This is a genomic window from Bradyrhizobium sp. 604_D8_N2_3, assembly GCF_051810765.1.
GTDB lineage: Bacteria > Pseudomonadota > Alphaproteobacteria > Rhizobiales > Xanthobacteraceae > Bradyrhizobium > Bradyrhizobium barranii.
In genome coordinates this window covers 7,334,879-7,387,848 of the sequence record NZ_JBPWPM010000001.1, presented here as the reverse complement: position 1 = coordinate 7,387,848, position 52,970 = coordinate 7,334,879, and the positions used below count along the sequence as shown (strand labels likewise).

Genomic DNA, 52,970 nt, shown 5'->3' with positions numbered 1-52,970 from the left:
TGTCGGGCGGCACGTGGTCGTATTGGCCGTTGTCGAACGCGAACGCGGCGCTCGTCTGCGCCATCGTCGCGGCCAACCAAACGCACAGCGCGAGCCTGTGCATGCGAACTCCTCCCTGCGTCGCGCGCCGACTGCGCGCGATCGCGTCGCGTTCGATTCGTATCGTTGATGCGATTAAGCCCGAGCTGTCAGCGTAATGCATGCTCAAATAATATGCGGCGCGAGAGGCGCCGCATATGATGCGTTGCGGTATGGGCGGCCAGCCAGGCGCACAGTGCGAACCTGCACGTACGGTCCTTCCTATCGCGTCTCAAGCGATGCAAGCAGCGACTTAGGCGCGACATTGCGCCATGCCATCTCGAGTGCGCTCCGCAACGTGACCTGATCGATCTTCGCCAGCTTCACATTCGTGCTGCCGCTCCTGCCCCAGGCGCCGGGGACCGGACGAAACATCTCCGGTTCCGCGTCGATAAGCACGGCCTGCTGGTCGGGAGTGAGCTTCACCATGCCCCATTTTTCATCGGGATAGCCCAGCGTCGCGAACACGCGCTTGCCGACACGAAAGTCGGCATGGCCGTGATGTGCGCCCTCGATGACGCCGGGAAGCGCCAGCGCAGCCTTGCGAAAGCGAGCGTTCGACATGCGGTCTTGCTGCTCGGCTCACATCGTCCGCTGCGGCGCGGTTTGCAGCAATTGCCTGACCTGCTCGACGTAGAATTTCGCGTTGCCGGTGGTGCCGTGGCCGCGCGTCTCGGTGCTCGCGGGGATCAGATACAGCTTGCCGTTCTTGACCCGCTTCATTGCCGCGTCCGTGATCCCGGTCTCCGGTGGGTTGCGCTCGTCGTCGGCGGAGTTGATCAGCAGCAGCGTCGCCTCGATCTGCTCGAGCTTGTCGCCGGCATTGTAGTCTTGCGAGGAGCCCCACTGGTAGAGGAAGTCGTTGGCATCCGCCGTGATCAGTGTCGCCAGCCGTTCGTCGACGATCTTGTCGGCCTTGGCCGCGGTCGGCGCCTGCTGCTGATAGGCCAGAGTGCCGCCGATGCTGGCGATGCCGTAGGCGGTGATGGCGTATTTCATCATGCGCGGCTGGCTGGTGTAGTTGCCGCCGTTGTAGTCGGGATCGTTGCTGATGGTGTCGAGCATAATCCGCCGCATCATCCAGTTGCGTGAGGCCATCTCGGTCGGCTGCGAGGCCATCGGCACCAGCGCGTCCATCTCCTGCGGATATTTCTCGCCCCACAGCCAGGTCTGCATGCCGCCCATCGAATTGCCGATCACGAGCCGCAGATGTTTGACGCCGAGGCCTTCCTTCACGAGGCGATGCTGCGCCTCGACCATGTCGTCGTAATTGTATTTCGGGAAGCTCGTCTTCATGCCGTCGGACGGTTTTGACGATTTGCCGTGGCCGATCGCGTCGGGGATGATGATGTAATATTTGGACGCATCGAGCGGCTGTCCCGCACCGAACAGCTCGCCGGCGAAGGCGGGCGACAGCATGCTCGCGCCCGAGCCGCCGGTGCCGTGCAGCACCAGCACGGGCTGGCCAGAGGGCTCGCCGACAGTGGTGTAGTGCAGCTTCAATTCCGGCATGGTCTCGCCGGTGTGCAACTTGAAGTCCTTGGCGATCCAGTCGCCTTGCTTCGGCGCTGGATAATCGGCGGCCATAACCGGCGTTGCGATGGACAGCAGGATGGCCGCTAGCGCCGCGCAAGACGTTTTCATGTTTCTCTCCCCATGCGGCTCATGGTCGGCCGCGTTGGACGCGATCTTATCAGCTGGTCACGGAGGATCGAGACCGGACCCATCATCGCCCCCCGAAAAACATTCCCCGATGGTGCGGCGCGCAAGGGGAATAATTGCGGATCAGATATGGCTGGTCCTGCCTATGACACGGCTGCGCCCGGGATGTAGGATTTCGGCCTCGCCAATCGTCCTCAGGGGAACACCGCTACGGGAGAGCCTGCATGTGCCGCAACATCAAGACGCTGTTCAACTTCGAGCCGCCCGCGACGGAGGACGAGATCCACGCCAGCGCGCTCCAGTTCGTGCGCAAGCTTTCCGGTTTCAACAAGCCGTCTCAGGCCAATGAAGAGGCCTTCGAGCTTGCGGTCGCGGAAGTGTCGGCGACTGCGCGAAAGCTCCTGACCTCACTGCATACCCATGCGCCGGCGCGCGACCGTGAGATCGAGGCGGAGAAGGCCAAGGAGCGTTCGCGGCTGCGGTTCGGTTAGGCGGTCCTGCGTCCATTCCGTGATCTGGCTCACGGTGAGAGCGGCCTCAAATTGCGATGACGTCCGCCGGGGTTTTGACAGCCCGGAGCACGACCATGAGCCGCCCCCTTATTCCTCTCAGAGCAGGTGCCGTCACCTTCACCGTGCTGTGGACCGCATGGATGATGTGGTGGAGCGGCTCCTACAGCAGCGTCAACCTTGTCATCCTGACGCTGCTCGGCACGCTGGTCGGCTATCTCTGGTACCGCGCCATGCGCTGGCAGTTCGAGCGCATGGGCATGCTGCCGCGCAAGGATGAGTCCTCCGGGGCGTCGAAGCAACTTCCGCCCGGCTAGTCCTTGTGGCCGTGCTTCTTCTTTTTCTTCTTCTTCCGGTGATCGTCGCCTTCGCCTTCGCCTTCGCCTTCGCCTTCGCCGTCGTCGGCCTCGTCATCGACGATCGCCTCTTCAACCTCGTGCACGGCGGCTTCCAGCGCCTCGCGTTCGGCAGCTTCACGCTCGCGCTGACGGCGGCGCTCGTCCCAGGCGTCGAAGAGTTGATCGAGCCACGGCAGCACCTGCTCGATCGACGGCAGCTGGCCGGGCGGTCCGGGCTCGCCGCGAGGGCCTTGCGGCCCCTGCGGCCCGGCCGCGCCCCGAGCACCGGCTTCGCCGGGCTTGCCCGGCAGGCCGGCCTTGCCTTGCGCTCCGGCCTTTCCGGCCGCCCCGGGCTTGCCTTGCGGTCCCGGCTTGCCGCGCTGGCCGTCTGGGCCGCGCCGGCCGGGATGCCCCTGCGGCCCTGGCCGTCCGGGTTCGCCCTGCCGTCCGCGCGGACCTTGCGGTCCCTGCCGTTTCTGTTCGTCTGCCACGCCGCTGCTCCCTTGACCGGAAGCAAGCTACTTAGCGGCGTTTGACGACAGCAGCAATTCCGCCGACGCCTTGCGCCGGGCTTGATCAACACCAATCGTGCCCGCGTGCTAGTCGTGATACGCGGGCACGTCGATGCCGGACGCTGCATAGATCCTGATCTTGTTGCGCAACGTGCGCACCGACAGGCCGAGCACGCGCGATGCGCGCGTGCGGTTGCCGTCGCAGCGTGCGAGCGTCTGGAGCACGAGCTCGCGCTCGACCTCGTCGACGGTCGCGCCGATCAGCAGCGGAACGATTTGGTTAGGGGCAAGAAATTGCGCGCCCGGATCGGACGCAGCCACATGAACAGTGGTCATCAACACACCTCCCGATCAACGCCCGCTTCCATCTTTGGAAGCGATCGAGAACCAACGGCCCCCTAGCCGTAGATCTACGGTGGGCGGGTTTGGTTAACGAGTGGTTAATCGCGGACGATCGCACCAATTGACCTTGGGATTGCCGCGAAGGTGCCGCGATTGGCACGGGATGCATAGCGATGCGGGCCGATTTTGCGCGCCCGCTCACACCGTCCGGTACCCGCCGTCCACCATCACGATCGTCCCCGTGACATAGGCCGACAGATCCGACGCCAGGAAGATCGCGGGGCCCACGATGTCCTCGGGCTTGCCGGTGCGCGCCAGCGGGGTGTGATCGACGAAGGCCTGCACCAGCGCCGGATTGGTCGCGCGCACGTTGGCGTTGATGTTGGTCTCGATGAAGCCCGGCCCGATCGCATTGACGCGCACGCCTTCCTTGCCGAGCTCGGCCGCGAGCGCCTTGGTGAAGCCGAGCACGCCGTGCTTCGAGGTCGTATACGCCGCCGAGCTCGGCGTGCGCAGATGCACGAAGGACTGGATCGAGCCGATATTGACGATGCGGCCCCTGGCGGCCCGCAGCGGCGCGAGGAACGCCTGCGTCACGTTGAAGACGCCGTTGAGGTTGAGCGAGATGATGTCGTTCCAGTCCTTCGCCACCGTCTCCGTGTCCGCGGTGAAGGCGTTGCGTCGGGTGATGCCGGCATTGTTGACGAGGATCGAGACCTGCCCGACCTTGTCGGCGACCTGCCTGGCGAGCGCAAAACAGTCGTCACGCTTGGTGACATCGAGCGCAAAGCTCTCGGCCTTGCCGCCGGCCTTGCGGATCTCCTGCGCGGCCTCCGCGACCGTGTCGGCGTTGACGTCGAGCAGCACCACTCGCGCGCCCTCGCGGGCGTAGCCGGCCGCGATCGCCCGGCCGATGCCGGATCCGGCGCCCGTGACGACGGCGATATGGTTTGCGAGCAATGCCATGACAATTTCCCCCTGGATTCGTTTCGAAGTTTCATGAAAGGCTAACTCGAAATTAAGGGGTCGGAAACGGCCGCCTTGGCATACTGATCTTCATTGCTAAACGTTGCGCGCATGATGGGACGGCTTGAATCCTGGAAACTCGCTCTCGAACGCCTGCGGTCGGCGCAGCCGGCCGGCTGGGCCGAGGCGGGCCGGCTCGTCGCCGAGATCGTGCGCATGAGCACGGATGCCACGCTGCGCCAGGCGGCCGAGCAGGCGCTTCCGGTGCTGCGCCAGGCCGTGGACAATGACGATCACAGCGTCACGCTGGCGGCCCAGCGCCGCATCGGCGTGATCCTCGAGGTCGTCCATGATCTCACCGCGCCACGCTTCGGCCGCCGCAACGCCATGCCGAAGAAGCTCTCGAGCGAAGATCGTGCCCGCAGGATGCTCGGCCTGCCGCTTGCCGTGCAGCTCACCTGCGACGACATCAACCAGGCCTACCGTCGCGCCGCCAAGGGCAAGCATCCCGACCAGGGCGGAAGCGCGCAAGCCTTCATCGACCTCGCCGCTGCGCGCGACATCCTGATCCATCCCGGCGCGCACAAGGACGCGTGAGGGCGCGCTGTCGCTGCGCCTCGTCGGTCCGCTCTGTGCAGGCAAAAAAAGAGCGGGCAAGAACGCGTCGCGCCCTTGCCCGCTCGTCGATCCGCCGATCGAAATCTTACCAGGTGCAGTGACCGCTCTTCAACGCGTGATCCTTCAGCACGAGTGCGTCGACGAAGGTCGGCACGGTCGTGCTGACGCGGGCGTAGTCGGAGGGCCACGGCGCGGTCGGGATGCTCTCGTCCCAGATCTGGCAGAAGCCGGTGTCCTGCCAGCGGATCAGGTGATAGCTGGCTTCGGCAGGGCTCGCGGCGACGAAGGCAGTGACGGCAAGACCGGCAGCAGCGCACAGCACGGAAATACGACGCATGATCAGCTCCTCAAATGAAAGATGTGATGCGCCTCCCGACAATGACGGGGAGGCATGGTGTGGGGCGCTTTTGGGGATGCGCCCCGGACAAGTTGTGAGTAGCTCCGCCGGCCGATCAGGTTCAAAGCGTGCGCGCAGGAAATGCGTCATTTGAGCCGGAAAACCAGCGCGCGCCTGCAAAGGAAAAGGGCGGGTCGCTCGCGCGGCCCGCCCTCAAAATCAAATTGGTCGCGTGACGCTCAGAGCGTGCAGCGGCGCTCCGAACGCAGCTTGATCTGGAGATCCGAAGCCGCGGTGAAGGTCGGGACCGGCTTGCTGACGACCTTGTAGGTCGACGCGCCCCACTGGAACGGCTTGTACTTCAGGTCCTCGTTCCAGACCTGGCAGATGCCGGTGTTGTCCCAGCGGATCACGTAATAGCCGACCGCCGCCGACGCCGGCACGGCAAACACGGAGGTGGCGATGCCGGCAACGGCACAGAGGGCGAGAACGCGACGCATGAAAAATCTCCTTGTGGGGATGTGGGACCCGAAAATCCGTGCGGTAAAAGCAGGTCCTTGGCAAGCCGAGGGGCGGCCGTTTCACGGATATGTCAGAGGGAGCCGTGCACTTGGTTCGGCCGAGTGCCCGACAAGACACATACGCCAAGACTCATACGCCAAGACACATGCGCCAAGACACATACGCTAAGCGTGGCTCACTTCGCCAGTGATGCAATTGCCTCGATCTCGATCAGCATTTTCGGGTCGGGCAGGGCCTGCACGACGCAGGTGGTGCGCGCCGGGTAGGGCGGCGGGCCGAACGCGCCGGCATAGAGTGCGTTCATCGCGGCGACGTCGGAAGCGCGCGTGAGCAGCACGTTGACCTTGACGAGATCGCGGACCGTCGCGCCGGCCTCGTCCAGCACGCGCTTGATGTTGACGGCGACGTTGGCGAACTGCGCCTCGAAACCGTCCGGCAGCGCGCCATTGCCGTCGAAGCCGGGAATGCCGGAGACGAACAGGAGATCGCCGACACGCGTGGCAAAGGACAGCGGCGGCGCCTTGACGTGCGGCGGGGGTGCGAAATGCTGGATCGACATGGGATCACCTCGGATGGAACGGTCGCGTCGCCCACACGAGCGTAGCGACATGCGGGGGAGTTGCAATCGGCATTGGGGAAGGCTGGTAAAACAAAAACGCGAAAACAACCCCATGCACCGTAGAAATCGTGAGCGTTTCAAATTCGGTATAGCCGAACAATTCGCTTGCTCCGTCGGGCAAAACAGGGGCAGAATGGCATCATGGCGGTGGTGCCGGTAGGTGGCCTCAAACTCCGCCGTCATGCCCCGCGACCCGGCTACGCCAAGGCTTCGCCGGGGCTGAGGTCCAGGGGCGCCGAAGCTTTAGCGTAGGCGGCAGGCGGGGCATCCAGTACGCCTCGGCTTCTTCGCATCTCATTGCCGTCTCGGCGTACTGGATCGCCCGGTCGAGCCGGGCGATGACAGTTGAATGCGCTGCTGCGGCAGACGCCTCACGGCTGCTCCATCATGTTGCCGCCGCGATCCATCGGATACATTCGCTGCGTCTGATTCGAATCCTCCCTTGAAAAATAGCCCCCGGAGACGCCCCATGAAGCTCGCTACCACCTTCCGCGCCGCGCTGGTCGCCATTGCCGCTCTGGCCGGCCTTTCGACCTCGGCGCTGGCCGACGGCGGCACCGTGGTGCTGACGATCTACAAGGCGGGCTGGATCATCGGCGGTTCGGGCGGCTCGGGCGTGCTGAACTTCCGCGGTCGCTCGTATGGGCTCTCGACCGGCGGGCTCGACTACGGCCTCGTGTTCGGCGGCTCCAAGACCGTGCTGCGTGGCCGCGTCTCCAACATCAACCGTCCTTCCGACGTCGCCGGCGTCTATGGCGCGGCCGGTGCCGGTCTTGCCGTCGGCCGTGGCGCTCGCGCCATCGTGCTGACCAACCAGAAGGGCGCGGTGCTGGAGCTGTCGGGCTACCAGACCGGCCTGATGGCGAATGCGGATCTGAGCGGGCTCGCGATCACGATGCGGTAAGGCGCGAGGCGTAGGGTGGGCAAAGCGAAGCGTGCCCACCATTCGTACCGCAAATGCGGATGCATGGTGGGCACGGCGCGCAAGGAGCGCGCCTTTGCCCACCCTACGAACTACGAACTCACCGCCGCATGAATCCGCTCGCAATGCGCGACGAGATTGGCGTGCGCATCGACGAAGGCCTTCAGCGGCGTCGGGATCGGAAAATAATAGATGTTGGCGATGAAGCCGTAGATGCCGGCATCACAGCTGGTCGGCGCTGCGCCGTGGACGAAGCCTGCCGTAGGCACGATCTCGGCCAGCACTTGCAGATCGGCAAGCCCCCGCGCGTAGGCCTGTTCGGGCGTGTAGCGGCCGATGCCCTGGTAATAATAGCGCTGCGCGTTGTAGGCCTTGGCTTTCTCGAATCCGGCCGCGTCGATCTGCGGATGCTGCGCGATGAAGGCGTCGCGGAATGCCGGATAGAACCGATCGTCCTTCCAGCGCGAATACGACATCACCCAGTAGAGATCGTCCAGCATGCGGGTGACGAGATGATTGGTCCGCCGTGCGTCCGGCGACAGCGCGGCATCGATGCTCAGACGATATTTGGCGATCGCATGCGCAATGATTGTCTCGCTGTCGCCGATGGTCTCGCCGTCGTCGACGACGTAAGGCAGCTGCCCGCGCGGCGCGGCAGAGGCATCGAAGACGTGCTCGTGCACGAACGGCACGCCTGCTAGCTTCAGGAACGCGTAGACCTTGAGGCCGTAGCCGTTGTTGTCGGCGACGCCGAACAGTTCCGGATAGGAATAGAGGGTCAGCATGGTCGCTCCCTTCAGCGCGATGGCACCTTGGCGTGTTGCTCCGTCGTGGCCGCTTGCGCGGCCTTGCTGGCGCGGATCATCAGGAACGCGCCGGAAGAGCCCTGCAGCTGCCAGCGCCCGTCGATTTCGGTCGCCTCGGCGTTCACCGTGCCTTCGTAATGGACCGTGTCGTAGCCGTGGCCGGGCGGCTCGTAGTGTTTGACGAACGAGACCGCGTTGCCGGAGCGCTGACCCGCGATCGAGGCGTTGTGGGTGCGCAGCGGGCATCGCGGGTTCGAGCAGGGCTCGGTCACGCTTCCGCTGAGCGCGCCGCCGGTTTCGACCAGAGTTGCGGTGAAGGTGACCATTCCGGTGCCCGGTTGAATGTAGCTGCCATCCCAGACGCCGGAGAGATCGTCGCTCATGGCGGTGCCTTCCTGCGGGCCGGTTGATATCAGGCTCTTCCACCTCAAGTCGTATCGCCGGAGCGACGGGCTGGCAACTGTCCTTGCGCATTGTGCGCAGCGTCATTCGATCGGAGGACGCCCGGCGTCGCCCGTTCGACGTATTAATTCGGGGTGATGTACCGCTTCAGTGAGAGGCGCGGCCTCTATCTGCTGGTCGATGCGGCGGTGAACACCGCCAGTTGCGCATCGAACGCCCGCCGGAATGCAGGCCGCGCTTCGCCGCGGGCGACATAGGCCGAGAGGTCGGGATATTCCTCCAGCAGGCGAGATGCATTCAACCGGCGCAGCACCGTCACCATCATGAGATCGCCGGCGCTGAACGCGCCGTCGAGCCACTCGGCCTCGCCGAGGCGACGCGACAATTCGCCGAGCCTGATACGGACCCGATCCTTCAGGACCGGCAGCCGCTCCTCGTACCAGCCCTTGTCGCGCTCGAACAGCATCGTCATCCCGAACTCGACGATCGGCGGCTCCAGCGTGTTGAGCGCGGCAAACATCCATGCGATCGCGCGGCTCCTCGCATTCGCATCCTTTGGCAACAATCCATCATGGCGTTCGGCGATATGGAGCACGATCGCGCCGGACTCGAACAAGGCGAGATCGCCGTCCTCATAGGTCGGAATCTGCCCGAACGGATGCAGCGCAAGATGGGCGGGGTCCTTCATCGCCGCGAACGACACGAGGCGGACGTCGCAGGGCAGGCCCACTTCCTCGAGCGCCCAGCGAACGCGCATGTCGCGCGCCTGCCCCTTGCCGCGGTCGGGTGAGTTTTCGAAGGCTGTGATGGTGGGCATCTGGCGGCTCCGGGGTGATCGGCGTTGCATTCAAAGGACGAACGGCCGGCTCGGGTTCCGACAGGGGCGCCGTAAAAAGTCCGGCGCCCGTGTCGGAACACCGTTCCGCCGCTCGTCCTTGCAGCGATGGTCGCGCGTCCGGTCCAAGACGAAAGGATACAATTTCATGACGTCAATCACGCCGTTCCTCTGGTTCGCCAACAACGTCCAGGAAGCCGTCGCCTTCTACAAAGCGGTGTTCCCCAACGCAAAAGTCGAGACCGTCAGCGACCTCATGGCGGTGTTCGAACTCGAAGGCCAGCGCTTCCACGCGCTCAACGGCGGGCCGCAATACCGCTTCACCGAGGCGGTCTCGTTCTTCATCAGCGTGGAGACGCAGGCCGAGGTCGACTACTTCTGGAGCCGCCTCACTGCCGACGGTGGCGAGGAATCCCGATGCGGATGGCTCAAGGACAAATTTGGACTGTCCTGGCAGGTGATCCCGTCGGCGCTCGGCCGCTACCTCGGCGATCCCGACCGTACCAGAGCGAACCGCGTCATGCAGGCGATGATGGAGATGCGGAAGATCATCATCGCGGACCTCGATAGGGCGTATGCGGGGTGACGGTGCCGTAGGGTGGGCAAAGGCGCGCTCTTCGCGCGCCGTGCCCACCGTTCTTCCGGATTTGTTGAGAGATGGTGGGCACGGCGCAAGAGCGCCTTTGCCCACCCTACGAAGCCAACCATCCGCATCGCCAATTCGCCTTGCATCGCTATACTGACGACCATCAGCAGGATGGTGATCCCATGGGAAACGAATTGGAAGGCAAGGTTGCTGCCGTGACCGGGGCCGCGTCGGGCATCGGGTTGGCGAGCACTGAAGCAATGCTGGCCGCGGGCGCGCGCGTGGTGATGGTCGACCGCGACGAGGCCGCGCTGAAGGCGCTCAGCAACAGGCATGGCGACGCCGTGATCCCGCTGGTCGTCGACCTCCTGGATCCCAGGGACTGCGCATCGTTGCTGCCGCGCGTCCTGGAGAAGGCAGGCCAGCTCGACATCCTGCATGCGAATGCTGGCACCTATGTCGGCGGCGATCTGGTCGATGCCGACACTATGGCCATCGACCGGATGCTGAACCTGAATGTCAACGTCGTGATGAAGAACGTGCACGACGTGCTGCCGCACATGATCGCGCGCCGGAGCGGCGACATCATCGTCACGAGCTCGCTGGCGGCGCATTTTCCGACGCCCTGGGAGCCGGTCTATGCGTCGTCCAAATGGGCGATCAACTGCTTCGTCCAGACGGTGCGGCGCCAGGTCTTCAAGCACGGCATTCGCGTCGGCTCGATCTCGCCCGGCCCGGTCGTCACCTCATTGCTCGCGGACTGGCCGCCGGAGAAGCTGAAGGAAGCCAGGGAAACGGGTAGCCTGCTGGAGGCCAGTGACGTGGCTGAGGTCGTGATGTTCATGCTGACACGGCCGCGCGGCATGACCATTCGCGACGTGGTCATGCTGCCGACCAATTTCGATCTTTAGGGCGGCAACGGGTGTTCTAACTCCTCATGGTGAGGAGGCGCGAAGCGCCGTCTCGAACCATGCAGGCCCGGATGTCGCCTGCGGCCATCCTTCGAGACGACCGCTGCGCGGTCTCCTCAGGATGAGGTCTGTGGGGGTTGAGCGTCCAACGCAGCGATCCACGCCGCAAGCTCCCGCCAAGGCTCCAGCGTCCAGTGACCGGACGCAGCGCCGGACGGCGAGGGCAGCACGAACACGTCGGGGAGCTTCTCCTCGCGCGGCTGCCGTCCCAGCGCGATCCCACTCGACGGCCTGCCGTAAAACAAGCTCGCGGCCTTCTTGCTCGTGAACGCAATCGTCCGCGGCCGATATGTTTCGATCTTGGCCCTGAAGCCGGGCACGTCGATCGTTTCAGTCGCGATCTGATGATCCATCCCGGCGCCCGACTTGGAGAGATCGGTGAAGCCGATCCCGAGTTCGAGCAGCATGGCGAACTCGCCCGGCTGATACCGCCGCGGCGTGATGCCGGCTTCATGGATCGCGCGCCAGAACCGGTTGCCGGGATGGGCGTAGTAGTGTCCGACCGCGGCCGAGCGCGTGCTGGCGGCGGTGCCGACGAAGACGAGGCGGAGGTTGGGGCGGAGCTGATCGGGGAGGCGGTGGGGGATTTCAGGCAAGTCGACAGCTTCTAGGTTTGCCAGTTGCATAAGAAAGCTCAGCCGGTCACAAATGCGTCCATTCAACCCGTGACACCAACAAGCGCACTAAAAGATTAAGAGGGAGCTCTCCGTGATCGTTCAAGAGTTGGCGGATCAGTTGCGCCAAGACTATGACACCGCCGAAGAAGGCAAGAAAGTGATAGCTATTCATCTGTTCGGCATTCGGTGGGCGAGTCAACTCGAAGGAATATCTTGTAAGGAGGTCGCTATCAGAGCTGGCATCCACGAATCGTACGGAACCGAAATTCGAAAGGGAGTTAACCTAGCCGAGTACGTCTCCATTCGATGAGTCTTCGATACCGAATTCTTAGCTTGAGCTGTTGTAGCCCGCATGAGCGGAGCGATATGCGGGAAAGCAAAGACCCCGGATATCGCTGCGCTCATCCGGGCTGCGCTTGCTAACTCGACTGGAGTGCTTAACGTGATTGATCCCGAAAATTGGCTCGCAAATCGTGCTCTTGGCTACGCTCAACTGAATGAGCGAGAACGGGCTGCCATTGCGCACTTTTCTCTTCTATGGGGCCTGTTTGAGTTACAGGTAATGAACGCGCGGGCAAACGCTGTGGGTCTTGTTAGGAAAGTAGAGGATTGGGATTCGACGAGAGGACTCCAGCGCGATCCATTTGAAGGTGCGTTTCACTATTTCAGGTCTCGCTATTTCTTGAATGGAACCTTCGGTGATCTCTTCGAAGGACTAAGATTTGGACGGAGCGATTGCCGGAAGTTGGTCGAGGAGGCTCTGAGCCAAGAACAGCCAACTCCGAAGGACATGATTGCGGCGTTATTGTTGATCACGTATCGGCTGAGGAATAATTTATTCCACGGCGAAAAGTGGGCCTACGGAATTCGGGATCAACGCCAAAATTTCGAGAATGCCAATCAAGTTCTAATGCGGGCGCTGGAGTTGAGCTAGCGGACGCTAAGGCTAGCCGTTCCGCGAAGGCGCTCGGTCAAAGAGCGATGGTAGGAGGCTCTAGTTACAAGATAGTCTCATAATGAGAGGGGCCGGACTTTCACCCGGCCCCTGAGTTCGATGGAGTAGGGATATCCTTCACAGCACCCGATTGCTCTCCTTCACCTTCTCCGCATCCAGATACACGCTTGAGCCCATCTCCTTGAACTTCGCGCTCATCTTCGCCATGCCGTCCTCGGCGGTGCCGCTCATCGACATGCCCACGCTGTTCGGGTCGTTCAGCGTCGCCGCATAGTCCCGCACGTCCTGGGTGATCTTCATCGAGCAGAATTTTGGTCCGCACATCGAGCAGAAATGCGCGACCTTGTGGGCTTCCTTCGGCAGGGTCTCGTCGTGGAAGTTCTTGGCGGTGTCGGGGTCGAGGCCGAGGTTGAACTGGTCGCTCCAGCGGAAGTCGAAACGGGCGCGGGAGAGCGCGTCGTCGCGGAGCTGGGCGGCCGGGTGGCCCTTGGCGAGGTCGGAGGCGTGCGCAGCGATCTTGTAGGTGATGACGCCGACCTTGACGTCGTTGCGATCAGGCAGGCCGAGATGCTCCTTCGGCGTGACGTAGCAGAGCATGGCGCAGCCGAACCAGCCGATCATGGCGGCGCCAATGCCCGAGGTGATGTGGTCGTAGCCCGGCGCGATGTCGGTGGTCAGCGGTCCAAGCGTGTAGAACGGCGCCTCGCCGCACTCCTTGAGCTGCTTGTCCATGTTGATCTTGATCTTGTGCATCGGCACGTGGCCGGGGCCCTCGATCATGACCTGACAGCCCTTGTCCCACGCGATCTTGGTCAGTTCACCGAGCGTCTCGAGTTCGGCGAACTGCGCGCGGTCGTTGGCATCCGCGATCGAGCCGGGGCGCAGGCCGTCGCCGAGCGAGAACGAGACGTCATACTTGCGCATGAGGTCGCAGATCTCGTCGAAATGGGTGTAGAGGAAGCTCTCCTTGTGATGCGCCAGGCACCACTTCGCCATGATCGAGCCGCCGCGGCTGACGATGCCGGTGACGCGGTTGGCGGTGAGGTGGATATAGGACAGGCGCACGCCGGCGTGGATGGTGAAGTAGTCGACGCCCTGCTCGCACTGCTCGATCAGCGTGTCCTTGTAGAGCTCCCAGGTCAGTTTGACGGGATCGCCTTCGCACTTCTCCAGCGCCTGGTAAATCGGCACGGTGCCGATCGGGATCGGCGCGTTGCGCAGAATCCATTCCCGGGTGGTGTGGATGTTGCGGCCGGTGGAGAGGTCCATCACGGTGTCGGCGCCCCAGCGGATCGCCCACACCATCTTGTCGACTTCCTCTTCCACCGACGACGTCACGGCGGAGTTGCCAATATTGGCGTTGATCTTGGTGAGGAAGTTGCGGCCGATGATCATCGGCTCCAACTCAGCGTGGTTGATGTTGCAGGGGATGATGGCGCGGCCGCGCGCGATCTCGGAGCGGACGAATTCCGGGGTGATGAAGGCAGGGACTTCGGCGCCAAAGCTTTCGCCGTCGGCCAGCGCTGCCTCCGCGCGATCGAGCTGTTTTTTGCGGCCGAGGTTTTCGCGCTCGGCGACGTAGATCATTTCCTTGGTGATGATGCCGGCGCGGGCGAATTCGAGCTGGGTGATCTTGTGGCCGTCGAGGCCGCGCAGCGGCTTGTGGTGCGCGGTGAAGGCCTTTGCGGCATGCGAGGCGCCGACGTTGCCATTGTCCTCCGGCTTGATATCGCGGCCCTGATACTCCTCGACGCCGCCTCGCTCCTTGACCCAGGCGAGACGGTTGCGCGACAGGCCGGCGTTGACGTCGATGGTAACGGTCGGGTCGGTGTAGGGGCCCGAGGTGTCGTAGACCGGCAGGTTGGGCTCGCCGGCGCCCTCGGAGAGGATGATCTCGCGCAACGGCACGCGGATGTCGGGCGCAGCGTCCGGAGACGCGAAGATTTTTCGCGACGAGGGCAGCGGGCCGGTGGTGACGGCGGGAACGGTCTTGTCGGGGTTGGAGCGGATGTTCATGGGATCCTCCGTTGTATCTCTCGTTCAGGCGGCTTTGGCGGAATCGCCAAGCCATTGTTTGACTCGCGCGTCCGGGTCGGCGTTTTGGGTGACGTCGCTGACGACGGCGATGGAATCTGCGCCGGCGGCAAAGATCTCCGCGGCGTGCTCGAACTTGATGCCGCCGATCGCGACCAGCGGGATGCTGCCGATCCGCTTCTTCCATTCCGTGATCTTCGGAATGCCCTGCGGTTCGAAGCGCATCGATTTGAGCGTGGTGAAGAAGATCGGACCGAGCGCGACGTAGTCGGGCTCTGCGGCACGCGCGGTCTCTAGCTCCGCGTCGTCATGGGTGGAGATGCCGAGCGACAGGCCGGCCTCGCGGATGGCCTTGAGGTCCGCTTCCGCCAGGTCTTCCTGACCGAGGTGCAGATATTTTGCGCCGGCGACGACGGCCGCGCGCCAATAGTCGTTCACGACCAGCTTGGCCTGCGTGTCCTTCGTGATCGCCAGCGCATCGGTGACGATCTGGAGCGCGTCGGCATCGTTGAGGTCTTTCGCGCGCAGCTGGATGGTGCCGACGCCGAGCTTGGTCAGGCGTTCGACCCATTTGAGGCTGTCGACGACGGGATAGAAGCGATCAGGATACGGCATGCCAGAATGGTGTCCCAACGACAGGGGTGGAGGGGGAAGCGAAGTCGCGGGCGTTCATCAGCCCGGCTTCGTAGGCGGTGCGGCCGGCATCACAGCCGAGACGGAAGGCATTGGCCATCGCGACGGGATCGGCGGCTTTAGCGATGGCGGTGTTGAGCAGCACGGCGTCGTAGCCGAGTTCGAGCGCCTCGGCCGCATGCGACGGCGCGCCGATGCCGGCATCGACCACCAGCGTGATATCAGGCAGGCGCTCGCGCAGCAGTTTCAGCGCGTCGCGGTTGGTGATGCCGCGGGCCGAGCCGATCGGCGCGGCCCAGGGCATGACGACCTTGCAGCCGGCATCGACCAGGCGGTTCGCGACCGAGAGATCCTCGGTGCAATAGGGGAACACCTCAAAGCCGTCCTTGATCAGGATGGTGGCGGCTTCGACCAGGCCGACGACGTCGGGCTGCAGCGTGTCGTTGTCGGCGATCACTTCCAGCTTGATCCAGGATGTGCCGAACAATTCGCGCGCGAGTTTTGCGGTGGTCACGGCTTCGCGCACGCTGCGGCAGCCGGCGGTGTTCGGCAGCACGCTGACGTCGAGCTCGCGGATCAGATTCCAGAATGCGTCCCCGGTCTTGCCGCCGGCGGCTTCGCGGCGCAGCGATACCGTGACGATGTTCGAGCCGGAGGCACGGATCGCCGCCTGCATGATCGCAGGCGAGGGATACAGCGCGCTGCCGATCAGGAGGCGGGAGGGGAAGGATTTGCCGTAGAAGGTCACCATGTCCGAGGTGTCTCCTCAAGTTCAACTGTCGTCCCCGCGAAGGCGGGGACCCATACCGCGTGATTTCTCTTGGGGCACGTGGGGAGAGACCGGCCGCCATAACCGCTCCCTGTGGTTATGGGTCCCCGCCTTCGCGGGGACGACAAGTGGAGAGAGCGTGCCATCATCTCCCTCACCCTCCCTGCCGCGGCGTGATGATCTCGATCTCGTCGCCGGCCTTGAGGTGGGTCTCGGCCCAGCGGCTTTTCGGCACGACGTCGTAATTGAGCGCGATCGCGAAATGGGTGCCCTCGTAGTCGAGCTCGGCCAGCAGCGCGTCGACGCTTGCGGAATTCACCTCGCGCTGCTCGCCGTTGACGATCACGCGCATTGCATCACCTCATTGTCGATCTGGCCGCGCTGGACGTATTGCAGCGTCAGCTCGGCGAGCGCCGGTGCGATCAGGAAGCCGTGGCGGTAGAGCCCGTTAACGCTGATCTGGCCGCCACGAATGCCGATGCGCGGCAGATTGTCGGGGAAAGCGGGGCGCAAGCCCGAGCCGAATTCGACGATGCGGGCCTCGCCGAAAGCAGGATGCACGGCATAGGCCGCACCCAGCAGCTCCAGCGCGGAGCGCACGCTGACGCCGGTGTCCTCGGCCTCGATCGAGGTCGCGCCCAGCATGAACAGATTGTCCTCGCGCGGGATCACGTAGAGCGGCCAGCGCGGATGGATCAGCCGCACCGGGCGCGCCAGCCGCACCTCGCCGGTCTCGATCAAAATCATCTCGCCCTTGACGCCGCGCAACTCCGGCTGCTCGTCGCGCGCGCCGAGGCCGCGGCAGTCGATCACGATACCGTCGAGGTCTTTGGCGGAGACGTCGCTGGAGAACTTGATGATGCCGCCGGCGGCGCGGATGCGCTCGTGCAGCTTCGGCAGCACGCGGCGCGGCTCGACATGGCCCTCGGTCGGGAAGAACAGCGCGTCGCGGAAGCGGCCCTCCAGCGACGGCTCGAGCTCGGCAAGGCTGGTCGCATCTAGCCGGCGGTGGCCTTCGGTCATCCGCGCAAAGCGCTCGAAATCGTTGCGCTCGCGCGGGTGGGCGACGACGAGCGAGCCATTGAAGGGGGTGTCCGGCAGCTCGCGCCGCCAGATGTCCAGGGAGCGCTGGCCGAGCCTGGAGATGATGGGTTCGGCGACCTCCGCCTCGCACCAGGGCGCGAGCATCCCGCCGGCCCAATGGCTGGTGGAATCGGTCATCGCGGCGTCACCGCGCTCGTGTAGCGTCACGGCATGGCCGGCCTGCGCGAACAAAAGCGCCTGCCAGGCACCTGCAATGCCTGCGCCGATGATGGATACCGGGGAATCCGGTCGCTTGGTGGTCTGCAACATCCCTGTCCCTTCGCCGGCATGACCCGGATCAGGTTCAAAGGGTCACCGCGGTCCTGGGCCTTCTGACCCATTTAGCGGTATCTCAGCTCCTCCTCGGAGCACCCCTCGGAACGGCTCTAATGTATGCCAGCGGGACGGGGTGGTCAACGCGCTAGCCACAGGGCTGACATTCCGGCGCGGTCCGCCGGACCGAACCCCGGGTGCGCAATTGCGCACCGGGGAAGCTCGAGATTCCGGGCTCGATGCTTCGCATCGCCCCGGAATGACGGTGGCTAGTGGTTGGGAACCTGCGCCCGCGCATTGCTGACGCGCTGGGCCAGCTTCTTATGCGGCGCCGTCCCGAGCATCGGCTGCGGATTGCCGTTCGGCTCGAGCCAGGTGTCGCCCATATTGGCGACCTGCATGGCCTCCTGACGCTGCCGCTTTGCAACGTAGTAATAGCCGCCCGCGAAATAACGCACGGCTCGGGCGTGGTCGCCGTTGGCGGCGCGATAGGCGCCGGCGAGGTATTTGACGGCGTAGGTGAGGTTGGTGTTGGGATCGCGCAGGCCGGCGGCGTCGCCGGTGTAGCCGACCCCGCGGGCGGTCGCGAGCTTGATCTGCATCAGGCCGATGGTGCCGCCGCGACCGATCAGGCCGGGCTGATAGCGGCTCTCGCGCATGATGACGCGATGCACCAGCGCTTCCGGCACGCCGTTGGCGCGGGCATGGGCCGCGACCATCTCGGCATATTCGGCTTCGCCCGCGAATGCGGCCTGGGGCAACATCAGCCCGGCCGCAGCGACCACGGCAATACGCAAAATTTTCATTGAATTATTCCTCGGCAGAACGAACCTGCACCCGTGCGCGTTAGGCCGTGGGAACACGGCGATGATGTGGCGAAACGCCGCCAGCGGCGATTTTCGCGGGGCCGTCGTTTTTACGACTCAAACCCAGGTTAGGATTGCACTTGGCGATGTGCGTTACGCGACAGCAGGTCTGTCTATTCGTGCATTCGCCCAAAAATCGCTATTCAAAATTCGGGAGAACGTCCATGACCCGAGCAGACATCGGCGACATCCCCAAGCAGAACCCCTGTGCGCAATGTGGGGCACCGATCCCGTCTCCGGACTGGATCGAGCCGGGCGAAGGCCGCGTTTCCTATCTCTGGAAATGCCACGCCTGCGGCTACCGCTTTGAGGCGGTGGCGATCTTCGATGAGCACCCGATCGAGCATCCGCCGCTCGCCGCCTGAGGCGTGCCTTACGCCGCCCGCCGCGGCTGCTGCCATACCGGCAACTGCATCCGCACGATCAGCCCGTGCGGCGCGCGGTCGTGCAACGACAATTCGCCGCCATGAGCGATCGCGATGGCGCGCGCGATCGACAGGCCGAGCCCGAAGCCGGTGTGCTCGTCCATGGTGCGCGCGTCGTCGCCGCGCGCGAACGGCTCCAGCATCTCCTGCTTGCGCGCATCCGAGATGCCGGGGCCGTCGTCCTCGACGTCGATGACGAGCCTGGTGCCTGATACGTCGAGGCGGATCGTCACTTCGGCGCCGAAGCGAACCGCGTTCTCGACGAGGTTGGTGACGCCCCGATGCAGCTCGTCGGGCCGCGCGGCGGCCGTAGCCGAAGCGGGGCCGTCATAGTGCACGACATGGCCCATGTCGCCGAACTGGTCGGCGATGACCTGGAGCGTGCTCGCGATGTCGACCAGCGTCACCGCCTCGATCTTGCGGTCGTTGCGCAGCAGCGACAACACGGATTCCAGCATCGAGCGCATCTGGTCGAGATCGATCAGCATGCGCCTTCGGTTGCCCTCGTCCTCGATGAACTCGGCGCGCAGGCGCAGCCGGGTGATCGGCGTTCGCAGGTCGTGGCTGATCGCCGCCAGCATCCGGGTGCGATCCGACATCAGCCGCGCGATCCGCTCATGCATGCGGTTGAGCGCGCGCGCGACCGAGCGGATCTCCTCCGGGCCGCGCTCGGGCAGCGGATCGGCCGCCCCGTCCAGGCTGAAATTCTCGGCGGCCCTGGCAAACGAGGACAGCGGCGCGGCCAGCGCGTAGGCCGCCCACAGGCCGAGCATCGTGACGCTGATCAGCGCGAACAGCAGCGTTATCATCCAGGGGCCGCCCCAGAACCGCGGCGGATGCGGGCCCTGCTCGACGCGGCCTGCGATCACGCTGCCGTCGGGAAGCTCGACCGCGACGCGGTGCACGCCGAAATTCGGGGGCAGCGCGACCACCTTGTACTGATGGCCGAGATGCCGGCGCACGTTGCGCAGATGCGGGCCCTCCCTGTCGTCGGCGACGGAGAAGGTCCCCGGCGCGAGGAGCTCGATGCCGGCCTTCGGAAACGCACGCACGATATTGGCGAGGATGCGCGGCCGCTCGCTCGCATCCGTGCCGTTGAGCAGCAGCGCCGCGTCCGCGAGCTGATGGGCGGCGTCGGGCGGCGGCTCGGCCCGGTCCGGCCGGCTGATCAGAAAGCTGGCGGTGAGGATCAGATGCAGCGCGACGATCGACGCCACCACCAGCGCGGCGATCTGTCCACCGATGCTTTTGAGGTGGAAGAAGCGGAACGGCGTCATGACGACCGCTCCACTAACTGCCCAGGGTCGCCGCGACCGCTTCATTGCCAGCTGCTTCAGTCCCGGCCGCTTCGGTTCTGGGCGTGAACAGATAGCCGCCGGAGCGCACCGTCTTGATGATGGTGGGATCGGCCGGATTGGGCTCGATCTTGCGGCGGATGCGGCTGACCAGCACGTCGATCGAGCGCTCGAACGAGCCGGTGTTGCGCCCTTGCGTGAGGTCGAGCAGGCTGTCGCGCGACAGCACGCGGCCGGGCCGTTCGCAGAACGTCCGCAAAAGATCGAACTCGGCGCTGGTCACCGCGACGCGCGCGCCTTCCGGATTGCGCAATTCGCGCAGGCGCAGATCGATGCGCCAGCCCTCGAAGACGAGCGTGGAGGCGCCCTCGATCGAGCTTGCCGCCTGGGCTGCGGCCTGGCGGCGCAGCACCGCGTTGATGCGTGCGAGCAGCTCGCGCGGGTTGAACGGCTTCGGCAGATAGTCGTCCGCGCCCATCTCGAGGCCGACGATGCGATCGACGTCCTCGCCGCGCGCGGTCAGCATGATGATCGGCGTCTGCGCCTCCGAGCGTACCTTGCGGCACAGGCTCAAGCCGTCCTCGCCGGGCAGCATGACGTCGAGGATGATGAGGTCGACCCTGTGATCGGCCAAGGCACGCGACATCTCCCGACCATCGCTCACGGTGGTGACGTTGCAGGCGTTGTTGCGCAGGTACTTTGCAATCAACGTCCGGGTTTCGCGGTCGTCCTCGACGACCAGGATGTTGGGATTGGCCATGCGCTTTGTTTGTCCAAGATTCGGGCCAAAAGGCGAAGATTTTTGTTTCGGATTGTTTCTGCCTGTCCGGGCGCAACAGCAGGCAATACCCGGGCAGGGAAGCGGCAAGGTCTCGTTAAGGCCGCTAACCATACCGTGGCGGTGTCGCTTACGAAACCCCGCAAAAGCCACGGAGCCATTATGACCTCGATTTCGGCGGCCTCCGCCGGTAACTACCAGTCGCCCCTGCAGCGGCTTCAGCAGCAATTGCAATCGGACGTTTCCGACGGCACGATCTCGTCGTCGGACCAGTCGGCGCTCTCGACGGCGCTGACCGATATCGACACCGCCTTGCAGTCGAGCCGATCCAGCGATCAGTCGAGCGGCACGCGTCCTTCCAAGGACGAGATGAAGTCGAAGATCGACGATCTCATCGCCAACGAAGTGTCGAACGGGACGCTGACCTCGGACCAGGCGGACGAACTGAAGAACGTGTTTCAGTCCGCTTTCGCCAAGGGGCCCGGCGGCGCCGGTGGCCCCGGTGGTCCGGGTGGTGCGGGCGGACCGCCGCCCGGTCCGCCGCCGGATGACAGCTCGTCGGATTCGTCCTCGACGGACTCGACCAGCAGCACGTCGACCAACACGACCACGGCGGACATTCTCCAGCAATTCCTCCAGGCGCTCCAGCAGTCGCAATCGTCGAGCGCGTCCTACGGCGCCAACGGCAGCTCATTCGGCGGTTCGGATTTCTCCGCACTTCTAATCGACTTCAAGAGCTGACCTGAGCGACGCAGGTCGGCGCGTTCCTCGCCGCGATCGTGCTTCACCCAGGGCGCATGATCGTCGGCGGGGAACTGTGCATCAGGAACGTTCCTCATCGAACGTTCCTGAGTGACGCAGGAACTTTCATCGCAGCGCAGCGCCATCATCGCGTGACGAAATTGCCGCAGAAAAGGAACTGCGGATGATCGCCGCTGTTCTCTCCGCATAAGCTTTCTGCTGAAGGAGAGGACAACAATGTTGATGAAATCGATCGCCGCCGGCCTTGCCGGCACCGCACTGCTTGCGACCGTTGCGTTCGCGCAAAACCCGACCGCCACCACCGACAAGGCAGCGCCCGCGGCCACCACCACCACCACCACCACAACGACGACGACTGCGTCGGGCGAGTGGCGTGCCTCGAAGATGTCGGGCCTGAAGATCTACAACGACGCCAACGAGAACATTGGCTCGATCAACGACCTGCTGATGGACAAGAGCGGCAACATCAAGATTGCCGTGATCGGCGTCGGCGGCTTCCTCGGCATGGGCGAGCATCTGGTCGCCGTCCCCTACGAGAAGCTGAAGTTCGTCAACGAGGCCGTCGCCTACACCGGCACGGGCGCGAAGCCTGCGGCGACCACGACCACCGGCGCTGCGACCGGCACCGAGAAGACCACGACGACGACGGCTACGACCGCCTCGTCCACGTCGAAATGGTATCCGGACCACGCCGTGTTCAATGCCAGCAAGGACGAGCTGAAGAACATGCCCGAGTTCAAGTACTCGGAGTAATGCTGCTCACGTGACGGCCGAAACGAAGCGCGCCCGGTTTTCACCGGGCGCGCTGTCGTGTCTTTCGTCTTTCACCTCTCCCCGCAAGCGGGGAGAGGGAGAAGACGTTCAGTGCGTCACCAGCGGGCAGCCACCCTTGTCGAGCGGACGGAAGGCTTCGTCGCCGGGGACGGTGGCGATCAGCTTGTAGAGGTCCCACTCGCCCTTGGACTCCTCCGGCTTCTTCACCTCGAACAGATACATGTCGTGCACCATGCGGCCGTCGATGCGGATCTTGCCGTTCCTGGCGAAGAAGTCGTTGACCGGCGTTTTGCGCATCTGCTCCATCACCTTCGGCGCCTCGTCGGTCTTGATGGCCTCGATCGCCTTCAGATAGTGCATGGTCGCCGAGTAGAGACCGGCCTGGATCATGGTCGGCATATGACCGACCTTCTCGTTGAACCGCTTCGAGAAGGCGCGCGTCTCCTCGTTCATGTCCCAGTAGAACGCGTCGGTGACGATCAGGCCTTGCGTCGCCTTGATGCCGAGCGAATGGGTGTCGGTGATCTCCTGGAGCAGCGCGATCATCTTCTGGCCACCCTGAACGAGACCGAATTCGGCCGCCTGCTTCAGCGCGTTGGTGGTATCGCCGCCGGCATTCGCCAGCGCGACCACCTTGGCCTTGGAGGCCTGGGCCTGCAGCAGGAAGGACGAGAAGTCCGAGGAATTGAGCGGATGGCGGACCTCGCCGAGCACCTTGCCGCCGCTCTCCTTGACCACGTTGGCGGCGTCGCGCTGCAGCGCCATGCCGAAGGCGTAGTCGGCGGTGACGAAGAACCAGGTGTCCTCGCCGCGCTTCACCATCGCCTTGCCGGCGACGTTCGACAGGGCATAGGTGTCGTAGGTCCAGTGCACGGTGTTGGGCGAGCAGGCGACGCCGGTGATGTCCGATGACCCGCCGCCGGAGTTGATGTTGATCTTGTTCTTCTCGCGCGTCAGCGCCGAGATCGGCAGTGCCACCGAGGATGTCGGCACGTCGAAGATCGCGTCGACCTTGTCGTTGTCGTACCAGTTGCGGGCGATGTTGACGCCGACGTCGGGCTTGTTCTGGTGATCGGCGGCGACCACCTGCACCGGCTTGCCCGCGACCTTGGCGCCGTAATCGGCAACCGCCATCTCGACGGCGGCGAGCGAGCCCTTGCCGGTCGCGTCCGCATAGAGGCTCGACATGTCCGTGAGCACGCCGATCTTGACGACATCGTCGGAAATCTGCGCCTGCGCCGCGCCTGACGAGGCGGCGAGAGCGAGGCCGGCCGCAACCGCGGCGATGAGTTTTTGCATATGTCTCTCCCTGTGTGTTGTTGTTGGGGCGTTGTTGCAGGGACAGTTCTAGCGACAATCGGTCGCGGCAGCTAAGCCAAAGATGCGTGAGGGGGTGGAGAAATAAGCAGGGCGCGGCGGTGTTTCCTTCGCCTCTCCCCGCATGCGGGGAGAGGCTGCAGCGCATCGAAGATGCGATGCGGGTGAGGGGGACTCCCTCAAGAAAGGCGAGACGATCGAGCGGCGCCGCGAAGCCGGCGTGTAGCACTACGCGATCGCGCCGGACAAGCAGATGGAGGTGCCGAACGTTGACAAGCATGCGGCGTAGACCAGCCCCCATTTGAACGGCACGTCATCACATCATGCCCCGCTTCGGAAACGAGCGGGTTTCGTTTCGCCCAATCATCGCAGCTCAAGTCTCTCGCCGGAGTTGTGGTCCCTCGGAGAAATGATCATAGTGACGATCCGCAACCCGAACAGCGGGCGGGCCAAAGTTTACCTTTAAACATTTCAGGTGAGGGGCAACATGTTTGATTTCAACGGCAATTCCGTCAACATTGGCAGCATCCCCGTCAATGTTGAAGTCGATGGCGTCCACGTCAGTGTTGAGAGCCTTCTAAAGATCTCGGGAAACTTCAATCCTGTCTCGTTCGCTGCGAGCACAGCTTTCAGTGTCTTTGCGTCGTTGTTCAATGCAGCAAAAGAACGCGCTCTACTCAGACAACAGATTGATCTGCTCAACGATATTCGTGACCGGCTCGACGCTCTAAATCAAACAGCTGCAGCAATCCTGCATGCTTTGAACGCCCTACCTGTGACCATTCAACACATCGTCCGCGACGAACGCCTGAACGATCATTATGCGCTGATCGAGTCAAACATGCAGAAGTTCGTCAGTAATTCTGCCCATCGCGTTTTCCCGCAGGATCTCGAGAAGATCCGGGACGAGTTCTTCGCACTCGCAGAGGCCGAAACGAGGATCAGCAACATTGCCAAGTTTGTTCACTACGTCGAGTTCATGAACTTTATCGATAAAGGCGAATACCAGGATTTCCTGCGCAGCTGCCTCCGCAAACGCATTGTGTTTCTTAATTTGCTCATGGATGATCTGGTCAAGAAATTCGCGACACGCTACTTCACTTTGACCAGCGAGCTCGCAAACAGCTACACCAATTTCACAACCCGTCCGATGGAAGTCGATAACCTCACAAATGAAGGCACCTACTTCAATGGTCTAATGCCCGCTCGCGCCAAGCTGCGCATCGGACAAGGAACAGGCCAATTTGACGATGTGCTGCTTGAGTATACCCCGTTCTCGAACGAAGAGGTGATGCAGCACCTGTCGAGCACGCACCTGACCTATGCGAGCAAACAGAACTTCAGCTTCGACATGCATGCCGCAATGCTTCGCTGCCGCGGTAGCGATAGCGACGATACAGAGTGCCGCACCTACCAAACCAGTTTGGGCGGAGGGTTCCAGGAATATCAGCGGCGCGAGCAACTGATGCGCGCTGCCTACGATGCTTTCAAGCACGCCGTGCCAGAAATAAACGAAGACATCGCCCGCTTCGCCGAGCTTGAACAGTTGAGGAATTCTCTGGAGAAGTGCGCCGCGTTTGACTACGCGGCCAAGCTCCGCGGCGCGAAAGATCATATCCGACGCAACTAGGGCGTGTACTCATAAATCGGGGACGCAGTGAAGTCCGCTATGCCTCTAATCGCGGCGCGAACGCGGACGTCGCAGGACTTCCGCGTTGGGCCGATGAACAGACTTCATTCGCTGCTGTTGGTCCGAAGTCGTTGGCAGGGAACGTCACCAAGGTCTCGCTTGCTCATGGCGTAAATGTTGCGAACAAATCGGTAATGTCGCGATACTCGACATGATAATTCCCATCCTGCCCGTCAACGGCAGGTTGCCCGGGTCCCAAGTCTGAAGGACTGGCACGCCTGTCACGCGCCGCTGCCCTTGAGCCGTTCGTTGCGACGGCGCAGGCCTTCCAGGGTGGCGAGGAGGATGACCGACACTGTGGTCAAAACCACCGCCGCTGCCGTGATGGTCGGACTGATGTTCTCGCGGATGCCGCTGAACATCTCGCGCGGCAGGGTGCGCTGCTCCGGACCTGCCATGAACAGCACGATCACCACCTCGTCGAAGCTGGTCGCGAAGGCGAACAGCGCACCTGACGCCAGGCCGGGCAGGATCAGCGGCAGGATCACGCGGCGGAACGCATAAAGCGGCGAGGCGCCGAGCGAGGCGGCGGCGCGTGCCAGATTGGTGTCGAAGCTTTGCAGCGTCGCGCCGACCGTGATCACCACAAAGGGCGTCGCCAGCGCGGTGTGGGCCAGGATCAGGCCGAGATAACTGCCGGTCAGTCCGATCGGCGCGAAGAAGAAATACAGGCCGACCGCGGTGATGACGCCGGGCACGACGACCGGCGACAGCACGAAAGCCAGCACGAGCGGTTTGAACCGGCTCTTCCACTGCGCCAGCCCCAGCGCGGCCAGCGTGCCAAGCACCATCGACAGCAGGGTTGAGGCGACGCCGATGATCATGCTGTTCTTCAGCGAATTCATCCAGCGCGGCGAATTGATGAAGTCGTCGTACCAGCGCAAGGAGAGGCCCGGCAGCGGATAGGTGAGGTACGAGCCCGAGCTGAAGGACAGCGGCATGATCGCAAGGATCGGCGCGATCAGGAAGATGAACACCAGCGTGGAGATGATGATGGTCGCGGTCCACGCGATGCGCTGGCTGGGCGTGCGGAGGGAAGAATGATCGCTCAATTCTTCATCCCTCCCGTGACTTGCTGTCCCTGCACCAGCTTGCCGTAGACGAGAGCGAGCAGAAGAGTGGCCAGCAGCAGCACCGCACCCAACGCCGAAGCAAGGCCCCAATTGGCCGTCTCGGTCGTGTAGAGCGCGATGAAGTAGCTGATCATCTGATCGGCGGCGCCGCCGACGAGGGCCGGCGTGATGTAGTAGCCGAGCGCCAGGATGAAGACGAGCAGGCTTCCCGCGCCGATGCCGGGCAGGGTCTGAGGCAGGTAGATCCGCAGGAAGGCAGTGGTCGGTGGCGCGCCGAGCGAGGCGGCGGCACGCATGTACGCAGGCGAGATCGCTTTCATGCTGCTGTACAGCGGCAGGATCATGAACGGCAGGAGAACGTGGGTCATGGCCACGCAGACACCGAAGCGGTTGTAGATCAGCCGCAACGGCTCGTCGATGATGCCAAGCCAGTGCAGGCTGTCGTTCACGACGCCCTTGCTCTGCAACAAGACGATCCAGGCGCAGGTGCGGACCAGAAGCGACGTCCAGAACGGCAGCAGGACGAAGATCATCAGCAGGTTCGACCGGCCCGGCGGCAGCGTTGCCAGTAGGTAAGCGACCGGGAAGCCGAGGATCAGGCAGAGTACCGTGACGCTGAAGCTGATGAGGAAGGTGCGGGCGAAGACGTTGCGGTAGATCGCCTGGTCTGATGCGGCCGCGACGATCGCACCATCGACGTTCCGCGTCAGGTCGAGCGCCGCCAGCAGATAGAATCCGGTCACCGGGCCACCGGCATCCTTGATCGTCGTCCAGGTGGCCCGTTCGCGCCAGGCCGGGTTGATCTTGCCCAGTGTCTCCCTGGCGGTGCCGGGCTCCGGCTGCGCCTTCAGATTACGTGCCGTGCTGGTCAGGATCGTACGAAAACCGTTCAGGGCGTAATTGAGCCGCTTGGCCGCGATGGCGATGATGCCGGAAGCGCGCGCCGCCAGGATGTCGCTTGCCAGCGCTGCAAAGGCCTTTTCATCCGGCAGGTCCTTGCCGTCCCAGTCGGCGAGAGCAGCGATGGTTTGCGGCAGAACCTGACGCACCTCGCGGTCATCGACCGCGCGCCACAGCATGCCGGCGATCGGGCCTGCGAAGGTGAAGAGCAGGAAGACGAGAAGCGGCAGCACCAGCGCCAATGCCTTGACCTGACGTGTCCGCTCCGCACGCCTCAATCGGCGCTTGAGCGGCACCTCGGTCAACGCATTGGCGCCGGTCAAGCGCGCATCCGTCATTGGTCGAGCCTTGGATCGAGCCTTGGATCGAATCTTGCGGGGCGCGTTATTTCGCGGCCCATTTGTTGAAGCGCTCGGTCAGGCGGTCGATGTTCTCGAGCCAGAAGCCAACGTTGATCTCGACCGCGTTCTTGATGTTGTCAGGCGCTGTCGGCAGGTCCTTGAGAACGGCGGGCGCGAGCAGGGCGGCTGCGTCCTTGTTCGAGGTGCCATAGGCGATGTTCTGCGACAGTTTTGACTGGTTCTCCGCCTTGCCTGCGAAGTCCAGGAACTTGTAGGCCGCGTCCTTGTTCGGGCTACCCTTCAGGATGACCCAGCTGTCGAGGGTGAAGAGCGCTCCGTCCCATACGATGCCAAAATTCTTCTTGTCGTTCTTGTTCGCGGTGTCGATGCGGCCATTGTAGACCGAGGTCATCGCCACCTCGCCGGAGGCGAGCAATTGCGGCGGCTGGGCGCCGGCCTTCCACCAGACGATGTCGCCCTTGATGGTGTCCAGCTTCTTGAACGCGCGCTCGACGCCCTCGTCGGTCGCCAGCACCTTGTAGACGTCCTTCGGTGCGACGCCGTCGGCCATGAGGGCGATCTCCAGCGTGGTCTTCGGGCCCTGACGCAAGGCGCGCTTGCCCGGAATCTTTTTGGTGTCGAAGAAGTCGGCCCAGCCGTTGGGGGCGTCCTTCAGCTTGTCCTTGTCGTAGCCGAGAACGAAATCGTAGAGGATGGCGCCGACGCCGCAGGGATTGACCGACGGCGGGATATAGGCGGCCTCGCCGCCGATTTTGGAATAATCCATCTTCTCGAACAGGCCTTCCTCGCAGCCGACCGCGAGTTCGTCGCTCTCGACCTGGACGAGGTCCCAGGTGGCGGCACCACCCTGCACCTTGGCGCGCAACACGCCGACGCCGCCGTCCCAGGACTCGTCGTTCATCGCGACGCCGGCTGCTTTCTTGAACGGCTCGAAATAGACCTTCTTCTGGGCATCCTGATAGGCGCCGCCCCACGACACGACGGTGAGGTCACGCGCCTGCGCGACCGTGGCCAGCGCGGCGCTGGCGCTGAACGCCACGGCGAACCCCAGAGCAATCTTGCCAGTCTTGCGCTTCAGCATGGTCCTTGTTCCTTCTTCATCTGCGTTGCGTTGAGCTTGATCGATGCCGGTCCGGATCAGACGGGATCGAGGGCCAGGCAGTCCTCGGGACGGAAGGTGATGAATACGCTTTCACCAGATCTTAGATTGCCATGTCTCAATCCGTCATGCGTCCCCGGCTGAAGCTTGACCATGAACTCCCCGTTGCCGGCGACATCGAGCACGGCAAGCGCGTGGTCGCCGAGATAGATGGTGTTCTGCACCTTGGCCGGCAGTCGGTTCGGTCCCTCGCTGGAGGTGCCGTCCGGGATGATGGCGATCCGCTCCGGCCGCACTGACAGGGAGGTCGACGCGCCCGCGCCCGATACATTGACCGCCCGTGCGGTCACGGCGCCGCCACCAGCCAGCGTGACGCGGCAATATTCCTTCTCGACCGTCTCGACGGTGCCGGACAGCACGTTGTTCTCACCGATGAAGTGAGCGACGAAGCTGTTCACCGGATGCTCATACAGCGCGTCGGGCCGGTCGATCTGCTGCACGATGCCGTCGTTGAACACGGCGATGCGATCCGACATGGTGAGCGCTTCGCTCTGATCGTGGGTGACGTAGACGACGGTGATGCCCATCGTCTCGTGCAGCTGCTTGATTTCCAGTTGCATCTGCTCCCGCAGGCGCTTGTCGAGGGCGCCAAGGGGTTCATCCATCAGTACGAGCTGCGGATTGAAAACCAGCGCGCGGGCCAGCGCCACGCGCTGCTGCTGACCGCCGGACAGCTGCCCGGGCCGCCGGTGCGCCAGGGTTTCCATCTTGATCATGCGCAACGCCGCGTTGACGCGCTCCTGCGCCTCGGCCTTGGCCGTGTTGCGAACGGATAGCGGGAAGGCAATATTCTCCGCGATCGTCAGGTGCGGGAACAAGGCATAGTTCTGGAACACCATGCCGATGTCGCGCTTATGCGGCGGCACGTTCTTGATCGGCCGTTCCGCGAGGTAGATTTCGCCATGGGTTGGAACCTCGAAGCCGGCCAGCATCATCAGCGTTGTCGTCTTGCCCGAGCCCGACGGGCCGAGCAGGGTGACGAACTCACCCTTCCTGATTTCGAGATCGAGGTTCTTCACCACGAGGTGCTCGCCATCGTAGGTCTTCTGAATGCCGGAAAAGCGCACCAGCGCCGGCGCAGGCGTGACCATGCCGGCTTCCATGTTGTCCTCGCGTTGTCCCCTGCAGTGCTGTCAGCACCTCGTTCGAGGTTGCGGGAAACAGCTTAGCATCCTCCGACGAGAATGCCAGCGGCGCAAGCGACGCGCGCGGGTCCGGCGCGTGAAGACGCACTACATCCCCGACAGCTTCGTCACGTAGACGTTCAGCGAGCCGCCGGCTTCCGCGACGATGCGCAGCGTCTTGGAATCGAAGGCGATGTCGGCGAGGGTCAGGCTGTCGATCTTGGCGTCGACCTTGAGGCCATCCTCGCTCTTCTGGTAGTCGGCGATCGCGGCCGCGATCTTCTCGCGCGCATTGGCGGCGATCGGCTTCAGATCGAGCGTCGCTTTCTGCACCAAGGCCTGCTGCATCTGCGGCACCACCGCGCGCGCGGCCGCGCCGAGCAGGCCGAAGGCGGCCTCGGACTCCACCGCGAGCTGGATGTCGGCGAGCCGCAGCGTCTGCTGCGCCTGGTCGAGCATCGGCCGGCCCCAGATGTGTACGGTCGCTTCGGCGCCGAGACCGAGCCAGCTCTTCTTCTCCTTAGCACGCACCAGCAGCGAGATCAGGAGACGATCGCCCGACGGGACCACGTTGACGCCTTTCACGGTGACGTCGACCGGGCCGGAGCCGTCCTCGGGATAGGTGTGGCCGACCATCTGCGCCGCGATCAGCTTGTTGATCTCGGTGAAGGGCACGTCGATCGGCACGCCGATGTTCACGCCGGTGCCGGTCGGCGGCACGATCGAGATCTTGTCGGGGAAGGGACAGTCCGGTTTGGTCGACGTCGAGGTCACGCGCGTCTCGAGCTCGAGACCGAGCAGCAGCGTCACGTTCTGCGCGTCGACGCGCGGCTGCGCCGCGATGGCACGGGTCGGTTTCATCTCGAGCCAGAGCGGCGGCAGCGCGGCCGAGGAGCCCGAGCCCTGCAGCGGGATCGAGCGGCAGGCCTTGGCCCATTGCAGCTTCGCATTGTCGCGCAGCGAGGGATCGTTGCGGATGCGCTCGGAGACGATGTTGATCTGCTCGCCGACATTCTTGTCGATCAGCGGCTTCACCTGCGCCGGCACGTTGACCTTGGCGCCGGAGACGTTGAGGTTGGTGTCGCCGAGATTGACCTGGGCGCCGAGATTTGGCTCGAGATGCCAGTTGGCCGCGAGCTTCGGGCGCGAGGTGACGACCACGTTGCCCTTGATCTCGGCGCTGGCGTTCAAATTCTTGATGTTGACCGCGCCGATCCGTTTCGCTGCGTCGCCGCCGAGCACGCTGCCCAGCGCGTCGCCAAGCGCGCCGGTGGCTTTCGACGACAGCGAGCCCGTCACGTTGAGCTTGCCGTTGAGCGGCGTCGAGATCGTCAGCACGTCCTTGTCGCCGGCAGCCGCCATCGGCCCGCGCACGGCGGACCAGCCGATGTCGGCATTCTCCAGGATCTGCGAGATTGGATTATCGGCCTTGCCGGCGAAATTGCGCGGCGCGGCTTTCTCGGCCTGTTCGCGGATCGCCGATATCGCGATCGCCACCGGCGCCACCACGATCGAGCTCTTCGCGACCGGCGGCAGCGGTGGCAATTGTGCGACCGGCGGCGCAGTCGTCGCCGCGCGCGGCGACAGCCAGTCCATCGCCTTCAGGCTGACGAAAAACGACGCCGCGAGCACCGCCACGGCGATCAGGATAGTCTTCAAGTTCAGCGTCAGTCGCATCAATCCCCCAAGCCGCCCAGGGCCGGAAGTCTACAGGGCAGGCGAGGGGGGCGCTAGAGCGCACCGGTGGGGTGGAATTGGGGCGAACAGATTAACGGTTGCGGCAGCATCGGTGCCGCGCATCCGTCATCGCGCACCTAGCTGCGCCTCGGGCGGCGAACCGCCCTCACATTGCCGCGATCGCCACCGCCGCAAAAGAAGCGGTCGCCGCCGTCGGACTCCAATCCTGACACCATCGTCCCGGCGGGCAGGTCGAGCTGCTCCAGCACCTTGCCGGTCTCGGGATCGATCCGCCGCAAATCGCTTTCCTCGCCCTCCCAGGTGCCATGCCAGAGCTCGCCGTCAACCCAGGTGACGCCGGTCACGAAGCGCTTGCTTTCGATGGTGCGGAGGATCTTTCCCGTCTCCGGATCGACCTGATGGATCTTGCGCTCGCGATACTGACCGACCCACAGCGAGCCCTCCGCCCAGGCCAATCCGGAATCGCCGCCGCCGCCCGGGGCCGGAATCGTGCTGATCACCTTGCCGGTGGCAGCGTCGATCTTCTGGATGCGATCCTCGGCGATCTGGAACAGGTGCCGGCCATCAAACGCCGTCCCCGCATGCGCGGCGACGTCGATGGAGCGTGCGATCCTGCCGTTGGCCGGATCGACCGCATTCAGCTTGTCGCCGGATGCGAACCAGACATGGGTGCCGTCATAGGTGACGCCATGCACGGCCTCGACACCCGCAAAAGGTCCGTACTCCCTGACGATCTCGGCGGCTGAACGCTTCATGTGCTTGATCCCTGTGATGTGATCCAATTTACGCCTTCAGGAGCGGTCCGGGGAGTAACAAGCCTGTCGGGAAACCCGGGACGGGCGGGGTCATCCAGCGCCGTGCCCGGCCGAGTCCGAACGATTGCACCTTGTTCGATCGCGCCAGCTCTTCGAGGGCCCGCTGCACCGTGCGCGCGCTCGTCCCCAGCGCCAGCGCGAGCGCCGAGCTCGACCAGGGCTCGCCGTCGGAGAGGAAGGCGAGCACCGCGGCGTGCTTCTCCTCGACGGGACGTGCCAGCACGAGCACGTCGCGCGTCTTGCGCGGCGCCAGCACGAAGCCTTGCTTCGTCGCGCTGATGTCGGCCAGCGGCTTGAGCTGGGTGCGGAGGCGCCCGATCTCGACGCGCAACCGCGCGCGATGCGATTCATCGGCGTGCTTCGCCCGGAACGCGCCTGATATCAGCGCCTCTCGCGAGACGTCGGCAGGCCATGCCTGCGCCAGGAGGCGGGCGAGCGCGAACAGCACCGGCCGCGTTCCGAGCGATACGACGCGGCCTTGCCTGCGCAGGGCATGATGAAAGGTGTCCACGACGAGCGCCGTCGAGGTCGCCAGTCTCTCGACCTCGCCGAGCAACAACGGGTGTTCGCTGCCGCGCGCGATCAGGCGCGCCGCCGGCGTGTCGAGGATCAGGTTCGCGCTGTCGACCTCGGCCACGAGCGCCGGGATCTTCGCCTGCCGCGCTGCGAGAGCCGCGCGGTTGAGCGCGGCGCGCGCATCTTTCGCTCTCAATCGTCTGATGGCGATGCCGGCGACCACGAGCTCGCGGACGACTTGCGATGCAGGCGGGAGCGGGGAGGGGCTGAGCTCGGCCAGCGTGCGCTCGGCTTCGTCGAGCTGCCCGACGAGGAGGAGGCGGCGCGCCTCGATGTGGCCCGCATGGGCTGCATTGGCGAGATCGCCGTGCTGTTCGAGCGTCGCGCGGGCCGCCGCGAGCGTTTTCACCGGCCAGCTCAGGTCGCGCGAGACGAGCGCGATCTCGGCTTCGGCCACCACGCATCTCGCGCGCGCCACCGCCTCTCTTGGACCGAACGCGCGCGCGGCACTCCGCAGCAGCGTCTTCGCTTTCGCGAGATCGCCGAGCTGCGCCATCGCGATGCCGCGTAGCGCCAGCGACGGTGCATCGTTGCGCAGCGCAACGCGGTTCAGCGCGCCGAGCGGATCGCCGGCCTCTAACGCGCGCGCGGCGGCCGTGATCAGCGAGTCCATTCAAATCCCGCCACACTTGTTACTCCCACCGCGCAACCGCTTGGTGCCAGAAATCGTTGACGACCGACAATGTGCGGCGAGGGTCGAGCGGTTCCGCGTCCGTCATAGCGCGACGCGGAAGGACCGCCCGGACAAGAGGAATGGAGAGCCATGATGACATCAGTAGACAACGCAGGAACTAACGGACAGGCCGCCATGCAAACACCGCCGGTGGTGTCGCCGCAGGACTGGGAGGCCGCCCGTCAGCAACTGCTCGTGAAGGAAAAGACGCATACCCGTGCCCGCGACGCCCTCGCCGCCGAGCGCCGGCGCATGCCGTGGATGGAAATCACCAAAACCTATGCGTTCGAGGGGCCCGGCGGCAAGATCAGTCTGGTGGATCTGTTCCAGGGCCGGCGGCAGCTGATCGTCTACCGGGCCTTCTTCGAGCCGGGCGTGCTCGGCTGGCCCGATCAAGCCTGCCGGGGCTGCTCCATGGTGGCCGACCAGGTCGCCCATGTCTCGCATCTGAACGCCCGCGACACCACGCTCGTGTTCGCCTCGCGCGCGCCCCAGGCCGACATCATCAGGCTGAAGCAGCGGATGGGCTGGACCATGCCCTGGGTCACCGTCACCGACAGTTTCGACGCCGATTTCGGCGTGGACGAATGGCACGGCACCAACGTGTTCTACCGCGACGGCGACCGCATCTTCCGCACCTATTTCGTCAAGAGCCGCGGCGACGAGCAGATGGGCGGCACCTGGAACTATCTCGACATCACGCCGCTCGGCCGGCAGGAGGTCTGGGAGGACTCGCCAAAGGGCTATCCGCAGACGCCAACCTACAAATGGTGGAACTGGCACGACAGCTACGCGGAAGGCGCTGCGCCCGACAAGAAATGGGTGGAGATCTCGACGGCCGGCGAGAAGGCTTTTCGCGAGGAGGCCGCGGAAGGCCGTGACTAGTCCCGCCAACGTGGCCACCGGCGCGAGCCGCGATGGCGTGGTGGCCGCACGCCACCTCGCCAGATGGCTGGCTCTGGCGGCAACGCCGACCTTCGCGATCATGGCCGTGTTGACGGCCGTGCTCGGCGGCCCGGCGGACATGCTGTGTGCCGCCGGGTACGGCTCCGTGCTGAGTGGGATGGTGCCGATGTATCTGCTGATGAGCGCGTTTCATTCGGCGGCCTGGCTGAGGCTGGTTTCGGAGCGGCGGGGCGCCATCCGGCGAGATACGGATGGCGTCAGTCATTGACCGCTGTCGTTGAGGAACAATGCCATCAGGATTTCGTCGTAGTATCGGTCGGCGTGCTTCAGTGCTTTCACCTCACGGCCGTATTCGACAAAGCCGGCAGCGGTGTAGAGGCGGATGGCGGCGGCGTTCTCGCTGACGACGGCCAGCTGAAGCTGTTCAACTTGCCCTGTGGCATGTGCCACGACCGCGTCGACAAGGCGCCGCGCCGCGCCGGATTTTCGCGCATGGGGCCGCACATACATGCCCCAGAGAAGAGCCTTGTGCTCGGTCTTCGCGCCGTCCTGCCGATGGAAGCCGGCAACGCCGACGAGCTCGTGCGCGACGAAGGCGCCGAAAACGTCCGACGCTGCAAGGCGCGCCTCGAACCAGGTGAGGGGCTTTTCCTGCTCGCGTGCGAACGTGCTGCCAAAAGCTTCGGGATGCGTTACGAGCGCTTCCAGCCTGATCGCACGGTAGAGAGCCGCGTCGGCGGGCGTGAGCAGTCTGATCATGGCTATAAGAGATGTGCCAGCGGTAGCGGCGCGCCGGCCTTCAGCGTCTGGATCGCAATGCTGCTGCGAACCTCCCGCACGATGGGCAGGTTGAGCAGCTTGTCGACGAGGAAGCGCTGGTAGTCCTCGAGCTCGGGCACGACGATTTCGAGGAGATAGTCGGCTTCGCCGGAGACGAGGTGGCAGGCAACGACCTCGGGCATCGCCACAACGGTCCGTTCGAAGCCCAGCGCCTGGTCGTTGGCATGGCCGTTGATCTTGACGCCGAGGAAGGCCGAGAAGCCGAGCCCGAGGCGGCCACGCCGCAAGGAGGCCCGGTAGCCGTCGATATAGCCGTCCCGCTCCAGCCGCCGCACTCGTCGCAGGCAGGGTGATGGCGACAATCCGATCTTGTCCGCCAGTTCGATGTTGCTCAGTCGTGCGTTGGCCTGGAGTTCGGTGACGATGCGCCGGTCGATCGCATCTAGTTCGCATTTTGGCATGAACCGCATCCTGTGGGATCGAGAAGGGCGCAATATTGCGCCCGAGCCGCCGAGACTAGCCCAGTTCGCAAGGACATGCCTTGGCTTTCCGTGAGATGGATTGCTCCGACTTTGCTGCTGATGGAGTGAGCCATGACCGAGAGCCCGAACCTTGCGCCTCTGCTGGAGGCCGTCGAACGTTACTTCACGCTGATGTACGACAGCGATGCTTCGCAGTTCGACCGCGTCTTTGCGCCGACTGCGCAACTCCACGGATTTCGCGACGCTGAATTGCGGATCCTGCCCGTTGGCGACTAGAGAGCGATGCTGGCTTCGACCCCGTCGCCCAAATCCAAGAATGCCCCGCGCCTTCAGGAGATATTGCTGATCGATCTGGCGTCGTCAGCGCAGGCACTGGTGAAGGTTCGCGTTCGGATCGATGTGCGCCAGTACGTTGATTATCTGGCGTATCACTGCATCGAGGGCACTTGGCTCATTACCGCGAAATCGTTCCATGTGGAGCGACGGTATGAGCCGACCGGCACGTAGCGCCTCCGCAATCTTATTGCCCGCCCACCGCCTGCAGATACGCGACCACCTTGGCCGCGTCCTCCGCGGAGACGCCGCCATAGGGCTGCATCTTGTTGCCGGACACGACCTCGTCCGGCTTGACCATGAAGCGGGTCAGCTTGTCCGGATCCCAGACGAAGCCGGCGTCCTTCATCGACGGGGAGTAGTTGTAGTTCGGCAGCGAGCCCGCCTTGCGTCCCACGACCTTGTTGAGATTGGGACCGAGGCGATTGTCGCCATCCTTCACCGAGTGGCAGGTGCGACAGGAATTGTTGAAGGCCTGCTGGGCCGCCTCGTCGTTCGCCGGCTGCTGGGCGAGCGACGAGGGCGCAGACAGGAGCAGCGTCAATGCGCCGGCACCTGCGATCGAGCGCAGCCATGGACCTGGCGACATTTGCAGGTGTGATCGCATCCGCGCCTCCGAACAGTGCTTCTCCAGGCGAGGCCGCCCGGAGAGCATGATGCAAACGAAAACGGCCCCGGTGGGTTCCGGGGCCGTTTGCGTCACAATGTCCTGTCGCGTTAGCGCGTCGCGGCGCCGAGGTCCGCGCGGCGTTCGGTCATCGGCAGCACGATCACCTTGGTGCCGACGTTGACGCGGGAGTAGAGGTCGGTGACGTCGTCGTTGGTCAGGCGGATGCAACCGGACGAGACGTGCTTGCCGATCGTGTCGGGGGCGTTAGTGCCGTGGATGCGGTAGATGGTGCCGCCGAGATACATGGCGCGGGCGCCGAGCGGATTGCCGGGGCCGCCGGCCATGTGGCGCGGCAGATAGGGCTGGCGGGCGATCATTTCCGGCGGCGGGGTCCAATCCGGCCACTCGGCCTTCTTGGTCACCGACTGCACGCCGGACCAGGTGAAGCCGTCGCGGCCGACGCCGATGCCGTAGCGAACGGCCTGGCCATTGCCGAGCACGTAATAGAGATAGGTGTTGGGCGTATCGATGATGATGGTGCCCGGCGCCTCGCGCGTCGCGTAGGAAACCGTCTGGCGGCGGAAGCGGGCCGGCATCTCGACCGCGTCCTGATCCTCGGACGGCGCGGCCTGGTAAGGCGTGGCCTGATAGGGCTGGTAAGGCTGCGGCGCGGCCATCGGCGGCAGCGGCTGGAAGAACGGGAAGAGCTGCACGGGCGCAGCCTTGGCCGGACCGGCAAATGCGATTGCGGAGATCGCGATGGCGCTGAGCGCAACGGCGCGCGAATACGTCTTGAACGTGTCCAGATTGATCATTGATCGCCCCTGTTTGATCGGTGTTTCTTGACCACCGCGGCACCGTTTCGGTGCTCCGTTGCCCAAATCACTAACGACAAAACGTTTCGGGAGCTTTGCGCGGAAAACCGAAAACGGTTTCATGGCGGAAAGGATTTGTTTCATGACGGTTTCGTGGCGGCGCGGACCCGTTAACCAACAAAACAGCGGGCCGACACTTCTGTGACGTCACACGCCTGAAATATCCGTGGTTGATGGTCCTAAGCCGAGAATCATCAAACTCTCGGGATTTCCCCATGCGGGTATTAATCGCGACTGACGCCTGGCATCCGCAGGTTAACGGTGTGGTCCGGACGCTGACCTCGCTGGCGAACGCGGCCAAGGCGCTCGACGTCGAGATCGACTTCCTCACCCCGGACGGCTTTCGGTCCTGGCCGCTGCCGACCTATCCGGGCCTGCGCATCGCGCTGCCGAGCGGCAAGGAGATCGCGCGGCGGATCGAGAAGGCGGCGCCGGAAGCCTTGCACATCGCGACCGAGGGGCCGATCGGCTGGGCCGCGCGCGCCTATTGCCGCCGCAACCGCCTTGCCTTCACCACCTCCTACACGACGCGCTTTCCCGAATACGTCTCGGTGCGGACCGGTATCCCTGATGCCGTCGGCTATGCCGTGCTGCGCCACTTCCACGACGCTGCCGCCATGACCATGGTGGCGACGCCTTCGCTGCGGCAGGAGCTCTCCGAACGCGGCTTCAAGCGACTCGGCTTCTGGACACGCGGCGTCAACACCGAGCTGTTCCATCCAGACAGTCCGGCCAAGCTCGACCTGCCGGGTCCGATCTTCATGACCATGGGCCGCGTCGCCGTGGAGAAGAATCTCGAAGCGTTCCTCTCGCTCGACCTGCCCGGCACCAAGGTCGTCGTCGGCGACGGCCCGCAGAAGGCGGCGCTCGAAAAGAAATATCCGGATGCCGTCTTCCTCGGCGAGAAGAAGGGCGCGGATCTGACCGCGCATCTCGCCGCCGCCGATGTCTTCGTCTTCCCGAGCCTGACCGACACGTTCGGTGTGGTGCAACTCGAGGCGCTCGCCTGCGGCACGCCGGTGGCGGCGTTTCCGGTGACGGGCCCCAAGGACGTCATCGCCGATCATCCGATCGGCGCGATCGACCATGATCTGCGTACCGCGTGCCTCCGCGCGCTCACCATGTCGCGCGAGACCTGCCGTAACTTCGCGCTGGAGCGTTCCTGGGAAAACAGCGCGCGGCAGTTCGTCGGAAACCTCACCTCACTTCAGCCCAGCCGCATCCTGCGCGCCTCGCCGGTCATGGCGCGGCGGCCGGTGCGCGGCTGATCTGCAACGTTTGACCCACAGCGAGAACCTCATCGATGGCTAAGATCATGAACCTTGACGGTACCCAGCAGCTCGACCTCACCCGTGGCACGGTTGAGCAGGCCTATGACCGCTGGGCGCCCGTCTACGATCTCGTGTTCGGCGGCGTGTTCGCCAAGGGCCGGCAGGCCGCGATCGCGGCCACCAACAAGATCGGGGGCCGTGTGCTCGAGGTCGGCGTCGGCACCGGCATCTCGCTGCCGCTCTACGCGCCGCATCTGCGCATCTTCGGCACCGACATTTCGGAAGCGATGCTCGACAAGGCGCGCCAGCGCGTCACCGAGGGCAATCTGAAGAATGTCGAGGGCCTCGCGGTGATGGACGCCGAGAAGCTCGAATTCCCCGACAATTCCTTCGACGTCGTGATGGCGCAATATGTCGTCACCGCCGTGCCGAACCCGGAAGTGGCGCTCGACGAATTCGCCCGCGTGCTGCGCCCGGGCGGCGAGCTGATCATCCTCACCCGCGTCAGCGCCGATACCGGCATGCGCCGCTTCATCGAGCAGAAGCTCCAGCCGGTGGTGCGTCCGCTCGGCTTCCGCACCGCCGAGTTCGCCTGGTCGCGTTATGCGAAGTGGCTCTCCGGTGCCAAGGGCATCGAGCTCGCCGAGCGCCGCCTGATTCCGCCGCTCGGCCATTTCTCGCTGGTGCGCTTCCGCAAGGTCGACGTCGCCAAAGCAGCCTAAGTTGGGCTGTGTGAGCGGCGGCTCAAGCCGCCGCTCACGCGTTCGCGTGCGTCATCGCGCCGCTGCACATCGTCACATGACAAAATGATGATGTCACACGGCCTACATCGAATCCCTGTAAATCCTGAACCCGAAAGCATTTTGGGGGAGAGCATGATCAAGAATTATCTCGAGCAGCTGCGGATCCAGCGCTGGGACGACCATCGCTACTATCACCACAGCCGCATCAATCAGAGCCTGCACTTCGTCAGCGCGCTGAGCTTTCTCTTCGCCTATGTCTGGCTGTTCGTCGATCCCATGATCTCGGCGCTGGTCGGCTGGCTGGTGTCGATGACCTCGCGCCAGGCCGGTCACTTCTTCTTCGAGCCGCACGATTACGACCACATCAACCAGGCGACGCACGAGTACAAGGAGGACATCAAGGTCGGCTACAACCTTCAGCGCAAGGTGGTGCTGATGGCGATCTGGGCGCTGTCGCCGCTGGTGCTGGTTGTCGATCCGACGCTGTTCGGCCTGTTCACGCCCTGGGCGAGCGCGACCGATTTCATGCGGCAGGTCGCCAAGATCTGGCTCGTGATCGGCGGCGGTGGTCTGTTGTTCCGCACCGTCCACCTGTTCTTCATCCGCGACATCGAGACCGGCTTGGTCTGGATGACCAAGATCCTGACCGATCCCTTCCACGACCTGATGCTCTATCGTAGCGCGCCGCTCGCTTTGATGCGCGGCGAGCTGATGGATCCCGGCCTGCACCTCAACCCCGAGCACACGCTGGGCCTCATCTCCGAGCCCACGCTCGAAGAGCAGCACGCCTGAGCGCGCTGTTCTCACACAACACTCCGATGTCTGATGGTTGCGTCATGCCCGGCCTCGTGCCGGGCATCCACGTCTTGGGGATACCTTTAAAGTGACTCAGCGGAGCCCAGCGCTCTCTTCACCTCACCCCGCTTGCGGGGAGAGGTCGGATTTGCGCGTAGCGCAAAGCCGGGTGAGGGGGGCTCTCCGCGGGGGGACTGCTAGTGGATCGTTGATCAACTCTCACCGCATGCGCGGAGACTCCCCCTCACCCCGACCCTCTCAGCGCGAGCGTAGCTCGTCGCGGCCCCGCATCCGCCTTCGCCAAGGCTTCGGCGGACAAGGGCGGGGCGAGGGAGAAGGGAGGGCGGTGCTCGGGGTTAAGAGTGGGAAAGCCTCAGCGCCCAAAACGCTTGGCCAGCATCTCTTTCAAAATCTGCCGCTTGATATTCTTGTTGGTGAGCACGCCGTCGTGCCACCAGAAGCCGTCGGCCTTCATCTTCTCGGCCGCGCGGACGAAGCGCTCGGCGACCTCGGTGAAATCGGCGTCGGTGTAGTTCAGGCTGAAGATCAGCCGTCCGGTGCCGACCCAGCTCAGCGACAGGCCTTCGGCGCGCAGGTAATATTGCAGCATCCAGTTGTAGCGGGACGGGGTGGTGTACTTCACCGTCCAGATCGACGAGAAGTTGGCGAACCGCACCGGCAGGTTGGCATCGGTCATCATCTGGTTGAGCTTTTGCGCACGGCCGTTCCAGGTCGTGTCCAGGCCGTCGTAGATGGCACGGAAGTTCGGGCTGGCAAGCCGGCTCAAGAACTCGTCCATCGCCGTCATGACGTAGGGATGCGAGTTGAAGGTGCCGCGGGCGAAGCAGATGTCGGCGGGACGATCGTCGCGGAAGCGGCGCATCAATTCCTTCTTGCCGCAGACGACGCCGACCGGCAGGCCGCCGGCAAGGCTCTTGCCGTAGGTCACCATGTCGGCCTTGACGCCAAAGTACTCCTGGGCGCCGCCGGCGGCGAGACGGAAGCCGACGAAGACCTCGTCGAAGATCAGCGCGATGCCGCGCTCGGTGCAGACTTCGCGCAGCTTCTTCAGCCACTCGGTATACGCCGCGCGGTCAAAGTTTCCGCCGCGGGAGGAATCGACCAGCGAGGAATCGCCGGGCGCGTTGCCGTTCGGATGCAGGCCCTGCAACGGATTGACCAGCACGCAGGCGATGTCCTTGCGCGTGCGCAGCACGTGCAATGTCTTCTCGGACATCTCGGCGAGGGTGTAGGTCTCGTGCGCGGGAATCGGATTGCCGACGCCGGGCTGTACGTCGCCCCACCAGCCGTGATAGGCGCCGGCGAAACGAACGAGATGCGTGCGCTTGGTGTGGTAGCGCGCAAGCCGCACCGCCTGCATGACGGCCTCGGTGCCGGACATGTGGAACGAGACTTCGTCGAGGCCCGAGATCTGGCAGAGCCGCTGCACATTCTCGAGGATGACGGGATGGTAGGGGCCGAGCACGGGGCCGAGTGCATGCGCGCGCTTCTCCGAGCCCTCGATGCACTCCTTGTAGAAGTCGTTGCCGAAGATGTTGACGCCGTAGGACCCGGTGAGGTCGTAAGAGGTGTTGCCGTCGACATCCGTGACGGTGACGCCGCTGGACGATTCCATGAAGGTCGAGGTGCCCAGATGCTCGCGGACGAGGCGCGAGAACTGGAACGGCACGCGGTAGGTTTCGGTGAAGTGCAGGTCGGAGATCTTTTCCGCCGCTTCCTTCGTCATCGCGCGGCCCCTGGGGTAGCGCTCGGCGTAGAGGCCGGCGAGGCGGAAGAAGGCGTCCTTGCGCTGCTTCACCACGTTATCAGGCGCGCCGTCGCAGCCGAAATACTGATCGCCCTCGAACTCGTAGAACGGGAGCAGCTTGGCCACCCGGCGCGACATCTTGGAGTGCCCGGCGAGCGACCGGTGCTTGGCGCGGGAGAGTGCGATGCGCGCCTTGAGCTTCGGGAAGGCGGCGGCAGCGGACGCTGCGGCGGCCACGGAAAATGAGAGAATCGGGAGTGTCGTTTCCATGACAACAAGCGCTAATACTGCGAGCTGACAGATTCATGACAGTCAAAGCCCTCATCGCCTCTTTCACCCAGCAGGAAGACCTCAACTTCCTGTTGACCAACCGCATCCCCCGCGCGGCCCTGACCCGCTTCATGGGCCGGTTCTCCAAGATCGAGAATCCCCTGGTCCGGGACTTCTCGATCGCGCTGTGGAAGCTGTTTTCCGACCTCGATCTGTCGGAGGCGCGCAAGACCCACTTCAAGAGCCTGCACGACTGCTTCACCCGGGAGCTCAAGCCGGGGCTGCGGCCCTTCGATCCAGACCCTTCCATTGTCGCCAGCCCCTCGGACGGCATCGTTGGCGCCCATGGCCGGATCGCCGACACCGAGCTGTTCCAGGTCAAGGGTGCGCCCTATTCGCTGCTCGACCTGCTCGGTGACTCAGCGCTCGTGGATCAGCACCGCAACGGAAGCTTCGTCACGCTGCGGTTGACCTCGAGCATGTATCACCGCTTCCATGCGCCCTATGATGCGCATATCGAACGCGTCACGCTGATCCATGGCGACGTCTGGAACGTCAATCCGATCGCGCTGAAGCGGGTCGAGCGCCTGTTCTGCAAGAACGAGCGCGCGGTGATCCGCACGCATTTGTCGACCGGCGAAGCCGTGACGCTGGTGCCGGTCGCCGCGATCCTGGTCGCGAGCATCCGCCTGCACTTCCTCGACATGGTGCTGAACGCGCAGACTCGCGGCCCGGTCAATTTCCCCTGCGACGTCAACGTGACCAAGGGCGAGGAGCTCGGCTGGTTCGAGCACGGCTCCACCATCATCATCCTGGCGCCCGGTGATTTCAACTTCTGCGACGGCATCGGCGAGGGCACCCGCATTCGCGCAGGTCAAGCGCTGTTGAAGAAGAACTAGCCTTCAATCCGCCGCGTCGGCAGCCTATATCGTCGGCGGGCCGATTGGATCGACACGGAATCTTGTGATGGCGCGGGCGCCGGTGATGGCGGCGGGTGGTATTGTGCTGCGGCGTGGCGCGCCGCCGCTGGTTGCGGTCGTGCGCCAGCGCAAGCGCAACGAATGGGTTTTGCCCAAGGGCAAGCTCGACGACGGCGAGACGCCGAAGGAAGCCGCGCACCGCGAGGTGCTGGAAGAGACCGGCCACGATGTGGCCATCCACGAATTCCTCGGCACGCTCGTCTACCAGTCGGGAGGGCGCTCCAAGGTCGTGCATTTCTGGCGCATGGAGGCCGAGGGCGGTCCCGTTCGCAAGCTGATGAACGACATCAAGGCGGTCGACTGGCTGACGCTGGAGGATGCGCTCGCGCGCCTGTCGCGCGAATATGAGCGCGCGTTCCTGGTGCAGGTCGGTCCGATCGCGCTCGCGGCGGCCGGGCTGGCGTCTACGCCGGTGCCCGAGCCGGCGCCAGCAACCGACGACATCGATGCAGCTTTGCAAACCCTGACACCCGCTGAAGTCGCCTCAGTCGACGAGCTGCGTCATGGCCTGTTGCAGAAGGTGAAGGCCTGGTTGCGCGGCGAAGCGTGAGTTGTCTTTACGCTGCTTTGCTCGCGAGTTTGGAAACATCCGCGAGCTAGCAAGTTTGTGGGAGCCTTAGTTCCCTCCAAGTCGTCATTGCGAGCGCAGCGAAGCAATCCAGAGTCTCTCCGCGGAAAGATTCTGGATTGCTTCGCTTCGCTCGCAATGACGGAGGAGAGGGCCGCGCACTCGACGTCGACCCTCATGGTGAGGAGCGCGCGTCGCGCGTCTCGAACCATGCGGCCCGACTGTGGCCTCGCCCTTCGAGATGCTTGCTTCGCAAGCTCCTCAGGGTGAGGGGAGGCACCGTTCACCGCCGCTCTTTCTTCTCCTTCGGAGCGGGCGCCGGTCTGCGCGGTGCTGCGGGACGTTGCGCGGCGGGGAGGCGCTGCTGGAATCCGCCCTGGCGCTGGATGCCGCCTGGCTGCTGAGCCGCAGGCGGCTGGCCCGGCTGCAATCCGGTGCGCGGCGTTTGCGGCTGCGGCGCCGTGCCCGGCTGTGACGGCACGACTCCGCCGGGCTGCGCCGGGGTCTGTCCGTTTCGCTGTGGCTGCGTCTGCAACGCGCCGCCGGGCTGCGTGCCTTGTCCAGTACGCGGCGCACCTGCCGGCTGTCCCGCACCTTGCTGCTGACCTGGTTGCTGCTGGCCCTGCTGCTGCTGGCCTCGCTGCTGCTGACCCTGGCCCGCGCGCGGCGTACCCGGTTGCACGGCGCCGCCTTGTCCTTGCCGCTGCGGCGACTGCGCGCCCTGGCGGCCCGGCGTGCCCGGCTGCTGCTGGCCCGGACGGTTGTTCTGGCCGGGCTGGCCGTTCGGCCGCTGCGGCTGCTGACCGGGTGCTGTCGCCGGCCGCAATTGCTGCTGCTGCGGTGGCTGGGTCGGCCGCGGAATGCGGCTGATTGCGGTCGGATTGGCACGGCGGAAGTCGCGCTGCTCGGTGACGATCTGCCGGCCCGTGGTCTGCGCCAGATGCACCTGGCTGACGAAGCCGCGGTCGCGCGTGATCTGCTGCGGAGCGATCGTGATCGGCACGGCGGCAAAGCGCATGCCGCCTGTGCCTCCGGCGCCCGGGCGGATCGCAAAACCGCTTGCGGCCTGCGTCAAGGCGCCGAGTCGCGTGCCGCTGGTGCGATCGTTGACCTCGATGTGGCCGACCCGGCCGTCGGCGTCGGGATAGAGCTTGATGTTGACGTTATTCGCAGCACTGGCCGCCGCGCCTTCGGGAACGTCGACGACGCCGGTGGTGCCGCGGATGCCGAGCGTTGCGGTCGGCGTCGCGATCTTCATGTCGCCGGTCTTCGCCACGGCTGCTGCAACGAAGGCAACGGTGCCCTTGCCGATGTCGAAGATCGCCGAATTTTGCTTGCCGCCGTCCTCATAGACGTAATTGTCGATGGTGATCTTCGCGCTGGCGGAGAGGTTGAACGTGGTGGCGTCGTTGAAGGTGATGCCGAGCGAGGAGTTCGACGAGGTCTGCACGACGTCGTTGAGATAGATGTCGTCGCGCACGCGCAGCGGATACGAGTTCCTGTCGCGGACCACGGTCGCGATCCCCGTCACGGTCGCGACGTTGCCGATGGGCTCGACGGCGGCGGGTTGCGCGTCCGTGGCGGGCGCAGGTGAAGCCGACGGCGTCGGGGAGGGGGCGGGCGTTGGCTGCGCCTGGGGCTGGGCCTGCGCAAGCTCGATTGCATCGGATGCGAGCGCCACGCTCGCGCCGGCCAGCGGCAACGCCAGCAACGGAAGCGCAAAGACGAAGCGGCGCCAAGCCACCATTGATGTCACGAGGAAGTCCCGGTGAGAACGCGAGGCGAGATCGGCCGATATCAGCTGGGGTTAGCTGAATGGTGGATGAACATGTGTCGCATGGACGGGGCGAACGTTCAAACGACCTGCGATACGAGCGAATGAGCTCGGCCCTCTCTACTGCGTCATGGCCGGGCTTGTCCTGGCCATCCACGTCTTAACGCGCGTTACCGGGAACGTGGATGCCCGGGCCTTCGCCTCGCCGAAGCGGCTTCGGCCGCGCAGGCGGGACAAGCCCGGGCATGACGATCATTGTGCACCTGTCGAGGATGACATCGTTGATGTCAGCTGACGCGCTTCCAGGTCTGGCCGCCGCAGAACATGCCGCCGAAGGCGCAGCCCTGCACGCGCATCGCATTCGGGCCCTTCATCGCGATCGTGGAGTCGTAGTTGCGGCCGGAGTCGGGATCGTGGATGCGGCCGCTCCACTTCGCGCCGTCGGGCTTCATGTTGATCAGGATGCGCTCGTTGGACTTCATGGCGTAACCGCAGAGATTGGCGCCGCAATGTTCGACGCGGACATTGCCCTTGTTCTCTTCGGTCGCCCAGACGCCGATCGGCGTATTGGCGGCCGACGCCGGCGCGGCGGCCACCGGAGCCGGAGCGGGCGCAATCGCGACCGGTGCAGGCGCGGCAACGGGAGCCGCGGCGGGCGCGGTCTGCGCGGTGTTGTCGTAGCCGGCGGCCGGAGCGGCGGCAACAGTCGGAGCCGCGGGGGTGGCGACAGCAGGCGCGGCCGCCTGCACCGGCACCTGTTGCACGGGCTGCTGCTGCACCGGAGCCGGCGCCGGCTGTGCGGTCGTCGTGGACGGAGCTGGCGTGGTGTCGTCGTCGTCGTCCTTGGAGCCGCCGAGGCCCTTGAGATTGATGTTGTTCAGCTTGATCGGCTTGTCCGACAGGCCCGGCGCAACGATCGTCACGCAGTCGAGCGAGGCGCAGTTGCGCGGCGTCTCGATGCGGATGTGCTGGCCTTCGATCTGGAACGCAATCGAGTTGCCGGCATGCGCGGCGGCGGTCGAAGCGAGGAAGAGCGCGGTGGCGGCGATGGTGAGCTTGTTCATGGCAACCTCTGAAAATTGTGCCGGTCTGAACTGGTGTCGCTGGTGGATGAAGCGTGGTTCGACCCTACGCCGGGCCTGTCCCGACTTCTGTGATGGACGTCACAACGATCCGTGCCGGCTGGGTGAGGCAGCGCACATTCAGCGGCGGGTCGTCCTGCGTAACCTCGTGGCGACACAGAGGGAGGCACCGATGAAGCGGCTTGCGACATCGCTTGGCACATTGATCGCTTTGGTGGCGATGGCGTCTTCAGCGCATGCCGGTGCCTACACCTTCTCGATCGGCGGCCACCGGTTTCATGTCGAGGCGCCGCGGAATTGCCGGTCTGCTTCCTGTGTGTCGGTTTCATCCAATCGCAGCCTCCGGCGGACGATCGATGCCGATACGACACCTGCTCCGCTGCCCGTAGTCGCGCCGTCGCAACCGGCTTGTCCGGCAGCTCCGGTCAGGCCGGCGCCAGCGGCCGTCGTCGTGGCACCACCCGCGCCGCCCGCCCCCGTCATGGCCGCGGCCACATCGCAGCCCGTTGTCTTGCCGCCGCCAAGACTCGAGGCGCCGAGCCCCAATCCGCCGAGAGTTGAGCTGCCGCGCATGGATCCGCCGAAGACGGTCATGCTCGATCCGCCGCGCATGGAGGTGACGGCCGTCGCTCCGAGGCCCGACGAGACTTCATCGATCGCCCAGCGCAGCGATGACGAGCCGGCTTATTCGCCGCTCGGCGAATGGGAGAGCCCAGGCGCGAAGGGCACGGTTCGCGTCGAACGCTGCGGCGCCGCGCTGTGCGGCTATGCGCTGACCGAAGCCTCGAGCCGGGGCGAAAGCGTGCTCGTCAACATGAAGCCGAAAACGCACGATTCCTGGACCGGCAGCATCTACAGCCGTTCCAGCGGCAGCACCTATTATGGGACGATGACGCTGACGGCTTCCGGCAGGCTTCGCGTCGAAGCCTGCGCGCTCGGCCGCTTCTGGTGCTCCGGCAACGACTGGACGCGCGTCGAGGAGCGGCAGCAGAAGGTGATCACGACATCACAGCAGTGGGGGGCAAGGTCGTAGTCTTTCGCGGGCAGGCGTGCTGCTTACCCTCTCCCGCAAGGGGAGAAGGAAAAGAAAGATCCCCTGTCCAATTTGTAATCGTCCCGCACCGAACCTGCATCTCGCTTGCACGCGACCGATGGCTGACGACGCATGCAAGGAGAGCCACCATGAAACGTCTCGGCCTCATCGCCGCGCTGCTGATCGGCAGCGCGGTCCCGGCCCACGCCGACACCGACATCTGGAACAACAGGCTGAAGCAGCAGCGCGGCGACGATGCGCTGCATGTCGACAGCGCGTTCTGCGACGCGCAACTCGGCGCGCCGCAGAACGGCACGGCGACTTCGGCGCAATACAAGCGCTGCATGCGGACGCGGGGCTGGCGCTTCAGTCATACGGTTCGCGAGAAGGACGACGGCTATCCCGATCCTGATAATCCCGGTCTCGTCTGCCACGACTTCAAGATTGGCGGCGTCACGGGATCGTCCTGTTCGAATTTCTGAGCACGGCAATAGGCCCGGCGGCCGGATGATCCGGCGCCGCCGGGCAAGCCCGTGATGCGGTCGGTGATGTCTCTAGATCATGCCGAGCACGATGGCGCCGACAAAGGCCATGGCGAGGCACGCGGTGATAACGCTCAGTCTCCCGGCGAACGTCATAAGGTCGCTCCCGCTGCTGTCCCCCGTGCGAGCGCATCATGGTTAACAGAGAGTCTCTCTCCGAAAAAGTCAGCCTTGCTTCCGCTGCTGCCTGGCGGCGTACGCGCGTGCGTGCCGGTATGGTTAAAGAACACTGAAATCAACACGTTGAAGAGTCTTTAAGTAAATTCACCGAACGTGCGTGCATGACGCGCGGAGTTCGTTTGTATCTCGTCGGCTCCATCGTCCTTGTTTCGCTTGCGGGTTGCGGACGCGGCTTTTTCCAGGCCGAACGCGAACCGTGGCGGGCCGAGGCCGAAGCCGCATGCCTGAAATCGGGCGCGGTGAAAGAGGGGCCGGATCTCGTCCGCATCGAGCCGATCTCGGGCCCCGGCATGTGCGGCGCCGAGTTCCCGTTGAAGGTCGCCGCCATCGGCGAAGCCTCGGGCAGCTATGGCTTTGCCGACGAGGAACTGCGTCCGCCGGGGAGTGTCGGCGGCCAGCCGCGATGGCCGGTGACGCAGCCGCGATCGAACCCTCCGCAGAGCCAGAACTATCCGTCATCCTCCTATCCGCAGCGGTCGAACTATCCCGAGAGCGCGGTGCGCCAGCCCTCCGGCTACGGCAACGCGCCCGGCCCGATGTCGCTGAACGCGCCCGGCGTGGCCCAGCAAGAGGACGAAATCGACCTGCCGCCCGAAGGCACCGACGCCGCGGGCGCCGCACGCTACATGAATGCGCCGAGCTATCCGGCGCGGCCGGCGCCGTACTCGCAGGCGCCCGCGCAGCAACCTTTGCCGCGTCTTGGTCCGGCGCAGGGCAATCCCGTCATCGCCGTCGGCCCCGTCGCGATCAAGCCGACCGCGACGCTCGCCTGTCCGATCGTGTCCGAGCTCGATCGCTGGCTCGCCGACACCGTGCAGCCATCGGCGATGCGCTGGTTCGGCGCCCGCGTCGTCGAGATCAAGCAGATCTCCGCCTATTCCTGCCGCGGCATGAACGGCAACTCGCACGCCCACATTTCCGAGCACGCCTTCGGCAACGCGCTCGACATCGCCGCCTTCGTGCTCGCCGACGGCCGCCGCGTCACCGTGAAGGACGGCTGGCGCGGCATGCCGGAAGAGCAGGGGTTTTTGCGCGACGTGCAGTCGGGCGCGTGCGCGCATTTCACCACGGTGCTGGCGCCGGGCTCGAACGTCTATCACTACGATCATATCCACGTGGATCTGATGCGCCGCGCCAGCCGCCGCCTGATCTGCCAGCCCGCCGCCGTCTCGGGCGACGAGGTCGCCGGCCGCGCCCAGCAGCGCAACCCTTACGCCGGTCGGCGTGATCCCTATGTCACGGGCTCGCTCGGAACGCGCAAGAGCGCGACGCGCAAGCAGGAAGAGGACGAGTACGCCGACGAGTAAGATGCCCGCCGATATCGTCCGCTATCTCACCCATCCGCAGGTGCAAATAGATCCCACGGTGCCCGTGCCGCAATGGGGCCTGAGTTCGGTCGGTCGCGCGCGCACTGAGACCGCGGCGAATGCGGGCTGGCTCGCGAGCACCACGCAGATCGTCTCGAGCGCCGAGCGCAAGGCGATCGAGACCGCGGAGATCATCGCGGGCCGCCTCGGACTCATGATCGAGATCCGCGAGGCCATGCATGAGAACGACCGTTCAGCGACCGGCTTCCTGAAACCGGCCGAGTTCGAGGAGGTCGCCGACCAGTTTTTCGCGCAGCCACATCTCAACGTCCGCGGCTGGGAGCGCGCCGTCGATGCGCAGGCGCGCATCGTGCGCGAGACCGAGGCGGTGCTATCCCGCAATCGCCCGGGCGACGTTCTCTTCGTTGGCCACGGTGCCGTCGGCACGCTGCTGTTCTGTCACCAAGCCGGTCATGCCATCGATCGCGTTCACGATCAGGCGGCCGGCGGCGGCAATTGCTTCGCATTCACCCGGGAGGGGCGCCGCGTCCTGCATGGGTGGCGCAAGATGGAAGAGATCGGGGCCTAGTCCCTGGGTGCCGGACAGTCACTTCGAGGCCGGCTTCGACGGTGCGGGGACCAGCCCCATGCACCGCTGCACCTCGCCCGGAACGTTGTAGGTCCGCATGATATGGCGGCTGTCGCGCAAGCCGGTCGCCTCCCGTTGCACCACGAGCATCCAGAGCGCCTGGCCGGCTTCCATCACCAGCTTGCGCCGCGCCGCTTGCATTGAGGCCGGCACTTCCGAGCGCGCGTGAGCGGCGTCGAATTCGCGCAGGCGCGCAAGACTCTGTTCGAGTGCACTGCCCATCCGTCCAAGCGCTGAGGCCTGTTCCTGGACGATCTCGTAATGGAGGATATCGACAGGCGGGCGAAGATCACGGGACATGGCGCTTAATATAATGCCGCGGCAGCGGGCTGCGCAACGAGTGGCACGCCGCTGCTACTTCGCGCGGTACGCCGCCAGAAACATCCGCGTCGCGCTGTCGACGACCTCGGTCATGCGCTCTTCCGACGGCGCAGGCGCGGCCTGGAAAACGAACGGCAGGAAGAGCGAGGCCTTGCACAGCTCCATGAACTGTGACGCTGCCAGATCGCAATCGTCGATCTTGAGGTCGCCGGAGGCGACATGGATTTTGAGATATTCGGAGAGCCGGTTGATGGTCTTGTCCAGCACGCGCAGATAATAGCGGCGGCCCACGTCAGGCATGCGCTCGGCGATCGCCATCACGGTGCGGATCGCCGAACCGCCGCCGGGCCGGCACAGCAGATGGATATAGGCCTGGCCAAAATCCTTCAGCGTGGTCTCGGCGTCGCGCGCGGGATCGAAATTGAAAACGACCTGGCCGTGCTGGAGCGCCTCCTGCTCGAGGATGGCTTCGAACAGCGCGCATTTGTCGGCGAAGTAGACGTAGAGCGTGCCCTTGGAGACCTGCGCCGCGCGCGCGATCTCGCCCATGCTGGCGCCGTCGAAACCGAGATCCATGAACACCTTGCGGGCTCCGTCCAGGATCTGGCGGCGCTTGGAGCTGTCCTCCTCTTGGACGACGTGGAGATGTTCGCGGCCGGCTACAACCATTGGTTCAGCGTCTCGGAAGGTTTCTGGATCGGGCCCGACCCATGAAACCCAAATAAAGGATTCGGGCCAGTAGGGTCCTGCCCGGGAATATTATCTATGTTGACCGAACCGTTCGGTCAATGATATTTGGAATGGGCGAAAGGGAACCGGCCGCAGGAGGGCCGTCCCTGGTCGCCGCTTTTTTTGTTGGGGAGGCCTTTATGGCCGTATCGAGAGACCAGGCTGCGCGCGTCCTTCGCCAGGAAGCGGTGGAGACGACGCCGGGGCATGCCGGCAGTGAAGCTGCGACCGAGAAATCCGTCGCCCTTGCCGAGCAGTTGCGCTCTCATGTGGCCGAGGAAACCAAGCGCCGCACCAATGAGGCGCCGGAGACGCCCGTGACCGACAAGCCGGCTGCACCCGCTGCCGCCGACGCGCCGAAGCCCGGCAAGCGCAAATTCGTCCTGATGGGTGTTGGCCTCGTGCTGGCGCTCGCGGCCGCGAGCTATGCCGGCTACTACACGCTGGTCGGCCGCTTCTACGTCTCCACCGACGACGCCTATGTCCGCGCCAACAACACCATGCTGGGCGCGCGCGTTGCCGGCCACATCTCTTCGATCCTCGCCGGCGACAACACGACCGTGCGCGCCGGCGACGTCGTCTTCCGCATCGATGACGGCGACTATAAGATCGCGGTCGATGCCGCCGCGACCAGGATCGCGACCCAGCAGGCCACCATCGATCGCATCGGCCGCCAGATTGCAGCGCTCGACAGCCAGGTTGCACAGGCCAAGGCGCAGCTCGTCTCGGCCGAGGCGGGCCTCAAGCGCGCCGATCTCGATTATGAGCGCCAGCAGGCGCTGAGCAGCAAGGGCTTTGCTTCGCGCGCCACGTTCGAAAGCTCGGAAGCCGGACGCGACCAGGGCGCCGCCGCGGTCAAGGCCGCCCAGGCCGCCTACGACGTCGCGGTCAGCAATGTCCACGTCACCAAGGCGCAGCAGGCCGAAGCGCAGGCGCAGCTCGCCGAGCTCAAGACCTCGCTCGCCAAGGCCGAGCGCGATCTCGCCTTCACCGCGGTGCGCGCGCCGGTCGACGGCACGTTCTCGAACCGCCTGGTCAGCGCCGGCGACTTCGTCGCGGTCGGCCAGCGTCTCGGCAACATCGTGCCGCTCGACGACGTCTATATCGACGCCAATTTCAAGGAAACCCAGCTCAAGCGCATCCGTCCCGGCCAGCCGGTGACGATCAAGGTCGATGCCTACGGCATGCGCAAGTTCTCCGGAATCGTCGACAGCATCGCAGCGGGCTCCGGCTCGGTGTTCACGCTGCTGCCGCCCGACAACGCCACCGGCAACTTCACCAAGATCGTGCAGCGCG

At 64.6% G+C, this 52,970-nt stretch carries 62 protein-coding genes, 1 pseudogene and 1 riboswitch (2 of these 64 running past the window's edge); of the genes and pseudogenes, 25 read left to right on the top strand and 38 right to left on the bottom strand.

Annotated elements, in window-relative coordinates; genetic code table 11:
• The 3 genes from AB7245_RS35465 to AB7245_RS35455 all read right to left on the bottom strand — a co-directional run.
• Nucleotides 1-103: the start of a hypothetical protein gene (locus AB7245_RS35465; protein WP_028152315.1), read on the bottom strand. It extends 251 nt beyond the left edge of the window; only the first 103 of its 354 coding nucleotides appear in the window; its start codon is at nucleotides 101-103; the stop codon falls past the left edge of the window.
• 197 nt (nucleotides 104-300) lie between these two features.
• The gene (locus tag AB7245_RS35460; RefSeq protein WP_085405161.1) at nucleotides 301-642 is read right to left on the bottom strand and encodes an MmcQ/YjbR family DNA-binding protein; all 342 of its coding nucleotides are present in this window, start codon (nucleotides 640-642) and stop codon (nucleotides 301-303) included.
• A gap of 18 nt (nucleotides 643-660) precedes the next feature.
• Nucleotides 661-1,722 carry an alpha/beta fold hydrolase gene (locus AB7245_RS35455; protein ID WP_085405160.1) on the bottom strand — a complete coding sequence of 354 codons (1,062 nt, stop codon included), beginning with the start codon at nucleotides 1,720-1,722 and terminating at the stop codon, nucleotides 661-663.
• 242 nt (nucleotides 1,723-1,964) lie between these two features.
• On the opposite strand from AB7245_RS35455, the gene AB7245_RS35450 reads away from it, so the two are divergent.
• The gene (locus AB7245_RS35450; protein ID WP_085405159.1) at nucleotides 1,965-2,231 is read left to right on the top strand and encodes a DUF2277 domain-containing protein; all 267 of its coding nucleotides are present in this window, start codon (nucleotides 1,965-1,967) and stop codon (nucleotides 2,229-2,231) included.
• A 95-nt stretch (nucleotides 2,232-2,326) separates the two neighbouring features.
• The gene (locus AB7245_RS35445) at nucleotides 2,327-2,566 is read left to right on the top strand and encodes a hypothetical protein (RefSeq protein WP_028152311.1); all 240 of its coding nucleotides are present in this window, start codon (nucleotides 2,327-2,329) and stop codon (nucleotides 2,564-2,566) included.
• Here the strand turns inward: AB7245_RS35445 and AB7245_RS35440 are convergent.
• The 3 genes from AB7245_RS35440 to AB7245_RS35430 form a co-directional block, all read right to left on the bottom strand.
• Nucleotides 2,563-3,078 carry a collagen-like triple helix repeat-containing protein gene (locus tag AB7245_RS35440; RefSeq protein WP_439035487.1) on the bottom strand — a complete coding sequence of 172 codons (516 nt, stop codon included), beginning with the start codon at nucleotides 3,076-3,078 and terminating at the stop codon, nucleotides 2,563-2,565. The two genes, AB7245_RS35445 and AB7245_RS35440, sit on opposite strands and share 4 nt — an antisense overlap.
• Before the next feature lie 108 nt (nucleotides 3,079-3,186).
• A complete protein-coding gene (locus tag AB7245_RS35435) occupies nucleotides 3,187-3,435 on the bottom strand; it encodes a helix-turn-helix domain-containing protein (protein WP_071910270.1) in 249 nt (82 codons plus the stop codon).
• A gap of 204 nt (nucleotides 3,436-3,639) precedes the next feature.
• Nucleotides 3,640-4,407: an SDR family NAD(P)-dependent oxidoreductase gene (locus AB7245_RS35430; protein WP_085405157.1), complete on the bottom strand. Its 768-nt coding sequence runs from the start codon at nucleotides 4,405-4,407 to the stop codon at nucleotides 3,640-3,642.
• A gap of 111 nt (nucleotides 4,408-4,518) precedes the next feature.
• Here AB7245_RS35430 and AB7245_RS35425 point away from each other — a divergent pair, with 111 nt between their 5' ends.
• Nucleotides 4,519-5,004: a molecular chaperone DnaJ gene (locus AB7245_RS35425; protein WP_085405156.1), complete on the top strand. Its 486-nt coding sequence runs from the start codon at nucleotides 4,519-4,521 to the stop codon at nucleotides 5,002-5,004.
• A 106-nt stretch (nucleotides 5,005-5,110) separates the two neighbouring features.
• Here the strand turns inward: AB7245_RS35425 and AB7245_RS35420 are convergent, their stop codons facing one another.
• From AB7245_RS35420 to AB7245_RS35410, 3 genes are all read right to left on the bottom strand, one after another.
• Nucleotides 5,111-5,362, bottom strand: coding sequence for a hypothetical protein (locus tag AB7245_RS35420; protein WP_085405155.1), 252 nt, complete (start codon nucleotides 5,360-5,362; stop codon nucleotides 5,111-5,113).
• Between the two features lie 239 nt (nucleotides 5,363-5,601).
• On the bottom strand, nucleotides 5,602-5,862 hold the full coding sequence (locus AB7245_RS35415; protein ID WP_085405154.1) for a hypothetical protein: 261 nt from the start codon (nucleotides 5,860-5,862) through the stop codon (nucleotides 5,602-5,604).
• A gap of 197 nt (nucleotides 5,863-6,059) precedes the next feature.
• Complete coding sequence (locus tag AB7245_RS35410) at nucleotides 6,060-6,443, bottom strand: RidA family protein (protein ID WP_085405153.1); 384 nt, start codon at nucleotides 6,441-6,443, stop codon at nucleotides 6,060-6,062.
• Between the two features lie 529 nt (nucleotides 6,444-6,972).
• On the opposite strand from AB7245_RS35410, the gene AB7245_RS35405 reads away from it, so the two are divergent.
• Nucleotides 6,973-7,407: a hypothetical protein gene (locus AB7245_RS35405; RefSeq protein ID WP_085405152.1), complete on the top strand. Its 435-nt coding sequence runs from the start codon at nucleotides 6,973-6,975 to the stop codon at nucleotides 7,405-7,407.
• Nucleotides 7,408-7,517: 110 nt separating this feature from the next.
• Here the strand turns inward: AB7245_RS35405 and AB7245_RS35400 are convergent, their stop codons facing one another.
• The 3 genes from AB7245_RS35400 to AB7245_RS35390 all read right to left on the bottom strand — a co-directional run bounded on the left by AB7245_RS35400 (nucleotide 7,518) and on the right by AB7245_RS35390 (nucleotide 9,450).
• The gene (locus AB7245_RS35400; RefSeq protein WP_085405151.1) at nucleotides 7,518-8,210 is read right to left on the bottom strand and encodes a glutathione S-transferase family protein; all 693 of its coding nucleotides are present in this window, start codon (nucleotides 8,208-8,210) and stop codon (nucleotides 7,518-7,520) included.
• 11 nt (nucleotides 8,211-8,221) lie between these two features.
• Nucleotides 8,222-8,614 (bottom strand): hypothetical protein, encoded by a 393-nt coding sequence (locus AB7245_RS35395; RefSeq protein WP_085405150.1) that lies wholly within the window; start codon nucleotides 8,612-8,614, stop codon nucleotides 8,222-8,224.
• 185 nt (nucleotides 8,615-8,799) lie between these two features.
• Complete coding sequence (locus tag AB7245_RS35390; protein WP_085405149.1) at nucleotides 8,800-9,450, bottom strand: glutathione S-transferase family protein; 651 nt, start codon at nucleotides 9,448-9,450, stop codon at nucleotides 8,800-8,802.
• Between the two features lie 166 nt (nucleotides 9,451-9,616).
• On the opposite strand from AB7245_RS35390, the gene AB7245_RS35385 reads away from it, so the two are divergent.
• Both AB7245_RS35385 and AB7245_RS35380 read left to right on the top strand, forming a co-directional pair.
• Nucleotides 9,617-10,054: a VOC family protein gene (locus AB7245_RS35385; protein ID WP_085405148.1), complete on the top strand. Its 438-nt coding sequence runs from the start codon at nucleotides 9,617-9,619 to the stop codon at nucleotides 10,052-10,054.
• Nucleotides 10,055-10,236: 182 nt separating this feature from the next.
• Nucleotides 10,237-10,965 (top strand): SDR family oxidoreductase, encoded by a 729-nt coding sequence (locus AB7245_RS35380; protein WP_085405317.1) that lies wholly within the window; start codon nucleotides 10,237-10,239, stop codon nucleotides 10,963-10,965.
• 116 nt (nucleotides 10,966-11,081) lie between these two features.
• Here AB7245_RS35380 and AB7245_RS35375 read toward each other — a convergent pair whose 3' ends face one another.
• On the bottom strand, nucleotides 11,082-11,651 hold the full coding sequence (locus AB7245_RS35375) for a mismatch-specific DNA-glycosylase (RefSeq protein ID WP_094184514.1): 570 nt from the start codon (nucleotides 11,649-11,651) through the stop codon (nucleotides 11,082-11,084).
• A gap of 82 nt (nucleotides 11,652-11,733) precedes the next feature.
• On the opposite strand from AB7245_RS35375, the gene AB7245_RS35370 reads away from it, so the two are divergent.
• Together AB7245_RS35370 and AB7245_RS35365 are read left to right on the top strand one after the other, a co-directional pair.
• A complete protein-coding gene (locus AB7245_RS35370) occupies nucleotides 11,734-11,952 on the top strand; it encodes an HTH-like domain-containing protein (protein WP_085405147.1) in 219 nt (72 codons plus the stop codon).
• Between the two features lie 132 nt (nucleotides 11,953-12,084).
• Complete coding sequence (locus AB7245_RS35365; protein WP_135214818.1) at nucleotides 12,085-12,576, top strand: hypothetical protein; 492 nt, start codon at nucleotides 12,085-12,087, stop codon at nucleotides 12,574-12,576.
• A gap of 138 nt (nucleotides 12,577-12,714) precedes the next feature.
• Here the strand turns inward: AB7245_RS35365 and thiC are convergent, their stop codons facing one another.
• The 6 genes from thiC to AB7245_RS35335 all read right to left on the bottom strand — a co-directional run bounded on the left by thiC (nucleotide 12,715) and on the right by AB7245_RS35335 (nucleotide 18,195).
• A complete protein-coding gene (gene thiC / locus AB7245_RS35360) occupies nucleotides 12,715-14,613 on the bottom strand; it encodes a phosphomethylpyrimidine synthase ThiC (RefSeq protein ID WP_085405145.1) in 1,899 nt (632 codons plus the stop codon).
• A 24-nt stretch (nucleotides 14,614-14,637) separates the two neighbouring features.
• Nucleotides 14,638-15,246, bottom strand: coding sequence for a thiamine phosphate synthase (locus tag AB7245_RS35355; RefSeq protein ID WP_085405144.1), 609 nt, complete (start codon nucleotides 15,244-15,246; stop codon nucleotides 14,638-14,640).
• Nucleotides 15,233-16,015, bottom strand: coding sequence for a thiazole synthase (locus AB7245_RS35350; protein WP_135214817.1), 783 nt, complete (start codon nucleotides 16,013-16,015; stop codon nucleotides 15,233-15,235). The genes AB7245_RS35355 and AB7245_RS35350 overlap by 14 nt, the downstream gene beginning before the upstream one ends.
• 172 nt (nucleotides 16,016-16,187) lie before the next feature.
• Nucleotides 16,188-16,385 (bottom strand): sulfur carrier protein ThiS, encoded by a 198-nt coding sequence (gene thiS / locus AB7245_RS35345; RefSeq protein ID WP_028153774.1) that lies wholly within the window; start codon nucleotides 16,383-16,385, stop codon nucleotides 16,188-16,190.
• The gene (locus tag AB7245_RS35340; protein ID WP_085405142.1) at nucleotides 16,376-17,386 is read right to left on the bottom strand and encodes an FAD-dependent oxidoreductase; all 1,011 of its coding nucleotides are present in this window, start codon (nucleotides 17,384-17,386) and stop codon (nucleotides 16,376-16,378) included. The genes thiS and AB7245_RS35340 overlap by 10 nt, the downstream gene beginning before the upstream one ends.
• Nucleotides 17,374-17,502: riboswitch (TPP riboswitch) on the bottom strand. Its footprint overlaps the gene before it by 13 nt.
• A gap of 156 nt (nucleotides 17,503-17,658) precedes the next feature.
• Nucleotides 17,659-18,195: a lytic transglycosylase domain-containing protein gene (locus tag AB7245_RS35335; protein ID WP_085405141.1), complete on the bottom strand. Its 537-nt coding sequence runs from the start codon at nucleotides 18,193-18,195 to the stop codon at nucleotides 17,659-17,661.
• A gap of 224 nt (nucleotides 18,196-18,419) precedes the next feature.
• Between AB7245_RS35335 and AB7245_RS35330 the strand changes: the two genes are divergently transcribed.
• Nucleotides 18,420-18,620, top strand: a complete 201-nt coding sequence (locus AB7245_RS35330) for a hypothetical protein (protein ID WP_028153771.1) — start codon at nucleotides 18,420-18,422, stop codon at nucleotides 18,618-18,620.
• Nucleotides 18,621-18,628: 8 nt separating this feature from the next.
• On the opposite strand, the gene AB7245_RS35325 is transcribed toward AB7245_RS35330, so the two are convergent.
• Both AB7245_RS35325 and AB7245_RS35320 read right to left on the bottom strand, forming a co-directional pair.
• Entirely contained in the window at nucleotides 18,629-19,957 is a 1,329-nt protein-coding gene (locus tag AB7245_RS35325; RefSeq protein WP_085405140.1) for an ATP-binding protein, read from the bottom strand.
• Between the two features lie 13 nt (nucleotides 19,958-19,970).
• Nucleotides 19,971-20,735: a response regulator gene (locus AB7245_RS35320; protein ID WP_085405139.1), complete on the bottom strand. Its 765-nt coding sequence runs from the start codon at nucleotides 20,733-20,735 to the stop codon at nucleotides 19,971-19,973.
• A gap of 180 nt (nucleotides 20,736-20,915) precedes the next feature.
• Between AB7245_RS35320 and AB7245_RS35315 the strand changes: the two genes are divergently transcribed.
• Together AB7245_RS35315 and AB7245_RS35310 are read left to right on the top strand one after the other, a co-directional pair.
• Entirely contained in the window at nucleotides 20,916-21,494 is a 579-nt protein-coding gene (locus AB7245_RS35315; RefSeq protein WP_085405138.1) for a hypothetical protein, read from the top strand.
• Nucleotides 21,495-21,731: 237 nt separating this feature from the next.
• The gene (locus AB7245_RS35310) at nucleotides 21,732-22,268 is read left to right on the top strand and encodes a PRC-barrel domain-containing protein (RefSeq protein WP_135214816.1); all 537 of its coding nucleotides are present in this window, start codon (nucleotides 21,732-21,734) and stop codon (nucleotides 22,266-22,268) included.
• 108 nt (nucleotides 22,269-22,376) lie between these two features.
• Here AB7245_RS35310 and AB7245_RS35305 read toward each other — a convergent pair whose 3' ends face one another.
• On the bottom strand, nucleotides 22,377-23,588 hold the full coding sequence (locus AB7245_RS35305) for an ABC transporter substrate-binding protein (protein ID WP_085405136.1): 1,212 nt from the start codon (nucleotides 23,586-23,588) through the stop codon (nucleotides 22,377-22,379).
• 505 nt (nucleotides 23,589-24,093) lie between these two features.
• Here AB7245_RS35305 and AB7245_RS35300 point away from each other — a divergent pair.
• A complete protein-coding gene (locus AB7245_RS35300; protein WP_354077944.1) occupies nucleotides 24,094-25,236 on the top strand; it encodes a hypothetical protein in 1,143 nt (380 codons plus the stop codon).
• Nucleotides 25,237-25,517: 281 nt separating this feature from the next.
• Here AB7245_RS35300 and AB7245_RS35295 read toward each other — a convergent pair whose 3' ends face one another.
• The 7 genes from AB7245_RS35295 to AB7245_RS35265 form a co-directional block, all read right to left on the bottom strand.
• Nucleotides 25,518-26,348, bottom strand: coding sequence for an ABC transporter permease (locus AB7245_RS35295; protein WP_085405134.1), 831 nt, complete (start codon nucleotides 26,346-26,348; stop codon nucleotides 25,518-25,520).
• A complete protein-coding gene (locus AB7245_RS35290; protein WP_085405133.1) occupies nucleotides 26,345-27,607 on the bottom strand; it encodes an ABC transporter permease in 1,263 nt (420 codons plus the stop codon). The genes AB7245_RS35295 and AB7245_RS35290 overlap by 4 nt, the downstream gene beginning before the upstream one ends.
• 46 nt (nucleotides 27,608-27,653) lie before the next feature.
• Complete coding sequence (locus AB7245_RS35285) at nucleotides 27,654-28,712, bottom strand: ABC transporter substrate-binding protein (RefSeq protein WP_071910318.1); 1,059 nt, start codon at nucleotides 28,710-28,712, stop codon at nucleotides 27,654-27,656.
• A gap of 56 nt (nucleotides 28,713-28,768) precedes the next feature.
• Complete coding sequence (locus AB7245_RS35280) at nucleotides 28,769-29,893, bottom strand: ABC transporter ATP-binding protein (RefSeq protein ID WP_085405132.1); 1,125 nt, start codon at nucleotides 29,891-29,893, stop codon at nucleotides 28,769-28,771.
• A 129-nt stretch (nucleotides 29,894-30,022) separates the two neighbouring features.
• A complete protein-coding gene (locus tag AB7245_RS35275; RefSeq protein WP_085405131.1) occupies nucleotides 30,023-31,591 on the bottom strand; it encodes a DUF4403 family protein in 1,569 nt (522 codons plus the stop codon).
• A 137-nt stretch (nucleotides 31,592-31,728) separates the two neighbouring features.
• The gene (locus tag AB7245_RS35270; RefSeq protein WP_085405315.1) at nucleotides 31,729-32,367 is read right to left on the bottom strand and encodes a Vgb family protein; all 639 of its coding nucleotides are present in this window, start codon (nucleotides 32,365-32,367) and stop codon (nucleotides 31,729-31,731) included.
• Between the two features lie 28 nt (nucleotides 32,368-32,395).
• The gene (locus AB7245_RS35265; RefSeq protein ID WP_085405130.1) at nucleotides 32,396-33,616 is read right to left on the bottom strand and encodes a helix-turn-helix domain-containing protein; all 1,221 of its coding nucleotides are present in this window, start codon (nucleotides 33,614-33,616) and stop codon (nucleotides 32,396-32,398) included.
• 150 nt (nucleotides 33,617-33,766) lie between these two features.
• Between AB7245_RS35265 and AB7245_RS35260 the strand changes: the two genes are divergently transcribed.
• Entirely contained in the window at nucleotides 33,767-34,561 is a 795-nt protein-coding gene (locus AB7245_RS35260) for a DUF899 domain-containing protein (RefSeq protein WP_085405129.1), read from the top strand.
• Entirely contained in the window at nucleotides 34,554-34,850 is a 297-nt protein-coding gene (locus AB7245_RS35255; protein WP_085405128.1) for a hypothetical protein, read from the top strand. The genes AB7245_RS35260 and AB7245_RS35255 overlap by 8 nt, the downstream gene beginning before the upstream one ends.
• Here the strand turns inward: AB7245_RS35255 and AB7245_RS35250 are convergent.
• The gene (locus tag AB7245_RS35250) at nucleotides 34,844-35,341 is read right to left on the bottom strand and encodes a GNAT family N-acetyltransferase (RefSeq protein ID WP_085405127.1); all 498 of its coding nucleotides are present in this window, start codon (nucleotides 35,339-35,341) and stop codon (nucleotides 34,844-34,846) included. The genes AB7245_RS35255 and AB7245_RS35250 overlap by 7 nt on opposite strands.
• Nucleotides 35,342-35,343: 2 nt before the next feature.
• Nucleotides 35,344-35,823, bottom strand: coding sequence for an Lrp/AsnC family transcriptional regulator (locus AB7245_RS35245; RefSeq protein ID WP_085405314.1), 480 nt, complete (start codon nucleotides 35,821-35,823; stop codon nucleotides 35,344-35,346).
• 132 nt (nucleotides 35,824-35,955) lie between these two features.
• Between AB7245_RS35245 and AB7245_RS35240 the strand changes: the two are divergent.
• A pseudogene (locus AB7245_RS35240) lies at nucleotides 35,956-36,351 on the top strand (nuclear transport factor 2 family protein).
• A 13-nt stretch (nucleotides 36,352-36,364) separates the two neighbouring features.
• Here the strand turns inward: AB7245_RS35240 and AB7245_RS35235 are convergent.
• Together AB7245_RS35235 and AB7245_RS35230 are read right to left on the bottom strand one after the other, a co-directional pair.
• The gene (locus AB7245_RS35235; protein ID WP_085405126.1) at nucleotides 36,365-36,784 is read right to left on the bottom strand and encodes a c-type cytochrome; all 420 of its coding nucleotides are present in this window, start codon (nucleotides 36,782-36,784) and stop codon (nucleotides 36,365-36,367) included.
• 110 nt (nucleotides 36,785-36,894) lie between these two features.
• A complete protein-coding gene (locus AB7245_RS35230) occupies nucleotides 36,895-37,602 on the bottom strand; it encodes a L,D-transpeptidase (protein ID WP_085405125.1) in 708 nt (235 codons plus the stop codon).
• Between the two features lie 275 nt (nucleotides 37,603-37,877).
• On the opposite strand from AB7245_RS35230, the gene AB7245_RS35225 reads away from it, so the two are divergent.
• The 3 genes from AB7245_RS35225 (at nucleotide 37,878) to AB7245_RS35215 (ending at nucleotide 40,468) form a co-directional block, all read left to right on the top strand.
• Nucleotides 37,878-38,930 (top strand): glycosyltransferase family 4 protein, encoded by a 1,053-nt coding sequence (locus AB7245_RS35225; protein WP_085405124.1) that lies wholly within the window; start codon nucleotides 37,878-37,880, stop codon nucleotides 38,928-38,930.
• Between the two features lie 35 nt (nucleotides 38,931-38,965).
• A complete protein-coding gene (locus tag AB7245_RS35220) occupies nucleotides 38,966-39,655 on the top strand; it encodes a class I SAM-dependent methyltransferase (protein WP_063981512.1) in 690 nt (229 codons plus the stop codon).
• A gap of 153 nt (nucleotides 39,656-39,808) precedes the next feature.
• Nucleotides 39,809-40,468, top strand: a complete 660-nt coding sequence (locus AB7245_RS35215) for a hypothetical protein (protein ID WP_085405123.1) — start codon at nucleotides 39,809-39,811, stop codon at nucleotides 40,466-40,468.
• A gap of 376 nt (nucleotides 40,469-40,844) precedes the next feature.
• On the opposite strand, the gene AB7245_RS35210 is transcribed toward AB7245_RS35215, so the two are convergent.
• On the bottom strand, nucleotides 40,845-42,509 hold the full coding sequence (locus AB7245_RS35210) for an aminotransferase class III-fold pyridoxal phosphate-dependent enzyme (protein WP_085405122.1): 1,665 nt from the start codon (nucleotides 42,507-42,509) through the stop codon (nucleotides 40,845-40,847).
• Between the two features lie 35 nt (nucleotides 42,510-42,544).
• Here AB7245_RS35210 and asd point away from each other — a divergent pair, with 35 nt between their 5' ends.
• Nucleotides 42,545-43,408 (top strand): archaetidylserine decarboxylase, encoded by an 864-nt coding sequence (gene asd / locus AB7245_RS35205; RefSeq protein ID WP_028153179.1) that lies wholly within the window; start codon nucleotides 42,545-42,547, stop codon nucleotides 43,406-43,408.
• Between the two features lie 67 nt (nucleotides 43,409-43,475).
• Nucleotides 43,476-44,039: an NUDIX hydrolase gene (locus AB7245_RS35200; RefSeq protein ID WP_085405121.1), complete on the top strand. Its 564-nt coding sequence runs from the start codon at nucleotides 43,476-43,478 to the stop codon at nucleotides 44,037-44,039.
• A gap of 301 nt (nucleotides 44,040-44,340) precedes the next feature.
• Here AB7245_RS35200 and AB7245_RS35195 read toward each other — a convergent pair whose 3' ends face one another.
• Together AB7245_RS35195 and AB7245_RS35190 are read right to left on the bottom strand one after the other, a co-directional pair.
• Complete coding sequence (locus AB7245_RS35195; protein ID WP_167767975.1) at nucleotides 44,341-45,804, bottom strand: FecR domain-containing protein; 1,464 nt, start codon at nucleotides 45,802-45,804, stop codon at nucleotides 44,341-44,343.
• 314 nt (nucleotides 45,805-46,118) lie between these two features.
• Complete coding sequence (locus AB7245_RS35190; RefSeq protein ID WP_085399258.1) at nucleotides 46,119-46,895, bottom strand: DUF2147 domain-containing protein; 777 nt, start codon at nucleotides 46,893-46,895, stop codon at nucleotides 46,119-46,121.
• Between the two features lie 190 nt (nucleotides 46,896-47,085).
• Between AB7245_RS35190 and AB7245_RS35185 the strand changes: the two genes are divergently transcribed.
• The 4 genes from AB7245_RS35185 to AB7245_RS35170 all read left to right on the top strand — a co-directional run bounded on the left by AB7245_RS35185 (nucleotide 47,086) and on the right by AB7245_RS35170 (nucleotide 50,564).
• Entirely contained in the window at nucleotides 47,086-47,946 is an 861-nt protein-coding gene (locus AB7245_RS35185) for a DUF2147 domain-containing protein (RefSeq protein WP_085399259.1), read from the top strand.
• Between the two features lie 149 nt (nucleotides 47,947-48,095).
• The gene (locus AB7245_RS35180; RefSeq protein ID WP_085399260.1) at nucleotides 48,096-48,428 is read left to right on the top strand and encodes a hypothetical protein; all 333 of its coding nucleotides are present in this window, start codon (nucleotides 48,096-48,098) and stop codon (nucleotides 48,426-48,428) included.
• 341 nt (nucleotides 48,429-48,769) lie between these two features.
• Nucleotides 48,770-49,975, top strand: coding sequence for an extensin-like domain-containing protein (locus AB7245_RS35175; RefSeq protein WP_135214108.1), 1,206 nt, complete (start codon nucleotides 48,770-48,772; stop codon nucleotides 49,973-49,975).
• 1 nt (nucleotide 49,976) lies between these two features.
• Complete coding sequence (locus AB7245_RS35170) at nucleotides 49,977-50,564, top strand: histidine phosphatase family protein (protein WP_085399262.1); 588 nt, start codon at nucleotides 49,977-49,979, stop codon at nucleotides 50,562-50,564.
• An 18-nt stretch (nucleotides 50,565-50,582) separates the two neighbouring features.
• Here AB7245_RS35170 and AB7245_RS35165 read toward each other — a convergent pair whose 3' ends face one another.
• Both AB7245_RS35165 and AB7245_RS35160 read right to left on the bottom strand, forming a co-directional pair.
• Nucleotides 50,583-50,924: a DUF6665 family protein gene (locus AB7245_RS35165; RefSeq protein WP_085399263.1), complete on the bottom strand. Its 342-nt coding sequence runs from the start codon at nucleotides 50,922-50,924 to the stop codon at nucleotides 50,583-50,585.
• Nucleotides 50,925-50,978: 54 nt separating this feature from the next.
• Nucleotides 50,979-51,614, bottom strand: a complete 636-nt coding sequence (locus tag AB7245_RS35160; protein ID WP_085399264.1) for a TetR/AcrR family transcriptional regulator — start codon at nucleotides 51,612-51,614, stop codon at nucleotides 50,979-50,981.
• Between the two features lie 200 nt (nucleotides 51,615-51,814).
• On the opposite strand from AB7245_RS35160, the gene AB7245_RS35155 reads away from it, so the two are divergent.
• Nucleotides 51,815-52,970: the 5' portion of an HlyD family secretion protein gene (locus AB7245_RS35155; RefSeq protein ID WP_085399265.1), read on the top strand. Its footprint extends 155 nt past the window's final position; the window shows 1,156 of its 1,311 coding nt (coding positions 1-1,156); the start codon lies at nucleotides 51,815-51,817; its stop codon lies off the right edge, out of view.

Coding starts and splice junctions, on each gene's coding strand:
- AB7245_RS35270 (WP_085405315.1), bottom strand. CDS start 32,367: ATGAAGCGTTCAGCCGCCGAGATCGTCAGGGAGTACGGACCTTTTGCG.
- AB7245_RS35265 (WP_085405130.1), bottom strand. CDS start 33,616: ATGGACTCGCTGATCACGGCCGCCGCGCGCGCGTTAGAGGCCGGCGAT.
- AB7245_RS35210 (WP_085405122.1), bottom strand. CDS start 42,509: ATGGAAACGACACTCCCGATTCTCTCATTTTCCGTGGCCGCCGCAGCG.
- AB7245_RS35390 (WP_085405149.1), bottom strand. CDS start 9,450: ATGCCCACCATCACAGCCTTCGAAAACTCACCCGACCGCGGCAAGGGG.
- AB7245_RS35275 (WP_085405131.1), bottom strand. CDS start 31,591: ATGCGACTGACGCTGAACTTGAAGACTATCCTGATCGCCGTGGCGGTG.
- AB7245_RS35320 (WP_085405139.1), bottom strand. CDS start 20,735: ATGGCCAATCCCAACATCCTGGTCGTCGAGGACGACCGCGAAACCCGG.
- AB7245_RS35290 (WP_085405133.1), bottom strand. CDS start 27,607: ATGACGGATGCGCGCTTGACCGGCGCCAATGCGTTGACCGAGGTGCCG.
- AB7245_RS35260 (WP_085405129.1), top strand. CDS start 33,767: ATGATGACATCAGTAGACAACGCAGGAACTAACGGACAGGCCGCCATG.
- AB7245_RS35190 (WP_085399258.1), bottom strand. CDS start 46,895: ATGAACAAGCTCACCATCGCCGCCACCGCGCTCTTCCTCGCTTCGACC.
- AB7245_RS35300 (WP_354077944.1), top strand. CDS start 24,094: ATGTTTGATTTCAACGGCAATTCCGTCAACATTGGCAGCATCCCCGTC.
- AB7245_RS35375 (WP_094184514.1), bottom strand. CDS start 11,651: ATGCAACTGGCAAACCTAGAAGCTGTCGACTTGCCTGAAATCCCCCAC.
- AB7245_RS35435 (WP_071910270.1), bottom strand. CDS start 3,435: ATGACCACTGTTCATGTGGCTGCGTCCGATCCGGGCGCGCAATTTCTT.
- AB7245_RS35285 (WP_071910318.1), bottom strand. CDS start 28,712: ATGCTGAAGCGCAAGACTGGCAAGATTGCTCTGGGGTTCGCCGTGGCG.
- AB7245_RS35160 (WP_085399264.1), bottom strand. CDS start 51,614: ATGGTTGTAGCCGGCCGCGAACATCTCCACGTCGTCCAAGAGGAGGAC.
- AB7245_RS35220 (WP_063981512.1), top strand. CDS start 38,966: ATGGCTAAGATCATGAACCTTGACGGTACCCAGCAGCTCGACCTCACC.
- AB7245_RS35385 (WP_085405148.1), top strand. CDS start 9,617: ATGACGTCAATCACGCCGTTCCTCTGGTTCGCCAACAACGTCCAGGAA.
- AB7245_RS35195 (WP_167767975.1), bottom strand. CDS start 45,804: ATGGTGGCTTGGCGCCGCTTCGTCTTTGCGCTTCCGTTGCTGGCGTTG.
- AB7245_RS35415 (WP_085405154.1), bottom strand. CDS start 5,862: ATGCGTCGCGTTCTCGCCCTCTGTGCCGTTGCCGGCATCGCCACCTCC.
- AB7245_RS35225 (WP_085405124.1), top strand. CDS start 37,878: ATGCGGGTATTAATCGCGACTGACGCCTGGCATCCGCAGGTTAACGGT.
- AB7245_RS35405 (WP_085405152.1), top strand. CDS start 6,973: ATGAAGCTCGCTACCACCTTCCGCGCCGCGCTGGTCGCCATTGCCGCT.
- thiS (WP_028153774.1), bottom strand. CDS start 16,385: ATGCGCGTGATCGTCAACGGCGAGCAGCGCGAGGTGAATTCCGCAAGC.
- AB7245_RS35350 (WP_135214817.1), bottom strand. CDS start 16,015: ATGGTGACCTTCTACGGCAAATCCTTCCCCTCCCGCCTCCTGATCGGC.
- AB7245_RS35455 (WP_085405160.1), bottom strand. CDS start 1,722: ATGAAAACGTCTTGCGCGGCGCTAGCGGCCATCCTGCTGTCCATCGCA.
- AB7245_RS35420 (WP_085405155.1), bottom strand. CDS start 5,362: ATGCGTCGTATTTCCGTGCTGTGCGCTGCTGCCGGTCTTGCCGTCACT.
- AB7245_RS35450 (WP_085405159.1), top strand. CDS start 1,965: ATGTGCCGCAACATCAAGACGCTGTTCAACTTCGAGCCGCCCGCGACG.
- AB7245_RS35395 (WP_085405150.1), bottom strand. CDS start 8,614: ATGAGCGACGATCTCTCCGGCGTCTGGGATGGCAGCTACATTCAACCG.
- AB7245_RS35330 (WP_028153771.1), top strand. CDS start 18,420: ATGACCCGAGCAGACATCGGCGACATCCCCAAGCAGAACCCCTGTGCG.
- AB7245_RS35335 (WP_085405141.1), bottom strand. CDS start 18,195: ATGAAAATTTTGCGTATTGCCGTGGTCGCTGCGGCCGGGCTGATGTTG.
- AB7245_RS35250 (WP_085405127.1), bottom strand. CDS start 35,341: ATGATCAGACTGCTCACGCCCGCCGACGCGGCTCTCTACCGTGCGATC.
- AB7245_RS35430 (WP_085405157.1), bottom strand. CDS start 4,407: ATGGCATTGCTCGCAAACCATATCGCCGTCGTCACGGGCGCCGGATCC.
- AB7245_RS35180 (WP_085399260.1), top strand. CDS start 48,096: ATGAAACGTCTCGGCCTCATCGCCGCGCTGCTGATCGGCAGCGCGGTC.
- AB7245_RS35460 (WP_085405161.1), bottom strand. CDS start 642: ATGTCGAACGCTCGCTTTCGCAAGGCTGCGCTGGCGCTTCCCGGCGTC.
- AB7245_RS35445 (WP_028152311.1), top strand. CDS start 2,327: ATGAGCCGCCCCCTTATTCCTCTCAGAGCAGGTGCCGTCACCTTCACC.
- AB7245_RS35410 (WP_085405153.1), bottom strand. CDS start 6,443: ATGTCGATCCAGCATTTCGCACCCCCGCCGCACGTCAAGGCGCCGCCG.
- AB7245_RS35315 (WP_085405138.1), top strand. CDS start 20,916: ATGACCTCGATTTCGGCGGCCTCCGCCGGTAACTACCAGTCGCCCCTG.
- AB7245_RS35355 (WP_085405144.1), bottom strand. CDS start 15,246: ATGCCGTATCCTGATCGCTTCTATCCCGTCGTCGACAGCCTCAAATGG.
- AB7245_RS35230 (WP_085405125.1), bottom strand. CDS start 37,602: ATGATCAATCTGGACACGTTCAAGACGTATTCGCGCGCCGTTGCGCTC.
- AB7245_RS35170 (WP_085399262.1), top strand. CDS start 49,977: ATGCCCGCCGATATCGTCCGCTATCTCACCCATCCGCAGGTGCAAATA.
- AB7245_RS35165 (WP_085399263.1), bottom strand. CDS start 50,924: ATGTCCCGTGATCTTCGCCCGCCTGTCGATATCCTCCATTACGAGATC.
- AB7245_RS35425 (WP_085405156.1), top strand. CDS start 4,519: ATGATGGGACGGCTTGAATCCTGGAAACTCGCTCTCGAACGCCTGCGG.
- AB7245_RS35215 (WP_085405123.1), top strand. CDS start 39,809: ATGATCAAGAATTATCTCGAGCAGCTGCGGATCCAGCGCTGGGACGAC.
- AB7245_RS35280 (WP_085405132.1), bottom strand. CDS start 29,893: ATGGAAGCCGGCATGGTCACGCCTGCGCCGGCGCTGGTGCGCTTTTCC.
- AB7245_RS35400 (WP_085405151.1), bottom strand. CDS start 8,210: ATGCTGACCCTCTATTCCTATCCGGAACTGTTCGGCGTCGCCGACAAC.
- AB7245_RS35200 (WP_085405121.1), top strand. CDS start 43,476: ATGGCGCGGGCGCCGGTGATGGCGGCGGGTGGTATTGTGCTGCGGCGT.
- AB7245_RS35185 (WP_085399259.1), top strand. CDS start 47,086: ATGAAGCGGCTTGCGACATCGCTTGGCACATTGATCGCTTTGGTGGCG.
- AB7245_RS35235 (WP_085405126.1), bottom strand. CDS start 36,784: ATGCGATCACACCTGCAAATGTCGCCAGGTCCATGGCTGCGCTCGATC.
- thiC (WP_085405145.1), bottom strand. CDS start 14,613: ATGAACATCCGCTCCAACCCCGACAAGACCGTTCCCGCCGTCACCACC.
- AB7245_RS35325 (WP_085405140.1), bottom strand. CDS start 19,957: ATGACGCCGTTCCGCTTCTTCCACCTCAAAAGCATCGGTGGACAGATC.
- AB7245_RS35305 (WP_085405136.1), bottom strand. CDS start 23,588: ATGCAAAAACTCATCGCCGCGGTTGCGGCCGGCCTCGCTCTCGCCGCC.
- AB7245_RS35310 (WP_135214816.1), top strand. CDS start 21,732: ATGTTGATGAAATCGATCGCCGCCGGCCTTGCCGGCACCGCACTGCTT.
- asd (WP_028153179.1), top strand. CDS start 42,545: ATGACAGTCAAAGCCCTCATCGCCTCTTTCACCCAGCAGGAAGACCTC.
- AB7245_RS35340 (WP_085405142.1), bottom strand. CDS start 17,386: ATGTTGCAGACCACCAAGCGACCGGATTCCCCGGTATCCATCATCGGC.
- AB7245_RS35175 (WP_135214108.1), top strand. CDS start 48,770: ATGACGCGCGGAGTTCGTTTGTATCTCGTCGGCTCCATCGTCCTTGTT.
- AB7245_RS35245 (WP_085405314.1), bottom strand. CDS start 35,823: ATGCCAAAATGCGAACTAGATGCGATCGACCGGCGCATCGTCACCGAA.
- AB7245_RS35380 (WP_085405317.1), top strand. CDS start 10,237: ATGGGAAACGAATTGGAAGGCAAGGTTGCTGCCGTGACCGGGGCCGCG.